Source organism: Qipengyuania pacifica (assembly GCF_019857205.1).
Taxonomy (GTDB): domain Bacteria; phylum Pseudomonadota; class Alphaproteobacteria; order Sphingomonadales; family Sphingomonadaceae; genus Qipengyuania; species Qipengyuania pacifica.
The window spans coordinates 389603-446546 of the sequence record NZ_JAHWXO010000001.1 but is presented as its reverse complement, the minus strand read 5'-3'; the positions used below and the strand labels follow the sequence as shown (position 1 = coordinate 446546).

The 56944-nt window shown below is 62.6% G+C and carries 51 protein-coding genes (2 of these 51 cut by a window edge); 19 read left to right on the top strand and 32 right to left on the bottom strand.

Going from position 1 to position 56944, the window contains the following annotated elements:
• Positions 1 to 428, top strand: the 3' portion of a protein-coding gene (locus KYK83_RS02295; protein ID WP_222827040.1) for an acetyl-CoA C-acetyltransferase. It extends 805 nt beyond the left edge of the window; the window shows 428 of its 1233 coding nt (coding positions 806–1233); the start codon falls outside the window, past its left edge; it ends in the stop codon at positions 426 to 428.
• Positions 425 to 1282 (top strand): HTD2 family dehydratase, encoded by an 858-nt coding sequence (locus KYK83_RS02290; RefSeq protein ID WP_222827039.1) that lies wholly within the window; start codon positions 425 to 427, stop codon positions 1280 to 1282. Before KYK83_RS02295 ends, KYK83_RS02290 begins: the two co-directional genes overlap by 4 nt.
• On the opposite strand, the gene ppk2 is transcribed toward KYK83_RS02290, so the two are convergent.
• Positions 1279 to 2049 carry a polyphosphate kinase 2 gene (gene ppk2, locus KYK83_RS02285; protein WP_222827038.1) on the bottom strand — a complete coding sequence of 257 codons (771 nt, stop codon included), beginning with the start codon at positions 2047 to 2049 and terminating at the stop codon, positions 1279 to 1281. The genes KYK83_RS02290 and ppk2 overlap by 4 nt on opposite strands.
• Positions 2050 to 2106: 57 nt before the next feature.
• On the opposite strand from ppk2, the gene phhA reads away from it, so the two are divergent.
• Positions 2107 to 3045, top strand: coding sequence for a phenylalanine 4-monooxygenase (gene phhA, locus KYK83_RS02280; protein WP_103023978.1), 939 nt, complete (start codon positions 2107 to 2109; stop codon positions 3043 to 3045).
• Positions 3046 to 3099: 54 nt separating this feature from the next.
• Here the strand turns inward: phhA and KYK83_RS02275 are convergent, their stop codons facing one another.
• The 5 genes from KYK83_RS02275 to KYK83_RS02255 form a co-directional block, all read right to left on the bottom strand.
• Positions 3100 to 3360 carry a hypothetical protein gene (locus KYK83_RS02275; RefSeq protein ID WP_103023977.1) on the bottom strand — a complete coding sequence of 87 codons (261 nt, stop codon included), beginning with the start codon at positions 3358 to 3360 and terminating at the stop codon, positions 3100 to 3102.
• Between the two features lie 209 nt (positions 3361 to 3569).
• Entirely contained in the window at positions 3570 to 3824 is a 255-nt protein-coding gene (locus KYK83_RS02270) for a GlsB/YeaQ/YmgE family stress response membrane protein (RefSeq protein WP_196847131.1), read from the bottom strand.
• A gap of 112 nt (positions 3825 to 3936) precedes the next feature.
• Entirely contained in the window at positions 3937 to 4752 is an 816-nt protein-coding gene (locus KYK83_RS02265) for an undecaprenyl-diphosphate phosphatase (RefSeq protein ID WP_369828439.1), read from the bottom strand.
• 80 nt (positions 4753 to 4832) lie between these two features.
• A complete protein-coding gene (locus tag KYK83_RS02260) occupies positions 4833 to 6956 on the bottom strand; it encodes a M13 family metallopeptidase (RefSeq protein WP_103023974.1) in 2124 nt (707 codons plus the stop codon).
• A gap of 121 nt (positions 6957 to 7077) precedes the next feature.
• Positions 7078 to 8805, bottom strand: a complete 1728-nt coding sequence (locus KYK83_RS02255; protein WP_248284228.1) for an ABC transporter transmembrane domain-containing protein — start codon at positions 8803 to 8805, stop codon at positions 7078 to 7080.
• Between the two features lie 265 nt (positions 8806 to 9070).
• Here KYK83_RS02255 and KYK83_RS02250 point away from each other — a divergent pair, with 265 nt between their 5' ends.
• Positions 9071 to 10309, top strand: a complete 1239-nt coding sequence (locus tag KYK83_RS02250; protein WP_222827036.1) for a polyhydroxyalkanoate depolymerase — start codon at positions 9071 to 9073, stop codon at positions 10307 to 10309.
• 6 nt (positions 10310 to 10315) lie between these two features.
• Here the strand turns inward: KYK83_RS02250 and KYK83_RS02245 are convergent, their stop codons facing one another.
• The 6 genes from KYK83_RS02245 to KYK83_RS02220 all read right to left on the bottom strand — a co-directional run bounded on the left by KYK83_RS02245 (position 10316) and on the right by KYK83_RS02220 (position 15277).
• A complete protein-coding gene (locus tag KYK83_RS02245) occupies positions 10316 to 10918 on the bottom strand; it encodes a DUF4126 domain-containing protein (protein WP_222827035.1) in 603 nt (200 codons plus the stop codon).
• Positions 10919 to 10956: 38 nt separating this feature from the next.
• The gene (locus KYK83_RS02240) at positions 10957 to 11910 is read right to left on the bottom strand and encodes a DUF5996 family protein (protein ID WP_222827034.1); all 954 of its coding nucleotides are present in this window, start codon (positions 11908 to 11910) and stop codon (positions 10957 to 10959) included.
• Between the two features lie 12 nt (positions 11911 to 11922).
• Positions 11923 to 13101 (bottom strand): acetyl-CoA C-acyltransferase, encoded by a 1179-nt coding sequence (locus KYK83_RS02235; RefSeq protein WP_103023969.1) that lies wholly within the window; start codon positions 13099 to 13101, stop codon positions 11923 to 11925.
• Between the two features lie 56 nt (positions 13102 to 13157).
• The gene (locus KYK83_RS02230) at positions 13158 to 13607 is read right to left on the bottom strand and encodes a MaoC family dehydratase (RefSeq protein WP_103023968.1); all 450 of its coding nucleotides are present in this window, start codon (positions 13605 to 13607) and stop codon (positions 13158 to 13160) included.
• Between the two features lie 109 nt (positions 13608 to 13716).
• Entirely contained in the window at positions 13717 to 15099 is a 1383-nt protein-coding gene (locus KYK83_RS02225; RefSeq protein WP_222827033.1) for a DUF5935 domain-containing protein, read from the bottom strand.
• Positions 15092 to 15277 (bottom strand): hypothetical protein, encoded by a 186-nt coding sequence (locus tag KYK83_RS02220; RefSeq protein WP_222827032.1) that lies wholly within the window; start codon positions 15275 to 15277, stop codon positions 15092 to 15094. The genes KYK83_RS02225 and KYK83_RS02220 overlap by 8 nt, the downstream gene beginning before the upstream one ends.
• A gap of 79 nt (positions 15278 to 15356) precedes the next feature.
• Here KYK83_RS02220 and KYK83_RS02215 point away from each other — a divergent pair, with 79 nt between their 5' ends.
• From KYK83_RS02215 to KYK83_RS02195, 5 genes are all read left to right on the top strand, one after another.
• Complete coding sequence (locus KYK83_RS02215; protein WP_222827031.1) at positions 15357 to 16574, top strand: TIGR04063 family PEP-CTERM/XrtA system glycosyltransferase; 1218 nt, start codon at positions 15357 to 15359, stop codon at positions 16572 to 16574.
• A gap of 28 nt (positions 16575 to 16602) precedes the next feature.
• Complete coding sequence (locus KYK83_RS02210; protein ID WP_222827030.1) at positions 16603 to 17463, top strand: hypothetical protein; 861 nt, start codon at positions 16603 to 16605, stop codon at positions 17461 to 17463.
• Positions 17464 to 17690: 227 nt separating this feature from the next.
• Positions 17691 to 22343 (top strand): glutamate synthase large subunit, encoded by a 4653-nt coding sequence (gene gltB / locus KYK83_RS02205; protein WP_222827029.1) that lies wholly within the window; start codon positions 17691 to 17693, stop codon positions 22341 to 22343.
• A 113-nt stretch (positions 22344 to 22456) separates the two neighbouring features.
• On the top strand, positions 22457 to 23893 hold the full coding sequence (locus tag KYK83_RS02200) for a glutamate synthase subunit beta (protein ID WP_222827028.1): 1437 nt from the start codon (positions 22457 to 22459) through the stop codon (positions 23891 to 23893).
• Between the two features lie 14 nt (positions 23894 to 23907).
• Positions 23908 to 24687 (top strand): SDR family NAD(P)-dependent oxidoreductase, encoded by a 780-nt coding sequence (locus tag KYK83_RS02195; RefSeq protein WP_222827027.1) that lies wholly within the window; start codon positions 23908 to 23910, stop codon positions 24685 to 24687.
• 1 nt (position 24688) lies between these two features.
• On the opposite strand, the gene KYK83_RS02190 is transcribed toward KYK83_RS02195, so the two are convergent.
• Together KYK83_RS02190 and ung are read right to left on the bottom strand one after the other, a co-directional pair.
• Entirely contained in the window at positions 24689 to 26182 is a 1494-nt protein-coding gene (locus KYK83_RS02190) for a serine hydrolase domain-containing protein (RefSeq protein ID WP_222827026.1), read from the bottom strand.
• 55 nt (positions 26183 to 26237) lie between these two features.
• Positions 26238 to 26921: a uracil-DNA glycosylase gene (gene ung, locus KYK83_RS02185; protein WP_222827025.1), complete on the bottom strand. Its 684-nt coding sequence runs from the start codon at positions 26919 to 26921 to the stop codon at positions 26238 to 26240.
• 79 nt (positions 26922 to 27000) lie between these two features.
• Between ung and KYK83_RS02180 the strand changes: the two genes are divergently transcribed.
• The 3 genes from KYK83_RS02180 to KYK83_RS02170 are packed head-to-tail and all read left to right on the top strand — an operon-like array spanning position 27001 to position 28859.
• Entirely contained in the window at positions 27001 to 27618 is a 618-nt protein-coding gene (locus KYK83_RS02180) for a ribonuclease D (RefSeq protein WP_222827024.1), read from the top strand.
• Between the two features lie 24 nt (positions 27619 to 27642).
• Complete coding sequence (locus tag KYK83_RS02175; RefSeq protein ID WP_103023958.1) at positions 27643 to 28311, top strand: LPS export ABC transporter periplasmic protein LptC; 669 nt, start codon at positions 27643 to 27645, stop codon at positions 28309 to 28311.
• Positions 28311 to 28859: an LptA/OstA family protein gene (locus tag KYK83_RS02170; RefSeq protein WP_103023957.1), complete on the top strand. Its 549-nt coding sequence runs from the start codon at positions 28311 to 28313 to the stop codon at positions 28857 to 28859. The genes KYK83_RS02175 and KYK83_RS02170 overlap by 1 nt, the downstream gene beginning before the upstream one ends.
• A 10-nt stretch (positions 28860 to 28869) precedes the next feature.
• On the opposite strand, the gene holA is transcribed toward KYK83_RS02170, so the two are convergent.
• From holA to KYK83_RS02150, 4 genes are all read right to left on the bottom strand, one after another.
• A complete protein-coding gene (holA, locus tag KYK83_RS02165) occupies positions 28870 to 29916 on the bottom strand; it encodes a DNA polymerase III subunit delta (protein WP_222827023.1) in 1047 nt (348 codons plus the stop codon).
• Complete coding sequence (gene lptE, locus KYK83_RS02160) at positions 29913 to 30401, bottom strand: LPS assembly lipoprotein LptE (protein ID WP_103023955.1); 489 nt, start codon at positions 30399 to 30401, stop codon at positions 29913 to 29915. The genes holA and lptE overlap by 4 nt, the downstream gene beginning before the upstream one ends.
• Positions 30401 to 32917: a leucine--tRNA ligase gene (gene leuS / locus KYK83_RS02155; RefSeq protein WP_222827022.1), complete on the bottom strand. Its 2517-nt coding sequence runs from the start codon at positions 32915 to 32917 to the stop codon at positions 30401 to 30403. Before leuS ends, lptE begins: the two co-directional genes overlap by 1 nt.
• Positions 32918 to 32993: 76 nt before the next feature.
• Positions 32994 to 33443 carry a DUF3576 domain-containing protein gene (locus KYK83_RS02150; protein WP_103023953.1) on the bottom strand — a complete coding sequence of 150 codons (450 nt, stop codon included), beginning with the start codon at positions 33441 to 33443 and terminating at the stop codon, positions 32994 to 32996.
• Positions 33444 to 33776: 333 nt separating this feature from the next.
• Here KYK83_RS02150 and KYK83_RS02145 point away from each other — a divergent pair, with 333 nt between their 5' ends.
• Together KYK83_RS02145 and phbB are read left to right on the top strand one after the other, a co-directional pair.
• Positions 33777 to 34541: a hypothetical protein gene (locus KYK83_RS02145; RefSeq protein WP_346729400.1), complete on the top strand. Its 765-nt coding sequence runs from the start codon at positions 33777 to 33779 to the stop codon at positions 34539 to 34541.
• A gap of 113 nt (positions 34542 to 34654) precedes the next feature.
• Positions 34655 to 35380 carry an acetoacetyl-CoA reductase gene (gene phbB, locus KYK83_RS02140; RefSeq protein ID WP_103023952.1) on the top strand — a complete coding sequence of 242 codons (726 nt, stop codon included), beginning with the start codon at positions 34655 to 34657 and terminating at the stop codon, positions 35378 to 35380.
• Between the two features lie 42 nt (positions 35381 to 35422).
• Here the strand turns inward: phbB and KYK83_RS02135 are convergent, their stop codons facing one another.
• The gene (locus KYK83_RS02135) at positions 35423 to 36160 is read right to left on the bottom strand and encodes a helix-turn-helix domain-containing protein (RefSeq protein ID WP_222827021.1); all 738 of its coding nucleotides are present in this window, start codon (positions 36158 to 36160) and stop codon (positions 35423 to 35425) included.
• An 88-nt stretch (positions 36161 to 36248) separates the two neighbouring features.
• Here KYK83_RS02135 and KYK83_RS02130 point away from each other — a divergent pair, with 88 nt between their 5' ends.
• Positions 36249 to 36509: a ribbon-helix-helix domain-containing protein gene (locus tag KYK83_RS02130; protein ID WP_369828438.1), complete on the top strand. Its 261-nt coding sequence runs from the start codon at positions 36249 to 36251 to the stop codon at positions 36507 to 36509.
• A gap of 32 nt (positions 36510 to 36541) precedes the next feature.
• Here the strand turns inward: KYK83_RS02130 and KYK83_RS02125 are convergent, their stop codons facing one another.
• Both KYK83_RS02125 and murA read right to left on the bottom strand, forming a co-directional pair.
• Positions 36542 to 36763 (bottom strand): hypothetical protein, encoded by a 222-nt coding sequence (locus KYK83_RS02125; RefSeq protein ID WP_222827020.1) that lies wholly within the window; start codon positions 36761 to 36763, stop codon positions 36542 to 36544.
• Between the two features lie 62 nt (positions 36764 to 36825).
• Entirely contained in the window at positions 36826 to 38109 is a 1284-nt protein-coding gene (gene murA, locus KYK83_RS02120) for a UDP-N-acetylglucosamine 1-carboxyvinyltransferase (protein ID WP_222827019.1), read from the bottom strand.
• Positions 38110 to 38245: 136 nt separating this feature from the next.
• Here murA and galU point away from each other — a divergent pair, with 136 nt between their 5' ends.
• Positions 38246 to 39136 carry a UTP--glucose-1-phosphate uridylyltransferase GalU gene (gene galU / locus KYK83_RS02115; protein WP_222827018.1) on the top strand — a complete coding sequence of 297 codons (891 nt, stop codon included), beginning with the start codon at positions 38246 to 38248 and terminating at the stop codon, positions 39134 to 39136.
• A gap of 55 nt (positions 39137 to 39191) precedes the next feature.
• On the opposite strand, the gene KYK83_RS02110 is transcribed toward galU, so the two are convergent.
• The 8 genes from KYK83_RS02110 to glnE form a co-directional block, all read right to left on the bottom strand.
• Positions 39192 to 40880, bottom strand: a complete 1689-nt coding sequence (locus KYK83_RS02110) for a flotillin family protein (RefSeq protein ID WP_430298985.1) — start codon at positions 40878 to 40880, stop codon at positions 39192 to 39194.
• A gap of 70 nt (positions 40881 to 40950) precedes the next feature.
• Positions 40951 to 41583 carry an OB-fold-containig protein gene (locus KYK83_RS02105; RefSeq protein ID WP_222827016.1) on the bottom strand — a complete coding sequence of 211 codons (633 nt, stop codon included), beginning with the start codon at positions 41581 to 41583 and terminating at the stop codon, positions 40951 to 40953.
• 427 nt (positions 41584 to 42010) lie between these two features.
• Positions 42011 to 43312 (bottom strand): cytochrome P450, encoded by a 1302-nt coding sequence (locus KYK83_RS02100; RefSeq protein ID WP_222827015.1) that lies wholly within the window; start codon positions 43310 to 43312, stop codon positions 42011 to 42013.
• A complete protein-coding gene (locus KYK83_RS02095; RefSeq protein WP_222827014.1) occupies positions 43312 to 44859 on the bottom strand; it encodes an acyl-CoA synthetase in 1548 nt (515 codons plus the stop codon). The genes KYK83_RS02100 and KYK83_RS02095 overlap by 1 nt, the downstream gene beginning before the upstream one ends.
• A 152-nt stretch (positions 44860 to 45011) precedes the next feature.
• Entirely contained in the window at positions 45012 to 45692 is a 681-nt protein-coding gene (locus KYK83_RS02090) for a M23 family metallopeptidase (protein ID WP_103023943.1), read from the bottom strand.
• Between the two features lie 136 nt (positions 45693 to 45828).
• The gene (locus KYK83_RS02085; RefSeq protein ID WP_222827013.1) at positions 45829 to 46629 is read right to left on the bottom strand and encodes a ferritin-like domain-containing protein; all 801 of its coding nucleotides are present in this window, start codon (positions 46627 to 46629) and stop codon (positions 45829 to 45831) included.
• Positions 46626 to 47099 (bottom strand): peroxiredoxin, encoded by a 474-nt coding sequence (locus KYK83_RS02080; RefSeq protein WP_222827012.1) that lies wholly within the window; start codon positions 47097 to 47099, stop codon positions 46626 to 46628. Before KYK83_RS02080 ends, KYK83_RS02085 begins: the two co-directional genes overlap by 4 nt.
• Complete coding sequence (glnE, locus tag KYK83_RS02075; protein WP_222827011.1) at positions 47096 to 49777, bottom strand: bifunctional [glutamate--ammonia ligase]-adenylyl-L-tyrosine phosphorylase/[glutamate--ammonia-ligase] adenylyltransferase; 2682 nt, start codon at positions 49775 to 49777, stop codon at positions 47096 to 47098. The genes KYK83_RS02080 and glnE overlap by 4 nt, the downstream gene beginning before the upstream one ends.
• Positions 49778 to 49883: 106 nt before the next feature.
• Between glnE and KYK83_RS02070 the strand changes: the two genes are divergently transcribed.
• From KYK83_RS02070 to KYK83_RS17375, 3 genes are read left to right on the top strand one after another with little or no spacing between them, the layout of a single operon-like run.
• Positions 49884 to 51596, top strand: a complete 1713-nt coding sequence (locus tag KYK83_RS02070) for a M28 family metallopeptidase (protein ID WP_222827010.1) — start codon at positions 49884 to 49886, stop codon at positions 51594 to 51596.
• A gap of 14 nt (positions 51597 to 51610) precedes the next feature.
• Positions 51611 to 52603, top strand: coding sequence for an agmatine deiminase family protein (locus KYK83_RS02065; protein ID WP_222827009.1), 993 nt, complete (start codon positions 51611 to 51613; stop codon positions 52601 to 52603).
• Positions 52604 to 52637: 34 nt separating this feature from the next.
• The gene (locus KYK83_RS17375; protein WP_283249900.1) at positions 52638 to 52766 is read left to right on the top strand and encodes a hypothetical protein; all 129 of its coding nucleotides are present in this window, start codon (positions 52638 to 52640) and stop codon (positions 52764 to 52766) included.
• A gap of 4 nt (positions 52767 to 52770) precedes the next feature.
• Here the strand turns inward: KYK83_RS17375 and KYK83_RS02060 are convergent, their stop codons facing one another.
• From KYK83_RS02060 to KYK83_RS02050, 3 genes are all read right to left on the bottom strand, one after another.
• Entirely contained in the window at positions 52771 to 53517 is a 747-nt protein-coding gene (locus tag KYK83_RS02060) for a sulfite exporter TauE/SafE family protein (protein ID WP_222827008.1), read from the bottom strand.
• A 21-nt stretch (positions 53518 to 53538) separates the two neighbouring features.
• Positions 53539 to 55521: a threonine--tRNA ligase gene (gene thrS, locus KYK83_RS02055; RefSeq protein ID WP_222827007.1), complete on the bottom strand. Its 1983-nt coding sequence runs from the start codon at positions 55519 to 55521 to the stop codon at positions 53539 to 53541.
• Positions 55522 to 55761: 240 nt separating this feature from the next.
• Positions 55762 to 56944: the 3' portion of an alkaline phosphatase D family protein gene (locus KYK83_RS02050; RefSeq protein WP_222827006.1), read on the bottom strand. 479 nt of this gene lie beyond the right edge of the window; the window shows 1183 of its 1662 coding nt (coding positions 480–1662); its start codon lies off the right edge, out of view; it ends in the stop codon at positions 55762 to 55764.

Sequence of the window (56944 nt, the reverse complement as noted above, 5' to 3'; positions counted from 1 at the left end):
TCGTCGTCGCCGAAGACAAGGTCGAGGAACTAGGCCTCGAACCCATTCTCTGGTTCCACTCGTGGAGCGCGGCCGGCTGCGATCCCAGCCGCATGGGAATCGGGCCGGTCCCGGCTGTCGAACGGTTGTTTGCGAGGAACGGCCTCGGCTGGGACGATATCGATCTGATAGAACTCAACGAGGCATTTGCCCCTCAGGCGCTCGCCGTGATGAAAGGCTGGGGCTTCGGCGAAGACGACAGCCGGCGCGAGATCGTCAACGTCAATGGCTCCGGCATATCGCTTGGCCATCCGATCGGTGCGACCGGCATCCGCATTCTCGCGGACATGGCGCACGAGATGCAACGCCGCGAAGCCCGCTTTGGGCTTGAAACCATGTGCATCGGTGGGGGTCAGGGCATGGCTGCGGTATTCGAGCGCGCCGCATGACGACTGAGTGGTCGGACTGGATCGGGCGCGAGCAGCGCAGTGCCGACCAGCTCGACCCGCCGCTTGCCGCGCGCTGGTGCGCAACCTTCGACCGCGATGCCCCCCCGGGCGATGCGATGCCGCAGGGCATTCACCTCTGCCTGTGCACTCCCGAAGCGCGAACAGGCCAACTTGGCGCGGACGGTCATCCTTCGCGCGAGGACAGTCCGGCCAGCTTCCTCCCGCCAGTGCCTTTGCCAAGGCGCATGTGGGCATCGAGTGCCATCCGGTTTCACGCCCCCATATCCATAGGCTCGGCCATAGATCGCGTGAGCCGCGTGGTTTCCATCGAAGCCAAGTCCGGAAGCCGGGGCGATATGGTTTTCGTCGACATCGACCACGAGACCGGCGCCGACGGGCAACTGGCAGTGACCGAACGGCAAACGCTCGTCTACCTGGATGCGCAGGATAGCGCGGCGCCTCTGGTTCCACCGGAGCCGACAGGCGAAACCTTCGATCCTTCCGCATGGGAGGCTCACCACATCGCCACTCCCGACGAGCGGCTGCTGTTCCGTTTTTCCGCCCTCACCTTCAACACCCATCGCATCCATTACGACGCACCCTATGCGCGCGATGTAGAGCGCTATCGTGGATTGGTCGTCCACGGGCCGCTGATTGCGAGCTTGCTGCTGCAATTTGCTGCAGGAAGTTTCGGCGAGAACCGCCTGGCGAGCTTCTCCTTTCGTGGCGTGAGCCCCGCAATAGGGGGCGAGCCCCTGCATCTCATCATGCGGGGTAGGGGAGAGGCAATCGAAATGGGTGCTTTCGCAACCGACGGGCGTGAGGTGACGAAAGCTTCTGCCAGCCTGGTTTAGTTCAGCGGATAGTCTGCGATAGGTTGAAGCACCGTGTAACGTTCCGCCTGCGGTTCATGCCCGAGTTCGGGCAGTTCTATATCTTCGGGCGGCACATTCGTATCGGGAAGCCGATCGAGCAGATCGCGCACCAGCGTCAACCGACCACGCTTCTGATCGTTGAAATCCACCAATGTCCACGGGGCCCACTCCGTATGCGTGGCGGACAGCATGGCTTCGCGCGCCTCGGTATAGGCCTCATACTTGTCCCGTGCTGCCAGATCGACTGGAGACAGCTTCCAGCGTTTTAACGGATCATCGAGCCGTTCTCGCAGCCGCTCCTCCTGCCGGGCCTGATCGGTCGTCAGCCAATATTTGAACAACAGTATCCCATCATCGACTAGCTGCTTTTCGAATATCGGCGCCTGTGAAAGGAAAGCGCCGACCTGCCTTTCCTCGGCATAACCCATCACCTTTTCCACCCCGGCCCGGTTGTACCAGCTGCGGTCGAACAGCACGATTTCTCCGGCACTGGGAAGATGTTCGACATAACGCTGAAAATACCACTCAGTCTGCTGCGTATCCGTGGGCTTCGGTAGCGCTACAATGTGGCACTGGCGGGGGTTCAGTGGTTCGGACACGGCGCGGATGGCGCCGCCCTTCCCTGCCGTATCCCGCCCTTCGAACAGGACCACGATCCGCTGACCCGTCGCGCGCGCCCAGCGTGCCATCCCGACAAGTTCGGCCTTCATCGGCGTCAACTCGGCTTCGTAATCGCTCTTTTTCATGGTTTTCCCGCGCCGGATTTGAATGGTGAACGCAATGCTAGTATCAACAGCAACAATATGGCTACATTCGAAGAAACCGAACAGGACTTTAGCCGGCTACCCGACCTTCCGGCAGAGGTATTCACCGCACCGTTGAAGAAGCCGGATCATGTCGGCGACGACTGGCTCGAGCCCCAGCAGACGCAGTACGATAGCGATGACGATGCAATCTGGAACGATCTGTTCGAGCGCCAGATGGGCGTGTTGCCGGGGCGGGCAGCGAGCGCTTTCATGGCCGGGCTACAGAAGCTCAATCTCAATCGCGGCGGTGTGCCGGAATTCGGCAAGCTTTCGGAAGACCTGACCGCCTTGACCGGGTGGAGCGTCGTTCCCGTGCCGATGCTCATCCCTGATCATGTGTTCTTCTGGCATCTGGCCAACCGCCGTTTTCCTGCAGGCAATTTCATCCGCACGCGCGAAACCTTCGATTACATCCAAGAGCCCGACGTCTTCCACGACGTATTCGGGCACGTCCCGATGCTGACCGATCCGGTCTATGCCGACTATATGCAGGAATATGGCCGCGCGGGTTGGAAAGCCATGCGGCACAATCGCCTCAAGGCACTGGGCTCGCTTTACTGGTACACGGTGGAATTCGGGCTGATCGAGGAAAAAGACGGCATCAAGGCCTATGGCGCCGGCATTCTGTCGGGCCCGACCGAGGTGGTCTACGCAATCGAGGCGGAAAGCCCCAACCGCATCATGCTGAACGTGGATCGTGTAATGCGCACCGATTATGTCATCAGCGATTTGCAGCCGACATATTTCGTCATCGAAAGCTTCGAGGATCTCTACCGCCAGACAGTAGAGCGCGATTTCGACAAGCTCTATCGGAACCTGGGGCCCGGTTTCACCTACGCCAATACGGCCGTGATCGACGTCGACTACGTGGTAAACCGGGGCACTTTGGAATACACTCTGCGCGGCGGGCGTGGGTCCGGCGCAAAGCCTGTTTAAAAGAAAACGGCCCCGGATCGCTCCGGGGCCGTTGTCGTTAGAATAACTCAGAGCTTACATGCCCTGGGCATCATCCATGGCTTCGCCCTGCTCTTCCATGGCATCTGCCTTATCTTCTGCCTGGTCGGTGATAGCGTCCGACTGTGCGTCGCTGATGGTGCCAGCGTCTTCCATGGCATCAACACGCTCGTTGACGGCTTCTGCCTGCTGTTCGCCGGCATCTTCCATGGCGTTTTCGTTCGGGCCGTCGCAAGCGGCGAGGCCGAGGCTAAGAGCGGCAGCCGAAACGACGAGCGAAGCTTTGGTGAATTTCATGTGTATTCCCCTTGACCTTGTATCGCGCCGCGATGGCGACGCCGTGTTAACGCCGTAAACGAAATGCGGCGAGAATGTGATGAACGGGCCGGACAGATACGAGTTCCCGTCTTTTCCATTTACGGGCGAACGTATCGAGCAAAGCAAGAAACGCGCCACGGCAAAGGACCGGGACGCGTCGGGAAACCCCAAGATATCGGGCGACCAGTCTAGCTGTAAGCCCGCTGTCGTACGAGATTGAACAGCCCGATAGCGACAACCGATCCAAGCACGGCCCACAGTAGGGCTGTCCCACTTACGGTGCCGAAAATCGCCCCGTTTCCGGCGATAAGACCGGTTACCAGCGAGCCGAGCACGCCGATCAGTGCATTGGCCAAGATGCCGCGACCATCCTCGATACGAAGGATGATCGTTGCCAACCATCCCAGAAGAGCGCCCACGACAATCAGGATCAACAAACCCATCGGTGCCTACTTACATTTGCGTTTCATACGAATTGGAAAAACGCGCAGGCGGGCAAAGGTTCCGCCAAATCTGCCGAATGGAAACATTGGTGCCGCAATATTGCAACACCTGCTACACGAGGCCGAGCCACAGCAGCGCCGCTGTGCCAGCGACGATGCGGTACCAGCCAAAGGGCGTGAAACCGTTCCGGCTGACGAAAGCGACGAAGGCTCGGATCACGAAGAGCGCGACGATAAAGCTTACGACGAATCCGATCGCGATTTCGTCCCAGCCGACGCGCGTCGCCCCCGCCATCAACTGATCGTATTTGGTCGCCATTTCCAAGGTGGTCGCGCCAACCATCGTTGGCACGGCGAGGAAGAATGAAAACTCCGCTGCGGTCTTGCGGTTGATGCCCATGGCCAGCGCGCCCATGATGGTTGCGCCCGAACGACTGACGCCCGGCACCATGGCCAGACACTGGGCGAAACCGACCGCCAGAACCTTTGTCAAAGACAGATCGGCAACACCCTGACCGTCCTCACGCGGTTTGGCGAGCCGTTCGATCACGATGATGGCGATACCGCCAGCGATCAGCGCCCAGGGGACGATGCCGGGATTGCCAAGCATGGCCTCGAAATTTTCGTAAAGCGTGAAGCCGATAACGGCGCTGGGCAGAAAGCCGAGCAGAATGTTGCGGGCGAACATGAGACCTTCCCGCTCGCGCCGCAGAACGCCCATCCCAGCAGACCAGAACGTGCCCCAATACTGATACACCACCGCCAGAATGGCACCGAGCTGGATCACCACATTGAACATCGCCCATTCGCTCGGGTCGGCGCCCGACAATTCGGTAGCGAGAATGAGATGTCCGGTCGAGGATACCGGGATGAATTCGGTCAGTCCTTCGACGATGCCGAGGAAGATCGCGGTGAGATAATCGTTCATGCGCATGCGTCCATGAAGAAAGGGCGGAGCAAGTCAAGCGACCCGCTCCGCCCCATGGCAGATTACCGGCAAACCGGGCTTTACCAGATACGGACGCGCTCTTCCGGCGGAAGGTAGAGTTCATCATCCGGTGTCACGCCGAAAGCTTCGTACCATTCATCCATATTGCGCACGACGCCGTTGACCCGGTATTCTTCGGGACTGTGCGGATCGGTACGCAGACGCTGACGAGCGGCGTCCTCGCGCTGCTGCGAGCGCCAGACCTGCGCCCAGCCCAGGAAGAAACGCTGATCGCCGGTGAGGCCGTCGATGACTTCGTCTTCCTTGCCGTTGAGCGATAGCTTGTAGGCGCGATACGCAAGGCTCAGTCCGCCAAGGTCGCCGATATTTTCGCCAAGCGTGAGCCGTCCGTTCACGCAGGTTTCGCCGTCATCGAGCGGGCAGAACTGGTCGTATTGCGCGACTACTGCGTTTCCGAGCTTGTCGAAAGCCTGGCGGTCAGCGTCGGTCCACCAGTTGCGAAGCATGCCGGTTGCGTCCGATTTGGAACCCTGATCGTCGAAGCCGTGGCCCATTTCGTGCCCGATTACAGCGCCGATGCCGCCGTAATTCACCGCATCATCGGCACTTATGCCGAAGAAGGGCTGCTGCAGGATGGCAGCGGGAAACACGATCTCGTTCTTGGTCGAGTTGTAATAGGCATTCACCGTCTGCGGCAGCATGAACCATTCGGTCCGGTCGATCGGCTGGCCGAGCTTGGAGACCATGTCCTGCCAGCCCCATTCGGCAGCCGCCATGCTGTTCGCGACCGGATTGCCGGCTGTGATAGCGAGATCCGGATAGGTTTCGAGATTATCGCGATAGCCGATCTTTGGATCGAAGCTGTCGAGCTTGGCCATAGCTTCGCGCTTGGTCGCATCGCTCATCCAATCGATTTCATCGATGCTCTCGGCAAGCGCCTTGCGCAGATTGCTGACCAGGTCGATCATTGCGGCCTTGTTCTCTGCGGGGAAATAGCGTTCGACATAGGACTTGCCGACGAGTTCGCCGAGCATGCCTTCGGTAGCCGCGATCGAGCGCTTCCAGCGCGGGCGCTGTTCGGGCGTACCCTGCAGCAAAGTGCCGTAAAAAGCGAAATCGGCATCGTCGAACCGCTTGGGCAGGATCGCCGCATTGTTTTCCAGCATCTCCTTGGTCGTCCACGCCTGCAATACATCGACAGGCGTATTCATGATGAGCGTTGTCATCGCCGGAGTGCCTCCGCCGATCTTCGCCAGCGTCGCTTCGTCCAGCCCGAGTTCCGCCGCGCGTTCGGCGCTCGGCGGCATGTCGCTCACGATGAAACGATCGGTCTGCCCAAGACCCATCTTCTGCAGCATGGTCTCGAGCGGGAAGCCATTGGCGAGTTCGTCCACCTGGGCATGAGTCAGAGCTGTGTAGGTGAGGTCCCGGTTGCGCCGCGTTGCGCGGTCCCAGCTTACGGTGCGGGCGATGGTGTCTTCGAAATCATATACCTTCTGGGCCATGCCGGCAGCATCCGCATAGCCTGCTTCGCCCAGCAGAAACGCCAGATATTCGCGATACTTGGCCTGGATGTTGCGGCCCTTCTCGCTGTCGTCGAGATAATAATCGCGATCCGGCAGACCGAGGCCACCCGACCCAAGATAGACAGAGTACCGGCTCGGTTCTTTCGCATCGACAGAAACATAACCGCCCAGGGGCGAAGCATAGCCAGGCGTTGCCCAGAGCGAGGCGAGCGCTGCCGGGGTTTCCGCGCCGTCAATCGCGTCGAGATAGGGCTTGATGTTGGTAAGACCCGCGGCCTCGATGCTGTTCGTATCGAGGTAGGCATTGTACGCATCGACAATGCGCTTCTCATCGGCCGAGAGAGTGGAAGCGTCTTTCTTGAGAAGCTCGTTTACCAGCGTCTGAACATCGCTCGTCGACTTTTCACGAAGCAGATTGAATGCGCCGAAACGGCTGAACTCCGCAGGGAGCGGATTGGCCTCGAGCCACTTCTGGTTCGCATAGGCGAAAAAGTCGTCGCCCGGCTCGATGTCCTGCGAGATATAGGCGGGATCGAAACCCCATTCGCCGAAGCTCATCGTGGGTAGGGGCGTATCGGTTTCGTCCTGTGCGGCAACAGGTGCGGCCAGCGTCAACGCAAGCGCACTCGCGCCAGCGGCAAGCATGGTACGGATCATTTCTGCAATCTCCCGAGATTCAATGCGACCGGCCCGAACGGGCCTCAGGCCTCGCGATCTAACACGTTTGGTCGTAGCGGCGAAGCGGTTCATCGGAGCGCACAGGCAGTCCGCAGAAGGATCAGGCGCTTTCGAGCCCGAATTGGAGCGAAGCAAGCCGCGCATAGAGACCGCCGTTCGAGGAAAGCTGCTGGTGCGTTCCCTGTTCGACGATCCGGCCATCTTCCATCACCACGATACGGTCTGCCGCACGAACAGTGGAAAGGCGATGCGCAATAACCAGCGTGGTGCGATCTTCCATCAGATGTTCCAGCGCATCCTGCACCAGCCGTTCGCTTTCCGCATCCAGCGCGCTGGTCGCCTCGTCAAGCAGCAGTATGGGTGCGTCGCGCAGCAAAGCGCGGGCTATGGCTATGCGTTGACGCTGACCGCCAGACAGCTGAGTACCGCTTTCCCCGAGATAGGTATCAAGGCCCTGCGGAAGTTTCTGCAGGAAGCCGGACGCATTGGCAGCGCGCGCCGCTGCCCAGATATCTTCCTCGCTTGCGCCCCAATTTCCATAGCGCAGATTATCGCGTGCATTGGCGCTGAAGAGAACCCCTTCCTGGGGTACATAGGCGATACGCCGCCGCACTTCGGCGGGGTCAGCGCCCGTTAGCGGGATTCCGTCGAGGCGGATGGACCCTGCCTGCGGATCGTAGAACCGCTCGGCCAGCTGAAAAATCGTCGACTTGCCTGCACCCGAAGGCCCGACGATGGCAACTGTCTCTCCTGGTTCAACCTCGAGACTGAAATCAGTGATTGCCGGAGCTTCCAGCCGCGTGGGGTACCGAAAAGTCACATTGCGGAAGGATAGCCCGCCCCGCGGGGGAACGGGTAGTTCCTGCGGACGGGCGGGTGCCGTGATCACGGGCTTTTCATCGAGCAATTCGGACAGGCGGCTTGCGGCGCCCGCACCGCGTAACAAGTCCCCGTATACCTCGGTAAGCGCTCCGATGGCGCCGGCGACGAGGCCTGCCGTCAAGACGAAAGCCGCAATCGTCCCGCCTGTGATCGTTCCCTCGCTTACAGCCTGCGCGCCCCGCCAGACCAGCAGGGTAATTCCGCCGAACACCAGCAGGATGACGACAGCAGTCATGGCTGCGCGGATCATGACCCGGCGCCTCGCGACGGAGAAGGTACGCTCGACCGCCTCCTGAAACCGACCGTGCTCGCGGCCTTCCTGGTTGAAACCTTGAACGATCTTCATGGCCGAGAGCACTTCGGTGACCATCGCGCCGATATCGGCCACCCGATCCTGGCTGGTGCGCGACACCTTGCGCAGCCGCCGTCCGAATATGGTTATGGGAATAATGATTGCGGGGATGAGCAGGAGCAGCCCCATGGTGAGCCCCGGCACCAGCCAGAACAGATAGGCCGTCCCGCCGATCGCCATGAGAAGATTACGAAGCGCAACCGATACGGTTGTGCCCACCACTTGCTCGATCAGCGCCGTATCGCTGGTCATCCGGCTGGAGATTTCTTTCGGGCTGTTCTCTTCATAGAAACCCGGCGCCAGTCGCAGCAGATTTTCCTGCACACGCAGCCGAATGTCGGCGACAACGCGTTCACCCAGCCAGCTCACGAAATAGAACCGCATGGCCGTGCCAATGGCCAGAACGCCCACGATCATGAGAAGATACTGAAACCAGCGCGCTATGTTGCCCGGATCGGCACCATCGGCAAAGCCGCGATCAATCACCAGCTTGAAGCCTGCCGGAATGGCGAGCGTCGCGGCGGCGGTTATGCACAGAGCAACCAGAGCCAACGCGACGTGGCCGGGATAATTGGCGCCGGCACGATAAACCATCCTCAAGGGGCGAAGAGAGCGTTCGCGCGGATTGTCCTTGGCCGTCCGCTTACGCGAAAAACGTCTGCGTCCCTCGGTTTCGGTATCGTCCTTGGATCCCATGGCATTCAGTTAGGTGGGCGGGCGCGGAAAATCCACTCTGCTGCATGGGCGAAGGCACAATTTGGTAATTTGTGCATTGCACAAGAGATGCCGGAAAGGCAGGATAGCTGTCTTTCGCCCGGTACGAGACAAGAAAAAAGGCCGGGTCAGCAGGGGATACGCATTGCTTTACCACGCCCATGAACTCCAGCGCAGCTGGCTCAATTCGGCCAGCACTTTCGCCTCGATCGGGGTGGAAATGCTGAACAATCCAGCCAATCCTTTGAATTACGTAGGCCCCATGGGCTACATGAATATCGGCCCTATCGCGGCGAGCGCACTCGAAGTGTTCGCGCATGCCACCGCCACTTATGGCAAGCCGGCATGGAACATCGAAGCCGTTGACGCGGGCGGCGAACCCCATCCGGTCATCGAATCAACGGTCGTCAACATGCCGTTCGGCGATCTGAAAGAGTTCTATCGCGAAGATTTGCCCGAAGATGCTCCGCGCCTTCTGGTAGTCGCGCCGATGAGCGGGCATTACGCCACTCTTCTACGCGGCACGGTCGAACGGATGCTGGAAAACTATCGCGTTTTCGTAACCGACTGGGCGGATGCCAAGACCGTTCCGCTGCACGAAGGCGAATTCGATCTGGATGATTACATCGATTACGTCATCGCCTATCTCGAGCACATCGGGCCCGGCGCAAACGTGATGGCTGTGTGCCAGCCATCAGTACCGGTGTTCGCTGCGACTGCGATCATGAACGCCGACAAGCATCCCTGCACCCCCAAGACGCTGACCATGATGGGCGGGCCGATCGACACGCGGTGTTCACCGACCAGCGTCAACGATCTCGCCATGGAACGTCCGATCGAATGGTTCCGCCACAGCGTTATCGCCACAGTGCCGATGCAGTATCGCGGGGCCGGAAGACGCGTTTATCCCGGCTTCATGCAGCTTGCCGGGTTCATGAGCATGAACCTCGGCAATCACATGATGAGCCATTACGAGATGTTCAAACACCTCACCGTGGGTGACGACGAGAGCGCTCAGGCCACCAAGGATTTCTACGACGAGTATCGCAGCGTTTGCGACATGACCGCGGAATTCTATCTCCAGACGGTGGAGGAAGTGTTCCAGACGCATTCGCTCCCCAACGGGACTTTCGTCCATCGCGACAAACCCGTCGATCTTGCCGACATTACAGAGACCGCTCTGCTCGCGATCGAAGGCGAGCGTGACGATATTTCAGGTCTAGGCCAGACGAAGGCCGCGCTCGACCTGACGCCCAAACTGTTGGACAGGAAAAAGCGTTATTACATGGCGGAAGGCGCGGGCCATTACGGCATTTTCAACGGCAGCAAGTGGCGCGGGAAGATCGCTCCGGTGGTAGAGGAATTCATCGCCGCGCACGGCTGAGGCAGATCACGCTGGCGGCGGCGGTCTGCGCCGCGCCAGCACCTTGCCAATGGCCCGCCGGATAATCACGAGTAGCGTGATGGTCAGGGCCAGCAGGAACAGTGCAATCCCGCCGGCCAGCAGCGGGAATTCATAAGCGAGATACAAAAGTCCGACCGTCGCTACATCTTCCGCTGTCGATACGGTAACATTGCTGACTGGCTCGGGGCTGGCGTTGACCATTCCGCGGGCGCCGGCTTTACCTGCATGGGCAGCAAGGCTCGCGCCACCACCCAGCAGAAAAGCGATAACCTGCGTACCAGGGTCGGACGGATCGATGATCGCCAGCGCCAGTAGCGCCCCGCCGATCGGCCGGACAATGGTGTGAACGGCATCCCAGACAGTATCGAGCCACATCACCTTGTCGGCAAGGAATTCCACAATTGCCGCCAGCGCGGCAATGTACATAACCCATGGGTTCGCCAAGACGTCGAGACTGGCGAGATGTTCGGGCAAGGGTAGCGCATTCATCCGCATGGCAAGCCCTGTTGCAAAAATGCACAGATAGAGCCGCCATCCCGCCAGCAGGCTCACGCTCCCCGCTATGCCGATGATCTCCATCACGCCCATGATTAAGAGGCTACGCCGCCAATGCCCCTTGGGACAAGTCAATCAGCGCGATGATGTGCCACATCATAAGGCTTTCCGTATGCACCGAATGGAATTTCCAGCGCGGTTCGGTCCCATTTCGCAAGCTCAGCCACTGCGGTATAACTCGTTTCGAGAAATTCCATCAGCATCGCGTCCGGGTCATCCGACCCGCGCACACGGGCATAGGGCAACACCCATTCACCAAGCTGTTCGTGCCAATAGGCGGCTTGGGGTCCCACCTTCGTGTTCTCCAGTCCTTCTGGCGAAGGATAGCCATAAGCATAAAATGCAGCTTCCTCGACGCCCCCGCCGCCAAGCCAGAATCCGGCACTTGCCACTTCGTGGCTGTATGCCTCCCGCGTCACGTCGTCGGGAAGATTGGGAAACCCGCCGGGATGCACGGGCGCTTCCCGCCCGGAAAAACGGGTGACTGCCAGATCGAAGCTTCCCCAGAAAAGGTGGCTGGGGCTGGATTTTCCGACAAAGCCGGTCCGGAATTGCTCGAAGACCCGGTTGGCGTCGGAAAAGGCGCGATGTATCTTCGCAATCGCCTGTTGGTTCCACACCCTGCCGCGCGTATCCTGCGCAAAAGGAACGGCGTCTTCGACTTCGTTCGGGGCTCCGGATATGTCGGTTTGCACTCCTGCCTGGCGAAGGAGTTGGGTCAGCTGCTCGTGGAAGTCCGCAACGCTCTGGCCGGTAATTGCGAAGCTTTCGACAAAGCCCGCCGATGTTTCGACCCGGACGGTCGAACTGTGGCAGTCCACCATTACCTCTGCTTCGCCATTCTGCGCGAAGACAGGGTAGCTTCGGAACCCGCGAGGGACCACGCGCAAGGCGAGATGCCAGCTGTGGTTACACCAGGGCAAACTGCGCGTCGGCAGTTTGCCGATCACCTGAAGATAGGCATGTAAGCTTTCGATGACCGAGCGCTGGGCCGCGAAATCGAGTTCTGGCCAGCGCTCGGTCATCGAAAATTCTCCTTAGAAGATCTCGAACAGGCCGGCTGCACCCATACCGCCGCCGACGCACATGGTGACGACGCCGTATTTGGCGCCGCGACGCTTGCCTTCAAGCAACACGTGCCCGGTGCAACGTGCACCGGTCATGCCATAGGGGTGGCCGATCGAGATGGAGCCGCCATTGACGTTGAGCAGATCGCCCGGGATGCCAAGCTTGTCGCGGCAGTAAAGCACCTGCACTGCGAACGCTTCGTTCAGCTCCCAGATGCCGATATCGTCGACCTTGAGATCGAACCGCTCGAGCAGCTTGGGGATCGCGAAGACCGGGCCGATACCCATTTCATCGGGTTCCGTGCCAGCGACGGCCATGCCGACATAGCGGCCCAGCGGCGTCAGGCCTTTCTTTTCTGCAACCTTGGCTTCCATCAACACGCTGGCCGACGAACCGTCCGACAGCTGCGAAGCGTTGCCTGCCGTGATCGTGGTGCCTTCGCCCATTACCGGCTTGAGCGATTGCAGCCCCTCCAGCGTGGTCGAGGGGCGATTGCCTTCGTCCTTGGCAATGGTGATCTCGACGTCGGAGATCTCGCCCGTTTCCTTGTCCTGCACCTTGTGCGTAGTGGTGACGGGGACGATCTCATCGTCGAACAGGCCAGCTTCCTGTGCGGCGGCAGTGCGCTGCTGGCTCGACAGCGCATATTCGTCCTGCGCCTCACGGCTGATGCCATACCGCTGCGCGACTGTCTCGGCAGTCTGGAGCATGGGCATGTAGATTGCGCCGTGCATCTGCATCAGTTCCGGATCCGGCATCACGCGCATTTCCTTGGTCTGGACGAGACTGATGCTCTCCTGACCACCGGCGGCAACCACGTCCATGCGGTCGGTGATGATCTGCTTTGCAGCGGTAGCAATGCTCATCAGGCCGCTTGAACACTGACGGTCGATGGTCATGCCGCTGGTGCCGATCGGGCAACCGGCGCGGAGGGCCACCTGCCGAGCAAGATTGCCGGCCTGCGTGCCCTGCTGGAGCGCGCTGCCCCACAATACGTCGTCGACTTCGCCCGGCTCGATGCCGGCGCGTTCGATAGCGGGCTTCAGCGAATAAGCGCCGAGCGTGGCCCCCTTGGTGTCGTTGAACCCGCCCTTGTAAGCGCGGCCGATTGCGGTGCGGGCGGTGGAGACGATGACTGCGTCACGCATGGGTATTTCCTTGGATTGCTAAATGTACCTGATCCTCACCGGGGAGGAGGGGGAAATCAGACGAAAATCTGGGTGATCCACTCGCAGATCAGGGCCGGCTTTTCCTCACCCTCGATCTCCATGGTGATCTCGCTGGTCTGCTGCCACTGTCCGGGACGCTTTTCGATCATTTCGACCAGCTTCCAGTGGCCGCGAATGCGCTTGCCGCTGCGAACGGGCGAGATGAAGCGCGTTTTGTTACCGCCGTAATTCACACCCATCTTCACGCCGTCGATCTTGGGCATGTCGGACTTGGCGCCGAGATAGGGTATCATCGACAATGTGAGGAAGCCGTGCGCGATGGTCCCGCCAAAGGGCGTCATCTTGGCCTTTTCTTCATCGATGTGGATGAACTGGTGATCGCCGGTCGCATCGGCAAATTTGTTAATGCGGTCCTGACTCATTTCGACCCATTCGCTGGTGCCGATCTGCTGTCCAACCTTCTCTGCCAGTTCTTGCGGGCTCATACTCGCCTCTCCTCTACTCAAAACACTTGGTTTCGCGCGACTCTACCGCACGATGCGGCGCGACTCATGGCGCATGCAAAGGGGGTGCGCAACCGCGCGAAGTGTGCCGTTACGGAATGGCGGGCTTGGCCGAAGCAGCCGCGCGACGAGCGTCGCGGCGCGCCTTGTGCTCGGCTGTTTCACGCGCCGAATCGCGTTTTCGGCAATAGGTCCACAAAGCGATCTGCAAGCCGATGAGCATCAGGAACACCGGCTGATAGGCGATCCCCTGGAAGGTTGCGCCGACAAGATAGACGATGTTGGAAAACTGCAATGCGCTTGCCAGCGGGCCCTGCCATTGCTCTGCAGGGTTTGTCCGGTCCCGCCACTTCCTGCGGATCCGTTCCATTTGCAGTAGGCCCAGTGCATGCAGGCTGAGCCACATGATCAGACCCGGCCAGCCCTGTTCGCCCAGCATTTCGAAGAAGGAGGAGTGATAGGCACGCCCTGCATCCGTCACATCCTGTATTTCGGTGACCAGGGCACCGCCTTCCTCGCGCGTTACCGGCATGCGGTACGTAAACTTGTTACCGCGGTAGGCGTCGAACCCGCCCCCCAGCGGATGTTCGGACACATAATCCAGCGTCCACATCCAGACCTGCATGCGGGTCGAAGCCGATTCGTCGGATTCGACAGATCCCAGCGTTGCCATGCGTTCGTAATAGCTGGCGGGAAGAAAAGGCAGCGCGGCAACCCCCAGCGCGCCGGCGGCCATCACATACATCAGCCGGTTCCTGACATCGCGCAGCATCAGGATGCCGAGCACGCCGATGCAGAGCAGGCCGGTCCTCGCTTCGGTGCCGATCGGAATCAGCAGGCAGGCGAAGATGAGCAGCCCGGCGAAGGTCTTCACGCGCCAGTCGGGCGGGAAGATCGTACCATGCCTGGTAAACCACAAGATGATCGGGATCAGCGCAATGGAAACCGTTGCCAGGGTCGAACTTTCGTAGATGTTCGAATTGTCGTTCACGAACAGATAGAGATTTTCGTACCCGCCACCGCCGAGCGCCGTCTTCATGCCTGCCGAAATGATGATCGCCCCTGCGGTCAGCACCAGCACCAGCGCCGCAGCCTCGATCCGCAGACGGGTTATCAGCGTGACCGGCAGGAAGATGGCAAAGACCAGCGCCTTCCATACCCAGTCCCACTTCTCATGGGCCTCGATCGGGAAATCGGCCCATTGCAGGGTCATGAAGCAGTAGGCGAGCAACGCGCACATGATGCCCTGGCGCAGGGTGAACTTCGTGTCGGACTTGGGGTCTGCAAATGCCCATCCCGCAAACGCCAGCAAGAATGCGATCAGCGAGATCGGCAGCATCGGCGTCAGCGTCCATCCGATTTTCTGCGGCGCGAGAATATCGATATAGAGATAGGCCAGCACCCAAATGAACGGGCGCCTGAGACCGAGCAGGAACATGGCCATGACGGTCAGGAAGAGCGCTACATCAAGCATCGCCGCGCTTCTTGCGTTGGCGGGTACCAGCCGGTCGTTTTCCCGTCGAATGTTCCTCGGGCTCGGCGATCACATCGCCTAATGCCTCCTCTCGGTCGAGCTCGCCGCGCGCAAGTATGCGCAAAAGCGCAATGACGAGAAGCGCGTGGGCAAGGGCAAGGGCGAAATAATCGATCACGTGCAGGTCTTTCCAGTGCGCCTCTAATGCAATGCAGTTGACGCGTCGTTAAGCGTGATGTGTCACAGGAACCGATCTTATGACCCGTGTTCTGCACATTCTCGACCATTCACTGCCGCTGCACAGCGGTTATACCTTTCGCACGCGCGCCATACTCAAGAGTTCGCAGAGCGCCGGGATCGAGGTTTGCGGTATCACGGGCAATCGCCACCGGGCCCAAGGGCCGCCCGTCGAAACCGTCGACGGGCTGACCTTCCATCGCACCGTCACGAGATTATCCAGCCCCCCGATCATCTGTGAATGGCAGGAAATCGAAGCCTTGCGCGCAGGGATCGAATGCGTGGCAAAGGAATGGCGGCCCGATATCATCCATGCCCATTCGCCCGCCTTATGCGGGATGGCCGGCTTACGCGCCGCACACCGTCTGGGCATGCCTTTCGTTTACGAAATACGCGCTTTCTGGGAAGATGCGGCAGTCGGCAACGGAACCGGCAGCGAAGGCTCGATAAAATACCGCCTGACCCGCGCGCTGGAAAATCGCGTGGTCGCAAAGGCCGACGCCGTCTTCACTATCTGCAACGGCCTTCGTAACGATCTCGTCTCCCGCGGTCACGATGGCGACAAGATCGCCCTCTCGCCCAATGGGGTCGACCTTACGTTGTTCGGACATCCCCCGGCGCGCGACGAAACCCTTGCCGCCAGTATCGGGATCGGGTCCGGGCCGGTCATAGGCTTCATCGGCAGCTTCTACGATTACGAAGGGCTGGACGATCTCATCGCCGCCATGCCTGCGCTACGCAAACATCATCCGAACGCACAATTGCTGCTGGTCGGTGGCGGCCCGATGGATGCGGCACTGCGTGCGCAAGCTGCCGCCTCGGGTGTGGGCGAGGCTATCGTATTTACCGGCAGGGTCCCTCATGACGAGGTCGAACGGTATTATTCGCTGATCGATGTGCTTGCCTACCCACGCAAAAAATCGCGGCTTACCGATCTGGTCACCCCGCTGAAACCGCTGGAGGCGATGGCGCAGCAGCGGATCGTTGCCGCGAGCGATGTCGGCGGGCATCGCGAACTGATCGAAGACGGCGTCAGCGGCCTCCTTTTTCCGCCTGACGACCCCCAGGCCATCGCGACCGCCTTGGCTGGATTTGTCGATGCCAAGGAGCTTTGGCCCGCCATGCGCGAGGCCGGTCGCATGCATGTGGCCGCAAAGCACGACTGGGCCAGGAACATCGATCATTATCGTGCCGTTTACCAAGAACTGCTAGGACGTGCCCCGTCCGCGGCCGCCTGAGCCGCCCATGGTGAGTTGAGACCGACCGATGACCGACGCAACCCGCACTGCACCAGTCAGCAAACACCCCGCGTTCAAATGGGGCGTCGGCTTGTGGTTTGCGTTGCTGATGGGGCTTGGCCTGTTTGTAATGCCCGAGAGCATCCATCAGGCACTGGCCGAACGACTTTCGCTGGATGGCGTGCTGAGCGCCGCGTCGAGCAGGATTGTCCTTTCCGTAATGGCGGCTTTGCTTGGCCTGCTGATAGGTGTCGTACTGGCCATGCGTGTCGCGGCGATAAACGACGCCGTACTCGACGACGATGAAGAAAACGACGTAGACCCCGCCTGGCTTCGCGAGGAGGAAGAGCCACTTCCTGTCGCCGCCACCGAAGACGCGCCGCGCCGCCCGTTCAATCCGCGCGAAGACATGCATGAAGAAGGGATTGTGACTTTTCAGGCAGATCATGCCGAGGTTGCCGCGCCTCCAATTGACGAGCCAACGGACTATTCTGCTGAAGTCGGCGCCTCCCCGTCTGAGGTTGTCGAACCGATCGACGATGAAACGCGCGGTTCCGGGGATCACGAATCCGACGGTGGGCAATCCGTTGGCGATACGGAAGAGATTTCCTTCGACACATCCTCTGTCGCTCCACCGGTTGTTGCAGGAGCGGTCGGCGACCTGTCGCTGGATGCGCTAACGGCGCGGCTTGGACGCGCGCTGGAGGCATGCAAGGCAGGCCCCGTGGCGGCGCGCCAGGGCGAGAATACCGATCCGGTCATTGCCTTTCTTCGCCGCGAGGCCGAGAATGAAACACCTTTGCGGCCTCGCCAGGACGAGACCGGCGATCCGGAGGCGGAACTGCGCAGCGCGCTTGAAAAGCTCAACAGGGCGACCAAGTCGCAATAAAGCAAGCAGCGTACGCGCTTTTCAGCGCGTAACGCCCGTTAAAGCGTAAATCTTGCAGCCCGTGAAATTTTGCTACGCTGCTCGCAGTTGCAAAAAACCGTTCCTGTCGGCATTAGGTCCCTTCGCGCAATTTTGCAGGCATCGCGCGCGGTGCCGATTGATCCTGTTCCTGACCGATCCGTGCTTTGGGCGGGCGGTCGGTGGGCACGAAGGAGGACGCTTCGCCAATGGGACGCACGCCGCCCCACGCTACGGGTCTTTACGATCCGCGTAACGAGCACGATGCCTGCGGCGTCGGCATGGTCGCCCATATCAAGGGCAAGAAGAGCCACGCCATCGTCACGCAAGCGCTTGAAATACTTGCAAATCTGGACCACCGCGGCGCGGTAGGCGCGGACCCGTTGCTGGGCGACGGCGCAGGCATTCTGCTGCAGATTCCCGATCCGCTGTTCCGCAAATGGGCGCAGAGCGAAGGCAAGGAACTGCCCGCGCCGGGCGATTACGCGGTCGCGATGTGCTTCCTACCACCTGCGGATCAAGCGTTTGATTTCGTCACCGAACAGCTCGAACGCTTCGCCGAGAAGGAAGGCCAGCGTGTGATCGGCTGGCGCGACGTTCCGACAACGCTCGACGGACTGGGCGAGGCCGTGATCGAATCGATGCCGCGCATCCGCCAGTGCGTGATCGCCCGCGGCCCCAATTGCCCCGATCAGGACGCCTTCGAACGCAAGCTGGTGGTGATCCGCAAGCAGACGCTCAATCCGCTGAAGGCACTGGAAGAAAAGCATGGAATAGAAGCGCTTAGCCAGGCCTATATTCCCAGCTTTTCCAGCCGCACGGTCGTTTACAAGGGCCTGCTCTTGGCAAATCAGGTGGGCAGTTTCTACGACGACCTGCGCGATCCGGACTGCGTTTCGGCACTCGGCCTCGTCCACCAGCGCTTCTCGACGAATACCTTCCCGAGCTGGCGCCTGGCGCATCCCTACAGATTCATGGCCCATAATGGCGAGATAAACACCGTTCGCGGCAACGTGAACTGGATGGAAGCGCGCCGCCGGACGATGGAAAGCGAGCTGCTCGGCGCCGATCTCGACAAGATGTGGCCGCTGATCCCGCATGGGCAATCCGACACCGCCTGCCTCGACAATGCGCTCGAGCTGCTGGTGACGGGCGGGTACAGCCTGGCCCATTCGATGATGATGCTGATGCCGGAAGCCTGGGCGAAGAACCCGCTGATGGATCCCGCGCGCCGCGCTTTCTACGAATACCATGCCGCCCTGATGGAGCCATGGGACGGCCCGGCTGCCGTGTGCTTTACCGATGGCCGCCAGATCGGCGCCTGTCTCGATCGCAACGGCCTGCGCCCCGCACGCTGGTGCACGACCAAGGACGATCTCGTCGTCCTCGCATCGGAAAGCGGCGTACTGCCGTTCAGGGACGAGGACATCACGCGCAAATGGCGTCTCCAGCCGGGACGCATGCTGCTGATCGATCTGGAAGAAGGGCGCATCGTCGAGGACGAGGAGCTCAAGGCCCAGCTCTCCAATGCCGAACCTTACGAGGAATGGCTGGAAGCGGCACAGTACAAGCTCAAGGATCTCGATCACATCGAGCCGGATCTGAGCGAGATCGCGAGCACCGACACCAGCCTGCTCGAATGCCAGCAGGCGTTCGGGTACACGCAGGAAGACATCGGCCGCTTCCTGGAGCCCATGGCGCGCGGCGGCGAGGACCCGATCGGTTCGATGGGGACCGACACCCCGATCGCCGTGCTGTCGGACCGCAGCCGCCTGCTGTACGATTATTTCAAGCAGAACTTCGCCCAGGTCACCAACCCGCCGATCGATCCGATCCGCGAGGAGCTGGTGATGAGCCTGCTGTCGATGATCGGCCCGCGCCCGAATTTGCTGGGCCGCGACGCCGGCACGCACAAGCGCCTGGAAGTCAGCCAGCCGATCCTGACCAACGAAGGCCTGGCCAAGGTCCGTTCGGTGGAAGTCGCGCTGGACGGCGCGTTCCGGACCGCCACGATCGATATAACCTGGGATGCAAGCACCGGCGCCAATGGACTTGCCATGGCGCTGAAGGAAATGTGCTGGGCTGCGACCGAGGCCGTACTGGGCGATGCCAACATCCTGATCCTGTCGGATCGCGGCCAGGGCCCCGACCGCATTCCCATGCCCGCGCTGCTCGCGACATCGGCAGTGCATCACCAGTTGGTGCGGCAGGGGCTGCGCATGCAGACCGGTTTGGTCATCGAGACCGGCGAAGCGCGCGAGGTACACCATTTCTGCGCGCTGGCAGGTTACGGCGCGGAAGGCATCAACCCCTATCTGGCGTTCGAAACGCTCGAGACCCTGCGCGAAAAGCGGTTCCCCGAACTCGACGCGGATCAGGTCCGCCAGAATTACGTCAAAGCCGTCGGCAAGGGGATCATGAAGGTCATGTCCAAGATGGGCATCTCGACCTACCAGTCCTATTGCGGCGCGCAGATCTTCGATGCGGTCGGGCTGAATTCCGAATTCGTCGATGCCTATTTCAACGGCACGGCCACCACGATCGAAGGCATCGGTCTGAAAGAAGTGGCCGAAGAAGCCGTGCTGCGCCACGCGCAGGCTTATGGCGACAGCCCGCTCTACAAGGGTATGCTGGATGTCGGCGGTATCTACCAATATCGCCTGCGCGGCGAAGCGCATGCCTGGACGCCGCAATCGGTCGCGCAGTTGCAGCACGCGGTACGCGGCAACGATCCGAAGAATTACCAGGAGTTCGCAGCGGCGATCAACGAGCAGTCCGAACGGCTGCTGACGATCCGCGGACTGATGGAACTGAAGCCTGCCGAACAGCCCATCGACATCGACGAGGTCGAACCAGCGGTCGAGATCGTCAAACGCTTCAGCACGGGCGCGATGAGCTTCGGTTCGATCAGCCACGAAGCGCATTCGACGCTGGCCATCGCCATGAACCGGCTGGGCGGACGTTCGAACACGGGCGAAGGCGGCGAGGAACCGGAACGCTTCCGCCCGATGGACAATGGCGATTCGATGCGCAGCCGGATCAAACAGGTCGCCAGCGGCCGGTTCGGCGTGACCACCGAATATCTGGTCAATTCCGACGATATCCAGATCAAGATGGCGCAGGGTGCAAAGCCGGGCGAAGGCGGCCAGCTTCCCGGACACAAGGTGGACAAGCGTATCGGCGCGGTGCGCCATGCGACGCCGGGTGTGGGCCTGATTTCGCCCCCGCCGCATCACGACATCTATTCGATCGAGGATCTTGCCCAGCTGATCCATGACCTGAAGAACGTCCAGCCCAAGAGCCGTATTTCGGTCAAGCTGGTGTCCGAAGTCGGAGTGGGCACGGTCGCTGCGGGCGTATCGAAATCCAAGGCCGACCATATCACCATTTCGGGATATGAAGGCGGCACCGGGGCGAGCCCGCTGACGTCGCTGACGCATGCCGGTAGCCCTTGGGAAATCGGCCTTGCCGAAACGCAGCAGACGCTGCTGCTCAACGATCTGCGCAGCCGCATCGCGGTGCAGGTCGATGGCGGCCTGCGCACGGGCCGGGACGTGGCCATCGGCGCGCTGCTGGGCGCGGACGAATTCGGTTTCGCCACGGCTCCGCTGATCGCGGCCGGGTGCATCATGATGCGCAAATGCCATCTCAACACCTGCCCGGTCGGCGTGGCAACACAGGACCCGGTGCTGCGCAAGCGGTTCACCGGTACGCCCGAGCACGTCATCAATTACTTCTTCTTCGTGGCGGAAGAACTGCGCGCCATCATGGCCGAAATGGGCTTCCGCACGATCGAAGAGATGATCGGCCGGGTCGACAGGCTCGACATGCGCCGGGTGGAACGCCACTGGAAGGCGCATGGCGTCGACCTGAAGCGCATTCTCCACGCTGTGCCGCTGGAAGAGGGCCAGTCCCTCCACCATACGGAAACGCAGGATCACGGCCTTGCCGCGGCAATGGATGTGGAACTGATCAAGGCCTGCACGCCCGCCATCGAAAGCGGGCAGGCCGTCCAGCTCACCCGCACGATCCGCAATGTGAACCGCACCGTCGGCGCCATGCTGTCGGGCCGGATTGCGGAGGTACATGGGCATTCGGGCCTGCAGCCCGACACCATCCGGATCGACTTCACCGGCGTTGCCGGACAAAGCTTCGGTGCGTGGCTGGTCCACGGCGTGACCGTTAGCCTGACCGGCGATGCCAACGACTATGTCGGCAAGGGCCTGTCGGGCGGGCGCATCATCGTTCGCCAGCCCGAAGAGGCCCCGCGCGCGCCGGGCGAAAACATCATCGTGGGCAATACGGTGCTGTACGGCGCGATTGCCGGTGAAGCCTATTTCCACGGCGTGGCGGGCGAACGCTTTGCCGTGCGCAATTCAGGCGCGGTCGCCGTCGTCGAAGGCACGGGCGACCATGGGTGCGAATATATGACCGGCGGCGTGGTCTGTGTGCTGGGCCCCACCGGTCGCAATTTCGCCGCCGGGATGAGCGGCGGCATTGCCTATGTCTACGACCCGGAGCGCCGGTTCGAAAAGCTGTGCAATCTGGCGCAGGTCGATGTGCTGGATGTCCAGCCGGGCGATGGCGAAGGCGCCGACAAGAGCTGGGGCAGGCCGCAGCAGCGCGGCGTTTCGGTCGAGAATTTCGGCATGGGCGATCCGCTCTACCACGACGCGGAGCGCGTAAAGGTGCTGGTCGAACGCCATCTGCTGCACACCGGATCGGCCCGCGCCAAGGGCTTGCTGGATGACTGGGCGAACGAGCTCAAGAATTTCCGCAAGGTGATGCCGCGCGACTATGCCCGGGCGCTGAAGGCGCTCGAGGAAGAACGCGAACAGGCCGCGATGGAAGCTGCGGAATGATCATGCATGCCTCGCCATTCCCGCATGGGCGGACATCCAGCCGTTACGGGTGCGGCGCGGCCTTGGGTCCCTGCCTTCGCGGGGATTGCGAATTTAGTTTAGGGTTTGATTGAATGGGCAAGGAAACAGGTTTCCTCGAATTCGACCGCGAGGATCGCACCTATCGCGATCCCGAAGAACGGCTGACGCACTACAAGGAGTTCGTCGTTCCGCTGTCGGAAAAGCAACTGCGGACGCAGGCGGCGCGCTGCATGAACTGCGGTATCCCCTATTGTCACAACGGCTGCCCGGTGAACAACATCATCCCGGACTGGAACCATCTGGTCTACGAGGACGACTGGAAGAATGCGCTCGAAGTGCTGCATTCCACCAACAACTTCCCCGAATTCACCGGCCGCGTCTGCCCCGCCCCATGCGAGGCGGCCTGCACGCTCAACATCGTCGACAGCCCGGTAACCATCAAGTCGATCGAATGCGCAATCATCGACCGCGGGTTCCAGGAAGGCTGGGTCAAACCCGAAGTGCCCGAAAAGCGCACCGGCAAATCGGTGGCGGTCATCGGCAGCGGCCCGGCAGGGCTTGCCTGCGCGCAGCAACTGGCGCGCGCCGGCCATGCCGTGACCGTGTTCGAGAAGTCCGACCGCATCGGCGGGCTGCTGCGATACGGCATTCCCGACTTCAAGATGGAAAAGCACCTGATAAACCGCCGGGCGGTGCAGATGGAGGCCGAGGGCGTCCAGTTCCGCACATCGAGCGAAGTGGGCGTGGAAGTCAGCTTCCAGGCGCTGCAGGAGAATTTCGACGCGGTCGTGCTGGCGGGCGGCGCAGAAGAAGCGCGCATGCTGGACATTCCCGGATCGGAACTCAATGGCGTGCGGCTGGCAATGGAATTCCTGACCCAGCAGAACAAGCGCAACGCAGGCGACGAGGAAGTGCGCGCCGCCCCGCGCGGCTCGCTCACCGCTACCGGCAAGCACGTGATCGTGATCGGCGGCGGCGATACCGGCAGCGATTGCGTGGGCACCAGCAACAGGCAGGGCGCCGCCAGCGTCACCCAGCTGGAAATCATGCCCAAGCCGCCCGAGAAGGAAGACAAGGCGCTGACCTGGCCCGACTGGCCGCTGAAGCTGCGCACATCGTCCAGCCACGAAGAGGGGGTCGACCGTGACTGGGCCGTCCTGACCAAGCGTGTCACCGAAGAAAACGGCGATGTCGCCGGGCTCGAATGCTTGCGCGTCGAATGGAAAGACGGCAGGATGCAGGAAGTGGAAGGCAGCACCTTCACGCTGAAGGCCGATCTCATCCTGCTGGCCATGGGCTTTACCGGGCCGAAGCGCCGCGGGCTGCTCGACCGGGCAGGCGTGGATCTGGACGGGCGCGGAAATGTGGCGGCGGATACCGAATGGTATCTCACCAGCGAGGCGAATGTGTTTTCCTGCGGCGACATGCGGCGCGGGCAGAGCCTCGTCGTGTGGGCGATCCGCGAAGGGCGCCAGTGCGCGCGCGCCGTCGATCTCGCCCTGATGGGGGCGAGCGAACTACCCCGCTGACAGGAGCGACAGCCATGGCCTTCACCCCCTTCGATCTGACCGGCAAAGTGGCGGTGGTGACCGGCGGCAATGGCGGGATCGGGCTGGGCATGGCCGAAGGGCTTGCCGGGGCGGGCGCGGATGTCGTCATCTGGGGCCGCAAGGCGGACAAGAACGCCGCCGCCCTCGAACAGCTGAAGGCGTATGGCACGCGGATAGAAGCGCTGTCGGTCGACGTGTCGGACGAGGCCGCCGTGGTGGACGCGATGGCGGAAAGCCTTTCGCGGATGGGCCGGATCGACACCTGCATCGCCAATGCGGGCGTGGGCGGCAGCGCCCCGCTGATTGAGCAGACGACCGAGCAATGGCGCAAGGTGACCACGGTCAATCTCGACGCGGTATTCTGGACGCTGCGCGAAGCATCGCGGCACATGGTCGAACGCGCGGAACGGGGTGACAAGGGCGGTTCGCTGCTGGTGACATCCAGCGTATCGGCGATCCACGGCGCCCCGCAGAATCAGGCCTATGCCGGTACCAAGGCGGGCGTGCTGGCGATGGTGCGCGGCACGGCGGTGGAGCTTGCCCGGCACGGCATTCGCGCCAATGCCGTCCTGCCCGGCTGGATCGCCACCGACATGACTGAACGCCTGCAGAACTGGGATGCCTTCAACGAAAAGGCCATCGGCCGGGTGCCCATGCGGCGCTGGGGCGAAGGCGAGGACTTTGCCGGCATCGCCGTCTATTTCGCCAGCGATGCCAGCCGGTTTCACACCGGCGATTCGGTAGTGATCGACGGCGGCTATACGATCTTCTGAGCTACAACGGCCTGAGCCGGCGGCTGGTATTCGAATGCTGCCGGACTGTGTGGATCTTGCCTGCACGGCCGCGTTCGAAGACGACTTCCTCGCGCTCTTCGCCGCTGGGCGAGATGACCCGAAAGCGATCGCCGCCCAGGGGTTTCAGGCGCGACATCTTGTCCGCCGGTGCCCCGGCATCGGGATCGATCCAGGTGAGCCCGCCAGCCCATGGCACGAACATGAATTCGCCCGACCACGGCTGCCCGTCATAGACGCCCGCAAACTCGGCCAGATCGACTCCCTCGACCGCATCGAACGGCTTGGCTTCGCCGCGCGCCTTGATCAGCGCCGCGATCCCTTCGGCGAGGCGCCCGGGATCGTCCATCGCATTCATGGCGATGGCCACGCCCATCTCTTCGGCCGGCGCCAGCATCAGCATGCTGCGATAGCCGGGGCAACTGCCGCCATGCCCGACCACGGTGGTGCCGCCGATATTGCGCACGGCAAAGCCTAAGCCCCAATTGGTCTCCCAATCGGGCGACACGTAATGCACCCGTTCCATCTCGCGCAGGGTCGAGGGCCGCAGGACTTCGCGCTGCCCCGTCCGGGCAAGGCGGAAGGTCCAGCTGGCGAATTTGGCGAGGTCTGCCACGCTGGCGCTGAAGCCTGCCGCAGGCGCGATGCCCGCCGGATCGAACAGCTTCAGTTCCGGACGTGTGCCATCCGCCTCCAGCGCGCCCCAGCCCACAGCCATCTGCTTGCCGTAGAGTTCCGCCGGAATGCCCGGACGCGTATCGCTGAGGCCGAGAGGCTCGAGGATGTTCGCGGTCACATAGTCCGCATAGGGTCGGCCGCTCACCGCTTCGACCGTCTCGCCGACCAGCGTCAGGCCGAGGTTCGAATATTGCCAGGTTGTCGATGCAGGATAGAGCGGCGACTGGCTGCCGATGGTCGCGCGAACCTGCTCCTGCGAGGGAAAGGTAAAATCGGGCCCGGTCCAGTAGGGAAAGTCCGCTTCGCGCGGCAGGCCTGCCGAATGGGTCAACGCGCCGCGCAAGGTGATCGGCACGCTTTCACGCGGATCGTCGGCCAGCCTCGCCCACGGCAGATATTGCGTAATCGGCGCATCGAGCGCGACCTTGCCCTGTTCCCATTGCTGCATCAGCGCGACGGCGGTGAACAGTTTGGATATCGAGCAGATCGAATAGATCGTCTCGGGTGTAGCGGGCTTGTCCTGCCCGCGATCGGTCGCGCCGAAACCCTTCGCCCACACCGTCCGGTCGCCCAGAGCCACAGCGGCGGAGATCGCAGGAATGTTGCGGTATCGGCGCTGTCCTTCGATCCATAATTCGCTGGCGCGCATGGCTTCGGCCAGCGCCGCTGCCTTGGCAGCATCCATTTGCGCAGCGGGTTCGGCTTGCACGGCGGGCGCCCTGTCGGTCTGCGCCCCCGCAGGTATCGCCATGCCCAGCACCGCCAGCGCAGTGCTCGCCCTGAATATCGCTTGCTTCATCGTTCCCCCTGCCATCCCACCGATCATCCTACAGGTGCCGGCGACTGGCAAGCGATTACAATGCCCAGTCGATCGCCTCGCGGCCATGGTCTGAAAGAAAGGCATTGGTCCTGCTGAACGGCTTCGAGCCGAAAAACCCGCGATGCGCCGATAGCGGGCTGGGGTGCGGGCTTTCGGTCACGCAATGCTGCCCTTCGCGCAGGCCGGCGATCCGCTTTGCCTTCGCCTGCGCGTGGCTGCCCCAGAGAATGAACACGCTCGGTTGATCGCGTGCCGCGACTGCTGCGACGCACGCGTCGGTGATAGCGTCCCATCCTCGCTTGGCGTGGCTGCCGGCCTTGGCCGCCTCGACCGTAAGCGTGTCATTGAGAAGCAGCACGCCCTGCCGCGCCCATTTGCTCAGATCGCCATGATCGGCGCGCGCCACACCAAGGTCCGCTTCCAGTTCCTTGTAGATGTTCACCAGGCTCGGCGGGATCTTCACCCCTTCGGGGACGGAAAAGCACAGCCCCATGGCCTGACCCGGCCCATGATAGGGATCCTGTCCCAGGATCACGACCTTTACCTCGTCCAAGGGCGTCAGTTCGAGCGCTTTCAACCGGCAGCCGCGCGGCGGATAGATCTGTTTGCCCGCCTGTTCTTCTGCGACCAGAAACCCACCCAGTTGCCGCGCCTCTGCCGTCGCCAGGACCGGTTCCAGTACGAGTTGCCAGCTTTCGGGGATCGGTTCGCTTGCCATGACAGATGGACTAGGCCGATCCGCCTTTGCTCGCCAGCCCCCCTTCCCACCAATCCCCAATCGGCCTAAGGCCGCGCACATGGCAGTGCATTTCCACGAAGAAGACCTCCCCGCAGGCGTACTCGCCGACGGCCCCGTTGCCGTCGATACCGAAACCATGGGTCTGGTCACGATCCGCGACCGGCTTTGCGTCGTCCAGATCAGCGACGGCAAGGGCGACGAGCATCTTATCCGGTTCGGCCCCGACAGCAGTTACGATGCGCCGAACCTGAAAGCCGTACTGGCCGATCCGGCCCGTCTGAAGCTGTTTCATTACGCCCGCTTCGACCTGGCCGCGATCGAGTATTATCTCGGCGTCATGGCGACGCCCTGCTATTGCACCAAGATCGCCAGCAAGCTCATCCGTACCTATACCGACCGCCACGGACTGAAGATGCTGGTCGAGGAACTGCTCGGCGAAAATATCTCCAAGGCCCAGCAGTCGAGCGACTGGGGCGGCCCGGTGCTGAACGATGCGCAGCGGGAATACGCCGCGAGCGATGTTCGCTATCTTCACCGGATGAAGGAAGAACTCGACCGTCGGCTGGAACGCGAAGGGCGCACGGAGATGGCACAGGCCTGCTTCGATTTTCTTCCCACACGCGCGCGGCTGGACGTGGCAGGCTGGGCCGACCACGACATCTTCAGCCATATGTAAGGATAGGCCGGTCAGGCATAACCCATGGTATCGCGGCACCGCAGGATAGAAACGCAGGAAGCGAAAGCGCGCCGCAGCGAGCGCCAGCACTGGGCCGAGCCCGGTGGCTCGCACGATCGCATGGTTGCTTTCCTGTCGCGCGCTCTGCCCATGGGCGTAGGCGTGCTGGCGGCGCTGATGGTGATCACACCGCTCAGTCCGCGCGGTGAAGTCAGCTTTCTGCTCGATCGGAACAAGGTGGCCGTCATCAACGAGCGGCTGCGTGTCGACAATGCGCTTTATCGCGGTGCCGATAACAAGAACCGTCCCTTCTCTCTGACGGCTGGCGAAGCGGTCCAGCGCTCCAGCGCCGAAGGCATCGTGCGCATGAACGATGTCGTGGCGCGTCTGCTGCTCGACGAAGGTCCCGCAAGGCTGGTCGCGCAGGGCGGGCAATATAGTATCGACAACGAAATCGTCGCAGTACGCGGGCCGTTGCGCCTGACGGCCGCCGATGGCTACCGCATGGTCGCACGCGGCGTATCGCTCGATCTTGCGAACAAGCAGCTCGTCGGTTCGGGCGGGGTCGACGGCGCCATACCCGCCGGTACCTTCAGCGCCGACCGCCTGAACGCCGATCTGTCGGCACGCACCATTACCCTGACGGGCAATGCGCGCTTGCGCATGGAACCCGGAAAGCTGAGGATGCCCTGATGAAGCCGTTGCTCCCCACCATCGCCCGCTGGGGCATCGGGTCTTTTGCCGTCACGGCGGCCGCCTTTGCCGGTATCCAGCTTTCGGCGCAGGCGATTGCCGGGCACAATTCCAATGCGCCGGTCAGCTATGCGGCCGATCGCATCGAACTGCAGGACCGGCAGAACCGCGTCGTCCTGTCGGGCAATGTGAAGATCACGCAGGCTGGTCTCAATCTCGATGCGGCGCGCACCATCGTCAATTATACCGATGCCGGTTCGCTGAAAATCCAGCGCATCATGGCCACAGGCGGCGTCCAGGTGACCCGCGGGAACGAGCGCGCGCGCGGCGATACCGCGGTCTATGATTTCAACCGCCGGATCATTACCATGGCGGGCAATGTCCGCCTCAATCGCGGCGGCGATACGCTGAACGGCGGACGGCTGGTCATCGATCTGGCGACCGGCGTGTCGAGCGTGGATGGCCGTGCCAGCGGATCGTCCTCGGTCACCGGCCAGGGCCAGTCGGGCGGCCGCGTCACAGGCACGTTCTCGGTCCCCGAAAACTGATACCTGCCGCTTAGCGGGTCCGCGCCGTCGCCACCCTGGCGATGTCGGCCAGGCCCTGCGCCAGCAGCAGTTCGGCCGCCTGGCTGTTGGTCAGCAGTTCGCGGTGCAGGGAGACGAGCCGCCGGGTCAGCCGGTCCAGCTTGTCGCCGTGCCGCCACAGCGCCAGTTGCTGCCCGATCTCGCGCTTTTCCTTGAAGAAGATGCCGAGCCGCGCCTCTTCGCCCCGATCCAGATCGCCAAACCCGCGCGAGCCGAGTGCTGCGGCGATCCGCGCCAGCTGCGCCGCACGCCGCTCAAAGGCCAGCAGCACGCCCACCGGATTGAGGCCGAGCTGCTTCATCCGCCCCAGTTCGATCCCGAGCTTGGCGGCCTGCCCACCCATCACGACATTGACGAGCGAGGCAAAACCATCGTCTTCGCTCGATGCGCCGATGGCATCGAGATCGTCCGCGGTGGCCGTCTGCGGACTTTGCGCGCTGGCATCCAGATAAAGAGCCAGCTTGTCGACCTCGCTCTTGGCCAGTCGGATGTCGAGATTGGCGGCGCGCGCGATCCGTTCTGCCAGATCGCCGCCCAGCCGCACGCCCGCCCCATCCGCCAATGCGCGCACGCTGCGTGTGACGGAGGGCAGATCTGGCGGATAGAACATGGCCACCAGCGCATCCCTGCGCTTTTCGAGCAGCTTGGCGGTGCGAGATTTGTCGGTGGCGGACGTGGCCACGACGATCACCGGGCAGGCCTCGCCCGCCCCCGCATCGCTGGTTTCGATCAGCACTTTCAGCGCCTCTGCCGCCTCGTCTCCATTGGCGCGAATCCAGATGTGGCGCTTGTCGCCGAAGAGCGAATTGGTGCGCGCTTCATCGCCCAGCTTGGCCGGATCGTTCTTCACCTCGCCGCCGGACATCTCCAGCCGCTCGCCCGGTTCGGGAAGCCAGCTGACCAGATCGTTGGCCGCAGCGGTCGCCCCGGCTTCGTCCTGGCCGCAAAAGAAGAAAATCGAACAGCCCTGTGCGGCCGAACGCCCCTTCGCCGCGAAATCGCGGTTCGTCAGCTTCACCGCTGGTTGCGAAGCGCCAACGCGACGCGCGTCACGATCCGCTGGGCAAGGTCCTGCGAGAGATTTTCAAGCGCCGTCTGTTCGGCGGCGATGACGGCATATTCGCTCGACACCACGTCGATGCCGGCATCCGACCCGTCGGTCGCATCGAGGACGATCTCGCCCGTCGAAAGGTCGGTCAGCTGATAGCGTGCGCGCAAAGTGCGGCGTTCGCGGCTGATCGTATCGTCGCGCAGGATCGCCAACCCTTCGAGCCGGTCGTCCAGGCGGATATCGATGCGGTAGCGCGGCGCGGGATTACCCGCTGCGGCAAAGCGTTCTTCCAGCGCACTGCGCACCAGCCAGCCCGCGCGCCCTTCGATCGGCGCCACTTCGATCGCGGCGAGCGATTGCGCCACCGCACCGCTGCCGCCGCCCGCATACATGGGCGAAAGGCCGCAGGCCGACAGTGTGGCGAGGGCGAGGCTGGCGAGGAGGATACGCATCAGGTGACGATATTCACCAATCTGTCGGGGACCACAATGACCTTGCGCACTTCTGCCCCGTCGAGCGAGCGCTGGACCTTCTCGCTGGCGAGCGCCATGGCTTCGAGATCTTCCTTCGAAGCACCCTTGGGTGCGGTCAGCGTATCGCGCAGCTTGCCCTTGTGCTGGACGGCGATGGTGACTTCATCGTCGACCAGAAGCGTTGGATCGACCGTCGGCCAATCCGCATCGGCGACCAGACCCGTTTCGCCCAGCGTGGCCCAGGCTTCCTCGGCCAGATGGGGCATCATGGGTGCGACAAGCTGGACCAGCGTGCGGATCGCGGCCGAGCGGCTGGCGGAAGGCTGTGCCTTCTCCACCGCGCCGGTCAGTTCATAAATCCGCGCCACGGCCTTGTTGAAGCCGAGCGATTCGATATCGCCCGCGACCGCCTGAACGGTCTTGTGCACATGTCGATCAAGCGTTTGATCGGTGCCCTGAACATCTGCATCGAACGCACCGAACAGGCGCCACAGGCGATGGACGAAACGGCTGCAGCCTTCGATCCCGGCTTCGGACCAGGGCAAGTCGCGTTCGGGCGGGCTGTCGGACAGCATGAACCAGCGCACGGCATCTGCGCCATAGGTGTCGACGATGGTGTCGGGGTCGACGACGTTCTTCTTCGACTTCGACATCTTGATGACACGGCCGATCTCGACCTCGCCGCCATCGTCCTTCAGCAGCGCGCGTTCGGCTTCGCGGCTGATTTCGTCGGGCGCATAATAGACGGTCTTGCCGCCCGTCTTGCGGCTGTAGGTCTCATGCGTGACCATGCCCTGCGTGAACAGCGAAGCGAAAGGTTCCTTCACATCGATCTGCCCCATGTGGGCCAGCGCGCGGGTCCAGAAGCGGGCGTAGAGCAGGTGCAGGATCGCATGCTCGATGCCGCCGATATACTGTTCGACCGGCAGCCACTTGGCGATCTCGTCCTTGTCAAAGGGCTTGTCCGCGGGCTGGCTGGCAAAGCGCAGGAAATACCAGGACGAATCGACGAAAGTGTCGAGCGTGTCCGTTTCGCGCGTCCCCTTGCCGCCGCATTTGGGGCAGTCGACATGCTTCCATGTCGAATGGCGCAGCAGCGGGTTGCCCGGCGTCTGGAAATCGACATCCTCGGGCAGGGTGATCGGCAGGCTGTCCTTGGACGCGGGCACCACGCCGCATGTGTCGCAATGGATGAAGGGGATCGGCGTGCCCCAGTACCGCTGGCGCGATACGCCCCAGTCGCGCAGGCGCCATACGGTCTTGCCCTGGCCGCGGCCCTGCTGTTCTATCCGGGCGATGATTTCGCGCTTGGCATCTTCGACCGCCATCCCGTCGAGGAAGTCGGAGTTGACGAGCACGCCCTCGCCCGCCTCGGCCTCGCCCTCGAAGGGCTTGCTGGCATCTTCGGCGCTGGCAGCGACCACGCGCGGGATCGGCAGGCCGTATTTGGTCGCGAATTCGAAGTCGCGCTGGTCATGGCCCGGCACCGCCATGATCGCGCCGGTGCCGTAATCCATCAGCACGAAGTTCGCGATATAGACCGGCAGGTCTGCGCCGGTGAACGGATGCTTCGCGGTAATGCCCGTGTCGAAACCGAGCTTTTCCGCGGTTTCCAGTTCGGCGGCAGTCGTGCCGCCCTTTTTGCACAGCGCGATGAATTCGCGTGCCTCGTCGCTGTCCAGGGACTGCGCCACCGGATGATCGGCCGCGACGGCGACGAAGCTGGCGCCGAAAATCGTATCGGGCCGCGTCGTATAGACCGGCAGTTTCTCGCCATTCGACAGGTCGAAGCTGAATTCCAGCCCCTTGCTCTTGCCGATCCAGTTTTCCTGCATCAGCCGGACCTTGTCGGGCCAATTCTCTAGACTGCCCAACCCTTCGAGCAATTCTTCGGCAAAGTCGGTGATCTTGAGGAACCACTGCGCCAGCTTGCGCTTCTCGACCTCGGCGCCGCTGCGCCAGCCCTTGCCGTCGATCACCTGTTCATTGGCCAGCACGGTCATGTCGACCGGGTCCCAATTGACCTCGCTTTCCTTGCGATAGACGAGACCCGCTTCGTAGAGATCGATGAACAGCGCCTGCTCGTGGCCGTAATAATCCGGCTCGCAGGTTGCCAGCTCGCGGCTCCAGTCGAGCGCGAAGCCCAGCCGCTTCAGCTGCGCCTTCATGTGTTCGATATTGGCGCGGGTCCAGCCGCCGGGGTGGACGCCCTTTTCCATCGCCGCATTTTCGGCAGGCATGCCGAAGGCGTCCCAGCCCATGGGATGCAGCACTTCGTGCCCAATCGCCTTCTTGTAGCGCGCCAGCACGTCGCCCATCGTGTAATTGCGCACGTGGCCGATGTGGATGCGCCCCGAAGGATAGGGGAACATCTCGAGCACGTAGCTCTTGGGCTTGGCGGAATTGCTGTCGGCGCGGAAGGTCTGCGCCTGGTCCCACGCATTTTGCCAGCGCGCATCGGCGCTGGCCGGATCGAAACGGGTATCGCTGCTCATAGGCAGCCGCGTTTACGGATTTTGCCGGCTATTGGAAGGCGCTTTTCAGGCCAGCGCCCGCCAATGCCTGCGCAGGTCAGCCCATCGCTTCGCGGCGCAGTTCGCGGGCCTTCGTCAGGATGACGTCTTCCAGCTTCTGAACGGTTGCCGCCTGCACCGGCGCATCGACCCATGTCCCGCCCTGATTGACCTGGCGGCTTGCTGCAACGCGCAGGGCATCGGCACGCAGATCCGAATCGAGGATGGTGACGGTCATCTTCACCCGTTCGCCCGGATTGCTGGGGTTGGCGTACCAGTCGGTCACGATCACGCCGCCATTGCTGTCGGCCTGCAGCAGCGGTGCGAAGCTGACCGCATCGAGCGCGGCACGCCAGAGATAGGAGTTCACACCGATGGTGGTGACCTGTGAGGCTGCGACGTCGGCCCGCGGCCGTTCGCGCCCGCCACCGCATGCCGCGAGGCCAACCGTGGCTGCGATCGCAACGGCGAAGGTTGCGGGGCGGCGGATGTTTGCGAAAGCGCTCATGTCGGTCCTTGGTATCCTGCAGGTTTCTTGGCTCTATAATGCCTGCACGCCTCGGAGCAAGGCAAACGGGCCAGCGGCCCACACAGTCTCCAGCGCGTGAATATGGCCTTAATTCATTGCCCGGGAACAAGTTAGGGTGCGCGTGCTTGTGGAAACTGGGCAACACTTTCTGTCAATTACCACCAGGCTTTGTGGAAAAGCTGGCCAAGGCATGGGCGAGTGGTAGGATGTTTGCCGGAGTAGAGGGAATCGCCTGCGCCTTTAATGCAGGAGTCAGGGACCGTTCAGCGGATTTCTGGCTTACTGGTGCAGCAACATAGGAAAAGAAATTCGGTGGCACATTCGGTCAAAAACCAGAGCAAGGCGCGGTTCGTACCCGCGGCGCTGGTTGCTGCCGGTCTGGCCCTTTCCATTCCCGCTGCCGGCCTTGCCGTCGTTCAGGCCAGTGCTGCCGCGGAACTTCCCGAAGACATCGCCTACCTGCCCTTCACCCCGGCCAAGATCGATCCGCAGCTTGCTGCGCGCGTCGCTGCCGTGATGGGGGAAAAGGGTCTTCGCTTCACCCCGGCCAGCAAGCCGGGACTGAGCAAGGACCGCACCGTCACCGTGGCCGTCCGGGTGGACGATGCAACGGCCCGCGCGATTTCGATCCGCAGCGGCATCGATTCGGTCGGTACCGCCGGTAACCGCGAACGCGTTCTTGCGGTCAACCCGACCAGTTACAACCTCGGCGTCGCCCGCGGTTACCAGAGCTTCTCGCAGCCCACGCAGCCCAAGACCGTTTCGGTCGGCCTGCGCGACATGGGCATGCCCGATCTGGCCGCCTTCGCACCGGACAAGAGCGAAAAGGCCGACAAGCCGAGTCGCTTCAATTCGCGCGTCGCGATCAACCGGGAAGACAGCGGCACCCGTTCACTGCGCACGCCCGACGGCCTGCCCGGCCAGAGCGTGGATCTCAGTACATCCTATCGCGTGATCGGCAACGTCAACGTGACGGCTGGCGTTCGCCTGTCGAAGGATAACAACCGCCTTGCCCCGCTGACCGATGGGGTCGAAGACGATCAGGCCGTTTACGTCGGCACCCGCGTCAACTTCTAGGCACTACCGGAAAATACGTCTGCATCCTCGCCCGTCTGGGCGAAAGGACTTGGCGCGTCGTGCATCCCTCGCTTAAGTCGTGGCAACGCTACGGAAAGCTTGGGAGAAAGATCATGACACGTGTTGCCATCGTTACCGGGGGCACGCGCGGAATCGGCCGCGCCATCTGCGAACGCCTGCGCGACGAGCGCGAATTCACCGTCATCGCCAATTATGCGGGCAATGACGATGCGGCGCGCAAGTTCACCGATGAGACCGGCATTGCGACGATCAAGTTCGACGTCGGCGATTTCGACGCGGTGCAGGATGCCTGCGGCAAGGTGGCAGAAGAACACGGCCCGATCGACGTCGTCGTCAACAATGCCGGCATCACCCGTGACGGCACGCTGCTAAAAATGAGCTACGAAGACTGGGACGCCGTGATGCGGACCAATCTGGGCGGCTGCTTTAACCTCGCCAAAGCGACCTTTTCGGGCATGAAGGAACGCGGCTGGGGCCGGATCGTCAACATCGGTTCGATCAACGGGCAGGCGGGCCAGTATGGCCAGGTCAATTATGCCGCCGCGAAGAGCGGCATCCACGGCTTCACCAAGGCGCTGGCGCAGGAAGGCGCGCGTTTCGGCATCACCGTCAACGCCATCGCCCCGGGCTATATCGACACCGACATGGTCGCCGCCGTGCCCGAACCGGTGCTGGAAAAGATCGTCGCCAAGATTCCCGTCGGCCGGCTCGGCAAGGCGAGCGAGATCGCACGCGGCGTCAGCTTCCTGTGTTCCGACCATGCCGAATTCGTCACTGGTTCGACCATGAGCATCAACGGCGGCCAGCACATGTATTGATCGGCGGGAGGGCGGACCGCGCAAGGCATCCGCCCTCTCCCATCACGACACGTAAATGCCTGCGACTTTCCACGCACCGTCTTCGCGCACCAGCGAGATCGTTTCGACCACGCCTGTACGATTGGCAAAATCCGTCCGGAACTTCACGATGGTGATGCCCTGCGGCGACGGGACATCGTCCTGCCCGATATAGTCGCGCGAAAGCGTCTTCCCGAGGCCCGACTGGACCTTTTCCGCCGTATCGCTCCAGAGCTTCAGCGTGTTGGCCTTGCGAAACGAGGATGCGGTCGCGGCATAGCTCGCCTCCCAGTCGCCCGCATCGAGCAGCGCGAGCCAGGTGCGCGCGGCGCTTTCGACCTCGGCATCGCTGGGTAACGATCGGGTTGCCCCGCCCGCATTGTCGCTCTGGACGATCGCGGGGACGAGAAACAGTGCGGCTGCGGCAAGGGTAAGCATGATGACAACTCCTGCAAGGATCCGACGGCGGGCGGACATGCCTGCCGTTGCCCCGCCATCGTCATCGCTTTGCCGGGCCGCCGCATCCCCCAAATCTCTGGATACAGGTTTTTCGGGGTCCCCGCCTTCGCGTTCCAGCACCAGCCGGGCCGCCTCGCGGCTGCTGGTGACTTCCAGCTTGCGTCGCGCGGCGCGCAGGCGTTCGTTGATCGTATGGACCGACAGCGCCAGTTCGCTCGCCGCGGATTTCGCATCATGCCCGCGCACCATCAGGCGCAGGGTCTGCTTTTCCTTGTCGGTGAGTTCGTCATAGCCGTCAGCCATGCCTGAAACCTAGGCGCAGCACGGTTCACCGCACACCCCAAAAAAATCGTATCGGGCCCGGCCCCGGCGATGTAAGGGGCCGCCGCTTATGGAAATGCCCCCGTACCATCCGCCGAAAAAATACTCCGTCCGGATCGACGGCCATCGCACGTCGATCAGTCTCGAACCCATGTTCTGGGAGATGCTGACCGCAGCGGCTGCCGCGCGCAGCCAGTCGATCAACGCGCTGGTCGCCCAGATCGATGCCGAGCGTATCCGCGCCGCGACGCCGCCGGGCCTTGCCGGGGCAATCCGTATCTGGCTCGTTACACATGAAAGGGGCGGCTGGATCGCTCCAACCGCCCCTTAGGACTCTCGTCCTCTCCAACTGGAGTAAACGGGTCAGTAATTGGCCGGCGGATCGCTGGCGGGGAAGCTCTGGTCGCTTTCCTCGTCAGCCTGCGTCCATTTGCGGCCCGAACTGTCGCGCATGGATTCCGGACCAGCGTCGCGCACCGAGGCATTGCCCTGGTTGCCGGAAAACGCCGGCTGCGATCTGTTCTTTTCGTAATAGCGATAGCCGGCATATCCGAGCCCGCCGAGGGTCAAAAGCTTGAGTAGCATGACAAAACTCCTTTGTTGCTGACCCAACGCCCGTCATCGCGGAAAGGTCCGCACCCGCTGGCTCAATCGTCGCCAACCCGTTCGATATCCGCGCCGACAAGCTGGAGCTTCTCTTCCAGCCGCTCGTAACCGCGGTCGAGGTGGTAGAGCCGGCGCACCGTGGTCTCGCCTTCTGCAGCAAGCCCCGCGATCACTAGGCTCATCGAGGCGCGCAGATCGGTCGCCATGACTTCGGCGCCGGTGAGGTTGACCGGCCCGCGCACGATTGCCGTGCGCCCTTCGGTTTCGATGTCCGCCCCCATGCGCGCCAGTTCGGGCACATGCATGAAGCGGTTCTCGAAAATCGTTTCCTTCAGCACGCTGGTGCCTTCGGCCCGAGTCAGCAGGCTCATCAGCTGCGCCTGCATGTCGGTGGCAAGGCCGGGGAATGGCGCGGTGGTGAGGTTGTGCGCCTTCAGCGGTCCATTGGCGCGCACATCGATTCCCTTCTTGTCGCTCTCGATCTCGACGCCGATATTGCGCAGCGCGTGAAGGGTGGACCCCATGTCTTCCGCTTCCGCACCTTCCAGTCGCACGTCGCCGCCGGTGATCGCCGCAGCGCAGGCATAGGAGCCTGCCTCGATCCGGTCCGGCATCACGCGATAGGTCGCACCGTGCAGCCGCTTGGCGCCGTGGATCGTCAGTTCGGACGTGCCGATACCTTCGATCTCCGCACCCATGGCGGTGAGCAACCGGCACAGGTCGACGATTTCCGGTTCGCGCGCGGCATTGATCAGCCTGCTGGTGCCGTTGCACAGCACCGCCGCCATCAACGCATTTTCCGTCGCGCCGACCGACACGATGGGGAAATCGAAATCGCCGCCGGGCAGGCCGCCGTCGGGGGCGCTCGCCTTTACGTAACCCTGCGCCAGTTCGATATGCGCGCCGAACGCCTCCAGCGCCTTCAGATGCAGATCGATCGGACGGTTGCCGATCGCGCAGCCGCCGGGCAGCGACACGGTCGCCTCGCCCATGCGCGCCAGCATCGGGCCGAGCACGAGGATGGAGGCGCGCATCTTGCGCACCAGTTCGTATGGCGCGACGGTGCCGGTCAGCCGCGTCGCTTCCAGCGTGACCACGCGGCCGAAATCTTCCGGTCGCTGGCCCTGGATCGTGTGCGCCACGCCGAACTGGCCCATCAGGTGCTGAAACCCGTCGATATCGGCCAGCCGCGGCAGATTGCGCAGCGTCACCGGCTCTTCGGTCAGCAGCGCACAGGGAATCAGGGTGAGCGCGGCATTCTTCGCGCCCGAAATCGGAATGGTACCGGAAAGGCGATTGCCGCCACGAATGATCAGTTTGTCCATGCCGCTTCCTTAGAGAAGGCAGCGCCGCTGGCAAGCGTCACGCCGCTGTCGCATCACGGCAGCGGGCCAGGAGCGCGCATGCCGCATAACCTATGTCGATTGACCCGATACCGCTGGCGACTTACCCCCTGCAGCCATGAACCAGCACAAGCCGATCAAGAAAGCCGTCTTTCCCGTCGCCGGGCTGGGCACGCGTTTCCTCCCCGCGACCAAAGCGATCCCCAAGGAACTGCTGCCCATCGTCGACCGCCCGCTGATCCAGTATGCGGTGGACGAAGCGCGCGAGGCGGGGATCGAACAGATCATCTTCGTCACCGGCCGGGGCAAGACCGCGATCGTCGAACATTTCGACATCGCCTACGAGCTCGAACACACGATGCGCGAACGCGGCAAGGACCTCTCGGTGCTGGAGCCGACCCGGGCGACGCCGGGCGACATCATCACCGTGCGCCAGCAGGTGCCGCTCGGCCTCGGCCATGCCATCTGGTGCGCCCGCGCCATCGTGGGCGACGAACCCTTCGCCATCCTGCTGCCGGACGAGCTCATGGTGGCGCAGAAGGGCGACGGGACCGGCTGCATGAAACAGATGGTCGATGCCTATAACGACGTCGGCGGCAACCTCATCTCGGTGCTGGAAGTGCCGCAGGAAGCCGTCTCCAGCTACGGCGTCATCGCGCCGGGCGAGGTGAAGAGCGAGACGCTGACCGAAGTCACCGGCCTCGTCGAAAAGCCGCCGGTGGCCGAAGCGCCCAGCAACAAGATCGTTTCGGGCCGCTACATCCTCCAGCCCGAAGTCATGCGCCTGCTGGAAGACCAGGAAAAGGGCGCGGGCGGTGAAATCCAGCTGACCGACGCCATGGCCCGGATGATCGGCAACCAGCCCTTCCACGCCGTGACCTTCGCCGGCCGCCGCTTCGACTGCGGCAGCAAGACCGGCTTCGTCGAAGCAACCCTGGCCCTCGCCATGGAACGCGAAGACATGGGCGCGGAAGTACGCGCGATGGCGGAGCGGTTGTTGGGGGAGTAAGAGGACCAAGAAGGGGGCGCCGCGGCGCCCCCTTGCTCCCTTCTAGCTGGATTTTTTACCCAACCTCGGCGTCGTCCTTGGCGGAAGCCTTCTCGGTCTTCGCCTTGCCCTGAGGCTTTGTCGCTTCTTCTGCCGGTTCATCCTGCACTTCGGCGAGGCGAGGCGAGGTTTCGGCTGCTGCGGGCCCCTTCACGAGATTGTCCAAGGACGAACCGTCGAGGCCCAGTTCTTTCATCAGACCGTCTAGCACGGGCGCCTGCGCCCGATAGGCAAGCGCTGCGCTCACCGCATCGCTTGCAAGGTTGCCCGAACCGTTTCCGGTGGTCGACGTCCCGCTCTTGCCATTGCCGTTGGTCAGCCCGTCCACCTGAACGATCTTGATCGAATCGATCGCTTCCATGGGCTTTGCGCTTTCGCGGATGACTTCGGGCAGCACATTCAGCAGCGCCAGCTTGGTCTGCAGGCTGATCTGGTCGGACGACAGGAGGTTGGCCGCCTCGTTGATCGCCCTCTGACCCGCAGCTTCGACCTCGAAACGCACGCGGGCGGCTTCGGCGCGCAGCTTTTCGGCCTCCGCCTCGCCTTCCGCTTCGCGGCGGGCGGCCTCGGCGCGGTTGGATGCAGCATCCTTTTCGGCTTCGGCATCGACGCGGATCTTGATGGCATCACGTTCGGCCTGCTTCGACGCTTCGATCAGTTCGATCTTCTTCTGGCGCTCGGCGATTTCGCTTTCGCGTGAGGTAGCGACCTGTTCTTCCGCAGCCACCGCCTTGGCGCGGGCCTCGTCGGCGTCGGCCTTGGCCTGGCTTTCCTCGCGGCTCTTGTTCTGAACGGCGATCTGCTGCTCCTGCCGTGCGATCTCGAGCGCGCGCTGCTGGTCGATTCGCGCTTCCTCGACAAGCCGGTCGGCTTCGATCTGCTGGGCATCGACCTGCTTCTTCGCTTCGATCCGAGCGGCATCCGCCTCGCGGTTGCGTTCGGCCTGTTCGCGGGCGATCTCGGCCGATTGCGCCGCGCGCCGGACCTCGACTTCACGCTCCTGCTCCAGCCGCGCATATTCCTGATCGCGGCTGATCTCGAACGAGCGCTGGCTCGCCTCGAGGTTCTTGGTTTCCATCTGGACGCGGGTGTCCTGCTCGATATCGTTGCGCAGTTTCTTGCGCGCTTCGATCTGCTCGGTCAGCTTGGTCAGGCCTTCCGCGTCGAAGGCGTTGTTGGCGTTGAAATGTTCGATGCTGGTCTGGTCCAGCCCGGTGAGCGAAACCGATTCCAGTTCGAGCCCGTTCATGGCGAGATCGTTGGAACTCGCCTGCTGCACCTTCTGGACGAAGTCGGCGCGCTGCTCGTGCAATTCGTTCATGGTCATGCCGGCGGCGACGGAGCGCAGGGCATCGACGAACTTGCCTTCGACCAGATCCTTCAGCGCCTCGGGCACCATCGTGCGCTGTCCCAGCGTCTGCGCGGCCATGGCGATCGCGCCCGCATCGGGCCGCACGCGGACATAGAATTCGGCCTTCACGTCGATACGAAGGCGGTCCAGTGTAATCAGCGCTTCGGTGTCGCGCCGCACCACGGCCAGCACCACGGTGTTCATGTTGACCGGCATCGTTTCGTGGAACACCGGCAGCACCAGCGCGCCGCCGTTCATCACGACTTTTTCCCCGCCCACGCCCGTGCGTACGAAAGCGACTTCCTTCGAAGCGCGGCGGTACAGCCGTGCAATTGTCAGCCCGACGACGAGAATAAATACGACGACCGCACCGACCGGTACCGCCAGTTCTACAAGATTATTCAATTACCCCTCCTTGAAGAAATCAATCGGGCGACAGGCGGCGCTCGGCCAACGCTGTCGCGTAAAAACTGCCGCCTTCGCGGCGAACCAGCAATACTTCGTCCCCGGCGTGCATCTCACTGGCCGTTTCGTGCGGTTCGACCATGACGTGATGCGGATGGCCGTAGTGATCGCGAACCTGGGCGCGGGCGGGCGATCCGCTGCGCGCAGTTCCATCGGTGATCCGTGCTCGCCGACCCAGCAATGCGTCGAGAGAGACTGCAGTCGTCTCATCGCGCGGCAAGATTGCCCCGAGCGGTCGCGCCAGAAGTCCGGTAACGGGTAATGCGGCAATGCCCGCCATGACTGCAGCGAGCCAGCGGTCCAGCGGCGCTCCGATCAGGCTGTCGGCCAACGCCTGACCACCTACGCCGATACCGGCGAACAGCAGCAGAAAAAGTGCGAGCCAGATTGTCAGGGGGACCCGCCCGATACCGAGGAGGGTGAACATGCCATCTATCGGCCCGGAAGAAATCGCGGCATCGCCATCGATATCGGCGTCCACATCCGCCCCGCCAAAGACATCGCCAAGACCTACCAACTGGATCGCCGCCAGCGCCAGCATCACCGCCAGCGCGACGGCGAAGGGCAGGTTATGCGGCTCGAAGATGGTCATCCCCCTGTCCCCCTGATGGCGATGCTCGTTTCTGTCCTTTTTACGGTGCTTTAGGCGTAGCAACCGGGCACGCTCAGCGATAGCAAATTCGCGGCGCGGATGCAGCGTACCGGAAGAAGGTGGCGGATTTCCTACAAGCGCTTGGCCTGCTAGCTTCGCGGCGGCTCTTTCCTACCGTCCATCACCCGCGGCCGCGCCCAGTCTGCCAGGCCGCAAGTTTACACGTACGCGTCGCAAGCCGACATTTCGCCTGCGCAAGCCGACATCCGGTTCGCACAAGCTGACGCCGTTTCTGCGCAAGCCGACGCCTTTCCGCGCAAGCTGACGCGATCTTGCGTAAACCGACAGGTTTTTGCCCCTGGACTGTGTAACACCCGGTCCATGTCTCGGCCCATCGCGGCGCGAAGCAGAACAGCTGCCGGGCGAATCAGGCCGGGGTGAAGCGCAGCGGCAGGGTCTTCAGCCCGCCGACGAAGGTCGATCTGCTGCGCGCCGGTTCGCCTGCCAGTTCGACCGTCTCGATCCGGTCGAGCAGCGTCTCGAACAGGATGCGCATTTCCAGCCGGGCGAGGTGGAGGCCGAGGCACTGGTGTGCGCCCGCCCCGAAGGCGAGGTGCCGGTTGGGGCTGCGCGCCGCATCGAAGCGGCGCGGGTTCTCGAAATGCGCCGGGTCGTGATTGGCGGCGACATAGTTCATCATCAGCCAGTCGCCCTTGGCGATGGGCTGGCCGCCGACCTCGGTATCCTCGGCGGCAGTGCGCATGAAATGCTGGACCGGCGTGGTCCAGCGGATCGCCTCTTCGACGATACCCGGCAGCAGGCTGCGATCGGCGCGCACGCGGGCCCATTGCTCCGGATCGCGCGCCAGGGCGAGCATGGCGCCTGCCGTACTGGCGCTGGTCGTATCGTGCCCCGCGGCGGCCAGGATGATGTAATAGCCCATCATGTCGCGGTCGTTCAGCGGCTCGCCGTCGATCACCGCATTGGCGATGGTGCTGGCGACATCCGCGGTCGGGCTGGCTCGGCGTTCCGCGGTGAGCTTGGCGAAATAGGCTTCGAAGTCCTTGACCGCGCCTGCCACCAGTTGCGTGATCGCTTCGGGCGGCAGGTCCTTCATGCCGGACTGGTTGAGATCCTCGTCGGACCCGCCGAACATCTGCTGGGTCAGCATCAGCATGCGTGGCTCGTCTTCTTCCGGCACACCCAGGATCTGCATCACCACATGCAGCGGATAGGGCGCGGCCACCGTCTTGACGAAGTCGGCTTCCCCGCCGCCTGCCACCAGGCGGTCGACCGCTGCGTGCGCGATGGCGCGAATCTCGTCTTCGACCGTGCGCAGGTTCTTGGGCATGAACCATTCCTGCGTCAGCTTGCGATATTTCATGTGGATCGGCGCATCGAAGGTCACCAGGCTAGCAACCATATGCTCGCTCCCGCCGCTGAACGCCTTGGCGAATTCGATGCCCTCGGTCAGGCTGAAGACCACGGTATGCGGGTTGTTGAGGAAGGTGGCATTGTCCTTCGACATGCGCATGACGTCGTCATAGCGGGTGACCAGCCAGAACGGCGGATGGACGCCGCCGTCCTCTGGCTCGACCCAGGCGACGGGCGTTTCGGCGCGCAGGCGGTCGAAGGTATCGAGCAGTCCGTCCCACTCGGCATAGCTGGACGGGTCGATGACCTGGCGGGCAGTTGCCGGGTCCAGCCGGGGCCTTTCCTGCGTGGCCATCAGGCCTGCTCCGTCTCGATCTCCGCCTTGGCGAGATATTCATCGCGCAACTCGCGCTTGTAGAGCTTGCCGTTCGCCTCGCGCGGCAGTTGCGGGCGGAAGTCGAACTGCTTGGGCATCTTGATCTTGGACAGGCTCGGCGCCAGGAAGTCGCGCAGTTCCGCCTCCAGCGCGTCGCCCGCAGCCTCCATGTCCATCGGCTGGATCACCGCTACCACCTTCTCGCCGAAATCGGGACAGGGCGCGCCGATCACCGCGGCATCCATCACCTTGTCATGGGTGACGAGCAGGTTCTCGATCTCCTGCGGATAGATGTTCACCCCGCCCGAAATGATCATGTGGCTCTTGCGGTCGGTCAGGTAGAGATAGCCGTCAGGATCGAGATGCCCGATGTCGCCCAGCGTCATCCAGCCCTTTGGATGCATCGCCTCGCGCGTCTTGTCGGGATCGTTGTGATAGGTCGGGATATTCTCGTTCTCGAAGAACAGCAGCCCGTCCTGCCCGGCCGGTACTTCCTCGCCATCGGGATTGCAGACATGCAGCGTGCCATGGATCGCCTTGCCCACGCTGCCGGGATGGTCCAGCCAGTCCTCGGCCTTGATCAGCGTCATGCCGATCCCTTCCGACCCGGCGTAATATTCGTTGATGATCGGGCCCCACCATTCGATCATCTCGCGCTTGATCGGAACGGGGCACGGCGCGGCGGCGTGGAGTGCGCGCTTGTGGCTGGACAGGTCGTAGCGGGTGCGAAGTTCGGGATCGAGCTTGAGCATCCGGACGAAATGCGTGGGCACCCACTGGCTGTCGGTCACGCGGTATTGCTCGATCGTGGCGAGCGCGAGTTCGGGATCGAATTTCTCCATCACCACCACGGTGCCGCCCAGGCGCTGCGCGGTGGTGCACCAGCCAAGCGGCGCGGCATGATAGAGCGGCGCGGGGGAGAGATAGACCATGCTGCCGTCTGCCGGCATGCCCGCCCCCATGACTGCCAATCCGACCAGCGGATTGACGGCCTGGATGTCCTCATCCGCAGGCGGCGCAGGCTTCACCCCTTTGGGCCTTCCGGTCGTGCCGGAGGAATAGAGCATGTACTGGCCCGGCGCCTGATCCGCTATCGGCTCCGCAGGTTGCGCTGCAAGGGCCGCATCGTAATCCTCATCGCCTTCGCCGCCGACAATCAGCAGCGGCAGATCGGCGCAATCGCCACGGATGCCCTCGATCACATCGGCGAACTTGCGGGTCGTCAGCAGGAATTTGGCGTTTGCATCCTTCAGAATATAGCAGATCTCGGGCGCGGTCAGCCGGGTGGAAATCGGCACCATCATCGTGCCCGCACGCTGCGAACCCCAGACGACCTGCAGATAGTGGGAGTTATTCTCCATCAGCACTGCAAAGTGATCGCCGCGCTTCAAGCCCCGCGACCGCAGCAGTTGCGCAAAGCGATTGGCGTAATCGTCCATCTGGCCGAATGTTACGGTCTCGCCGCTGGGGGCCATGATGATGGCGGGATGGTCCGGACGCGTCTGCGCATGGGCGATGGGGTGCATTGGCTTGCTTTCTCCTCTCCGGCGGCCACCTTCTCGACGAGGGGACTCTTCCAGTTTCGAGAAGAAACCTACCTAACCCATCCGCACGGGCAAGAAAAAAGGCGGCAGGATCGCTCCCGCCGCCCTTTTTGCGAAGCCCGAAGGCCCGAAAATCAGTTGTCGTCGCCGTCGCCCTGACCGCCCGTGCCCGTCGCAAGAGCGAATGCACGCTGGGCTTCCGATTCGACCATGTAGGGAACCGGGTTCACGGCCTGGCCGTCGACGCGGACTTCATAGTGAAGGTGAGGGCCGGTCGAACGACCGGTCGAGCCGACATAGCCGATGATGTCGCCCTTCTTGATGCGGGTGCCGGCTTTTACAGCGATATCCGACATATGTGCGAAGCGGGTCTGCAGGTTCGCACCGTGTTCGATCGAAACATATTTGCCGTAGCTGGAGAACCATTCGGCCTTGCTGACATAGCCATCGGCGGTAGCATAGATCGGTGTGCCGACGGGTGCGGCCAGATCGACGCCCTTGTGATTGCGACGTCCGCCCAGAACCGGGTGGGTGCGCATTCCGTAATCGCTGGTCAGCTTGGTGTTATCGAGCGGCATGCGCGAGGGAACCGAGACACTGGTCGCTGCCGGAGTAGCGCGATCCAGATTGTCCCATTGTGCGAACAGCTGCTTGAACTGGGCATCTTCGCCGGTCTGGGTAGGAGCAGCCACCTTGCTCATGTCGATCGCACCGACTGCAGCAGCGGTGTTGGTTTCCTGCGCCTGAGCCGGAGCTGCTGCGATGCCGAAACTGGCCACTACTGCGAGAGCAAGCGTATTGCGCTTGGTGATCATGCTAACCCGTCCATCTGGCGCTTTGCGCGCCTTTCGATCCTGAGTGAACCCGACGTCCCGTGTCGAACCCACCTTTTAAGTCACTGCCGGAACCCCCCGGCGTCTCGTGAGTTCGAGTTATCGGTGAAAAGGTTAATCAGGCAATACCCGCGTAATAGTCGCGCGGCAGGCCGCCTGCGAAACGCGCTGAGTCGTTAAACGGCGGCTTCAAACCACCTGCGAAATGCATTCCGACCAGATTTTGCCATGTTTTCTGCGGGTTCTGCGCACGTATTTCGCAGATCGCATGAAAGTGCTTTGACCCTGCGGCAACGTGACGAATTTCATCGTCAAGGATTCGTTCGAGAATTTTCGCCCCGTTTTCATCACCTTGCGCGCGAACCCTTGTCAATGTGGCCGGTGTGACGTCCAGGCCGCGCGCCTCGAGCACCATGGGAACGATCGCCAGCCTCGCCGCAACATCGTGAGCCGTGTCCTGAGCCGCACTCCACAGCCCGTCGTGCGCAGGCAACGCTCCGTAGGACCTCCCCAGCGAATCAAGTTTTCGGGACAGCAGCGCGAAATGCATCGCTTCGTCGGCAGCAACTTCGAGAAAGTCCGAAACGAAGTCAGGACCCATCGCTTCACCGAAGCGACCGGCCATATCCAGCGCGAGATCGATAGCGACGAATTCGATATGGGCGAGCGCGTGCCACAAGGCGGCACGATTGCGTTCCGACCCCATCTTTCCGCGACGGGGCATGGCGCCCGGTGCCAGAAGTTCCAGACGATCAGGCCATTCCGGACGATCCGGCATTGTAACCTCGAACACGAAATCCAGCCGTCCGAGACGCCAGTCGCGCGCCACCTGGCGGGCGGCGAAGACCTTGGCCTTCGCCTCGCCCGTGAGCAGCGCATCGCGAATGGCACTGGCGACGGATCGGCGCGGTCCCGTCATACCTTGGTTGCAGCCTCCAGCACCTCTTCGGCGTGCCCTTTGACCTTCACCTTTGGCCAGACGCGCAGGATCTGGCCGTCTCCACCGATAAGAAAGGTCGACCGGACCATGCCCATATAGGTCTTCCCGTACATCTGTTTCTCGGTCCAGACACCCAACTCGTCCGACAGCCCGCCGTCTGCCGCATCGGTCGCAAGATCGACGGTCAGATCATGTTTGGCGATGAAGTTCTGATGCTTCTTGGCCGAATCCTTGCTCACCCCGAGGAGCGATACGTCCGCCTTGTCGAATGCCGACTTGAGAGCGGAAAAATCCTTGGCTTCGGTGGTGCAGCCCGGTGTGTTGTCCTTCGGATAGAAGAAGATTACTGCCTTTTTGCCGGACAGGTCAGCCTTGGTGACGGTACCGCCGTCCGGCGTTTCCATCTCGAATTCGGGAAAGGCATCGCCTTCGCCGTAGGTCGTCGTCATTCGTCTATCTCCAGGGTTTCACCGTATATGTCCCGCCACGCCGCCGCGACATCACGGCGTGCCTCGTGCAGACGCTGTATCAGCTCGTCATAATCCTCGCACCCGCTCTGCCTGGCGAGCAAGGCAGCCGCCGCAGACTTGGGCTTTTCGAGATCGGGCGCGAGCAGGCGCGTCCCCACCAGCAGGCGTGTCATCAGACTGTGCGCTTCGGCGATGGTCCCAGGCAAGCGGCCCGTCTCGATCAACTGGCTTATCGCCTCGTCCAGATGCGGCGTCAGTGCTTCGCGATGCCGTAGCTGGAGGACGTGGACGAGAAACTCGATATCGACCAAGCCGCCCCGCAACAGCTTGGCGTCAAGCGACCCGCGCGCCTGTTTGTGAGCCGCCATTTCCGTGCGCATTTTCAGGGCATCGTCACGCAGGGCATCACCGTCCCGTTCGCCGCGAAGAATGGACGTCACGACGTCACCGACCTGCTGGCGGGCGGCCTCGCTACCGACGAGCACCCGGGCACGCGTCAGCGCCATGTGTTCCCACGTCCAGGCATCCTCGCGCTGATACCGCGCAAAACTCTCCACGCTTACGGCCAATGGCCCCTGATTGCCCTGGGGGCGCAGCCGGGTGTCCACCTCGTAAAGCGCGCCCTGCGCAGTCGGGACACTGAGCGCTGCCGTCACTCGCTGGGCAAGCCGGTTGAAATACAGCGTCGCGCCGAGCGGCCGCTCGCCATCGGATTCGCCCTCGTGCGTACCTGTAAAAAGATAGATGATGTCGAGATCCGAAGCGTGCGTCAGCGCACCACCCCCCAGTCGCCCGAGGCCCACCACCACCAGTTCGCTGCCAGCGATGCGTCCGTGCTTTAACGCAAACTCGCTTTCGGCCGCATCGACTGCAACCTGAAGGGCAGCTTCCGCCGTGCGCGACAGGCCCGCCGCGATATCCAGCGGGTCATGCGCCGTTTCGATCAGCTGGACCCCCAGCGCAAACCGCGTCTCGCTGGTGACGACGCGCAGCCGGTCGAGCCGCGTTTCGTAATCGTCCCCACGCTCACGCCTTCCCATCAGGGCGACGATGTCATCCACGCTGCCCGGCAGATCGAGAGCTGTTCGGTCGATTAGGGCATCGAGCAGGTTCGGTCGGCGGGCAAGTTCGTCCGCCAGAGGCGGCGCCAGCGTGAGGCAATCGGCAAGCAGGGCGAATAATCCTGGCCGCGCCTCGAGCAGGCGGAACAGGTTTATGGCGCTCGGCAATCGGGAGATAAGACCCTCCCAGCGCACGACGGCTGCATCGGGATCTGGCGATCCGGAAATCGACGCGATCAGATCCGGACGGATGGCTTCGAAAGCGCCGAGAGCCGCGGTGCTGCGCAGCGCCTGATATTTCCCGTCGGTCCAACCCGCGATCCGATCGACCAATTCTGCTGGCACATCGCCTTCGGCCGTACCGCCTGCCAGAACGTGCGGCGCGCTAGCCGGCACGGAAATCCTGTCCTCATCGAGAAGTGCGTCGAAACGCTCGGCGACCGGTCGCGCAAGCTCCTGCACATGCTTCACCAGCGCTGCGCCGTCAGCCAGACCATGCAACTGCGCGACATTATCCAGCGCATCACCTGCGGGAAGCGAATGCGTCTGCTTGTCGCCGACCATCTGCAGGCGGTGCTCGATCGTTCGCAGGCCGTCGTAACTTTCGCCGAGCGCCCTCGCGTCTTCCTCGCCGATCCGGCCGGTGGCAGCCAGCGCATCCAGTGCCGCCCGCGTGCCTCGCGATCTGAGGGAGGGGTCGCGTCCACCGTGGATCAGCTGATGGGTCTGGGCGAAGAACTCGATCTCGCGGATGCCGCCGCGACCCAGCTTCAAATTGTAGCCGGGCTCCGGAACGCTGGGACCGCTGTGCTGATCGCGAATGCGGTGGGTCAGTCGGCGGACTTCATCGATGGCACCGAAATCAAGGCTCCTGCGCCAGACGAATGGCCTGATATGATCGAGAAACTCTTCGCCGGCTGCAATGTCGCCGGCACAGGCGCGTGCACGAATGAAAGCCGCCCGCTCCCACGCCAGTGCCGAGCTTTCGTAATGGGTGATGGCGGCGTTCAGCGGAATGGCAAGTGGGCTCACTTCCGATGCGGGGCGCAGGCGCAGATCGACCCGGAACACGTACCCTTCGCTCGTCACATCGGACAGCAATCGCACGACTTCGCGCGCATACCGCTGGGCCGCCTCTCCCGGCTCGTCGCGTTCGCGCCGTGGCAGCTTCTCGGGATCGTAAAGCAGGATAGGGTCGATGTCGGAGGAATAATTAAGCTCGCCAGCCCCGTGCTTGCCGAGCGCCAACCCTATCATTCCCGACGGTTCAGCGTCCGGAACACGACTGTTCATGGCGGTGTTCAGCGCCCGATCAAGCGCTCGATCCGCAAAGGTCGACAATTCCCGCATGACCTTGTCGAGGTCGAACGCCCCGGCCAGATCGCCGATCGCAAGCACCAGGGCCAGGCCGAGCCGCTCGTCGCGCAGCGCGCTTGCCGCACTGCCTTCCCTTACTCGCTTGGCAGCGCGCAGGGCCACCTCGCCATCCCCCTGGGCCAGCAACTCGGCCAGTTCGGGCCGCCGCTCGAGCGCGCGCGCGAGGAATGGTGCATGGGCACGGGCGCGGTCCAGCGCTGAGGTCCAGTCGACAGCCATCGCCTGCCCCCTGCCTCCCCGCGACGCACGGCGCAAGCTTGCCCTTACGCCGCCATGCTGACAAGAAGCGCGCCGAATGCGAGATGCGAAGAGAGGAAATTCTCCCATGAAACGCTTTACGATCGGTGCGGCCGCCGCGCTCATTCTGTCGGCCTGTTCGATGGGCCAGGACGTGGAAAGCCCCGATGCCGCGCTCGATCTGCCCGATGTGGCCGACGGGACCCTGTCCGAAGAAACGATGAAGCGCGTGACCGAGCGGCTTTCTTCCGACGAATTCGAAGGGCGCGCCCCCGGCACGGCTGGCGAAGAAAAGACGATCGCCTATCTCATCGAGGAATTTGGAAAAGCCGGCCTCGAACCTGGCAACAATGGCAGCTGGGTGCAGGATGTGCCCCTGGTCGAGATTACCGGCAAGGATTTCGCACCGCTTACAATTTCAGGCGGCGACAATGGCGATATCAAGCTCAATTACGCCACCGACTGGGTCGGTGCGACATATCGCGAAGACGTGGAAACCAAACTCGATGACAGCGAGCTGGTATTCGTGGGCTACGGCATCAACGCACCGGAAAAGGGCTGGAACGATTACGAAGGCCTGGACATGAAGGGTAAGACTGCGGTCATTCTCGTCAATGATCCGGACTTCGGCGCCGAAACCCTAGACGGCCCCTTCAACGGGAAGGCGATGACCTATTACGGTCGCTGGACGTATAAATACGAAGAAGCCGGACGGCAGGGCGCGGCAGCCGCTATCATCATCCACGACACCGAACCTGCCGCCTATGGCTGGAACGTCGTCGAAAGCAGCTGGTCGGGCCCTCAGGCATACGCCGACCGCGGCGACAATCCTCCCCCGATGACAAAGCTGAACGGCTGGGTGCAGAAGGAGAAGGCCCGTGAAATTCTCGCCGCTGCGGGTCAGGATCTCGACGATCTGATGGCTGCTGCGCGCAAGGACGATTTCAAGGCGGTCCCACTCGGCCTCAAGGCATCGACCAGCTTCCGCAACGACATTCGTACATTCGCATCCAAGAACGTGATCGGCATTCTTCCCGGCAGCGAACGTCCCGACGAATATGTGATGCACACGGCACACTGGGATCACCTGGGCCGATGCACGCCGGCACCCGATGGCGACGACATCTGCAATGGAGCAGTCGATAATGCCACCGGCACTGCTGCTCTCGTAGCCTTGGCTGAAGCGCACGCGAAAGCGGGGCCGACCAAACGCAGTCTCGTGTTCCTGGCGGTCACTGCCGAGGAATCCGGCTTGCTCGGTGCCGACTATTACGCTGCAAACCCGGTCTTCCCGCTCAACAAGACGGTCGGCGGTATCAACATGGATGCGTTCCTGGTGGCCGGTCCGGCGAAGGATGTGATCGTCGTTGGACCGGGCAAATCGCAGCTCGACTTGTTCCTGGACAAGGCGCTGATGAGCGATGACCGGGTAACGACGCCCAATCCGAACCCCGAAGCGGGCTATTACTACCGCTCGGACCACTTCGCGTTCGCGAAGCGAGGCGTGCCGATGCTCTACCTCGATGGCGGCGAAGATCTCGTAGACGGGGGCAAGGAAGCGGGCGCAGCCGTCCAGGCCGATTATCGCGACAACCGGTATCACGGGCCCAAGGACGAATACGATCCGAACTGGGACTGGTCAGGCGTAATGGCCGACCTGCGGCTGTTCTATCGCATCGGCCGGATGCTTGGCGATTCGACCAGCTGGCCGAACTGGGTCGAGGGTGACGAGTTCAAGGCGACGCGCGACGAAGATTGCGCCGTCGATGGCGCGCTCTGCGGCACGCCTGAAGCCCCATAAGCAGGAACCGATCCATGACCTTTCGGATGCCGCCCGAATGGGCGCCGCAGGACTGGCTGTGGATCGGCTTTCCTCATGATGCGAAGGAATGGCCCGACACGCTTCCACGCGCCCAAGAGCAGATCGCTGCCTTTGCGAATGCCGTTGCCGAAAGCGGTCAGGAGGTCCGCCTGCTGGTAACGGACGGCGCCAATGAAGCGCGCGCGCGCCAGCTGGTAACCGGTAGCGTCGTTCTGGAAAAGCGTGCCTATGGCGACATCTGGCTGCGCGATACCGGTCCGCTCGTGCTGTGCAATGAGAGTGGCGAGCGTTGTGCGCAGCGCTTCGGCTTCAACGGCTGGGGCGGCAAATATCTGATGGAAGGCGACCAGACGGTCGGCGCAGAACTGTCTAGGGATGCCGGCTTGCCGCTCGAGGTCGCGGACTGGATCCTCGAAGGCGGTGCGATCGACGGAGACGGTACGGGGCTGGTCGTAACGACCGAACAATGCCTGCTCAATCCCAACCGAAATCCGCAGCTTACAAAGGACGAAATCGAAGAGCGATTGCGGCGCGACCTCAGCTTCGACCGTGTTCTCTGGCTGGGCGAGGGACTGATCAACGATCACACCGACGGGCATGTCGACAATCTTGCCCGCTTCGTGGCTGCCAATACGCTCTGCCTACCCCGCGTGACGGGCAGAAACGATCCCAACGCCGCAATCTATGCCGATGCCAGGCGGCGTGCCGAGGATGCCGGCGTCACGGTAAAGGAGATCCCTTCGCCCGGCCTCGTAACCAGCGGCGACCACGTCGAGCCAGCGAGCTATGCGAATTTCGCCATCACAAGCCATCTCGTCGTTGTGCCGACGTTCGGGAGCCCGCATGATGCGGAGGGCGTTGCGGCCATTGCTGAGTTGTTTCCCGACCGTGCGACAATCGGACTTGCCGGTGATGCCGTGCTTGCCGGCGGAGGCGGTTTCCATTGTGCGAGCCAGCAAATGCCATCGGCCGGGTGGCGGCCTTAACACTTCGTTAGGGGTTCAGGCCCAGAATGCGGGAATGGCCCATGCAATCGCACTCGCCCGCACACATTTCGCCCCGTTTCCGGTGGCGAATATCGCGCGTGCCGTGATCGTCAGCGGTTGCGGCCTTGCTCTGGCACTCGCCGGACCTATCATCCCCTTCTGAGCGGTCAGACGATCGCCTTCCATAGCGCAGCCGCGGCTGCGCCACCGAGCACCATGCCCACGCATATGCGCCAGCTACGGTCGCCAATACGGCCCGATGCCTTGTTGCCCAGCCAGTTACCGAGCAGCACCGCCGGAAACAGAAGCGCCGCGAGCAGGGCCAGCTTCCACTCCAGAACGCCGATCGCCGCACCGCTCGCCAGACCGACACTGGATGCGCAGGTAAAGATCAGCAGCATCGACGCCTTGGCCGTTTCGCGAGGTATGTCGCGCCCCACGTAATAGGGAACGACCGGCGGGCCGGGCATTCCGGCGTATCCTGTCATCAGCCCGCTAAGCAGCCCCACGCCGCCCGTTGTCGCCGGGTGGTGATGCGAGGCCCTACGCCGCGGAAGGAGTATGGCCACAAACGCCGAAAGAGCGATGAAGGCAATCACGACCCGTGCGATCGCGGGGGTGGTCAGGCTCAGCGCGTAAAGACCGACGGGCGTGGTCACCGCGACCATTGCGATGATAAACCAGGCCGATCTTTCCGCCTCACGCAGTAGCCGCCTGATTTCGGAAACACCGATGAAAACCGAAAGGAAATTGGTCACCAGCACCGCGTGAACCGGCGAGAGGGCGAGCGCCAGGATCGGGACGATCAGTATCGCCATGCCGAAGCCGGTGAGGCCCCGAACGAAAGCCGATCCGAAAGCTGCAGCCAGCGCAGCGAGTACGGCTGCGATACTGTAGCCGGCGATTACATCCATGTACCGCGCCCTTTCTGACGATCATCGCAGATCGGGCGGCGTCGCCTCGGTGCGCAGCATGTCGATGGCTTCCTCGAGGCTCATCACGCGCTGGTCCTTCTCGCCCAGCGTGCGGACCGCGACGGTGCCTTCCTCCGCCTCGCGCTTGCCGACAACCAGCAGGTGCGGAACCTTCGCGAGGCTATGCTCGCGCACCTTGTAGTTGATCTTTTCGTTGCGCAGATCGCTGTCGACCCGGATCCCCGCGGCCTCCAGCTTTCCGACGGCTTCCTTGGCGTAATCGTCCGCATCGGACACGATGGTAGCGACCACCGCCTGCGTCGGGGCGAGCCAAACGGGCAGGCGACCGGCGAAATGCTCGATCAGAATGCCGATGAAGCGCTCGTACGAACCGAAGATCGCGCGGTGCAGCATGACGGGGCGATGCTTCTCCCCATCCTCTCCGACATAGGTGGCGTCGAGGCGGTCGGGCAGGACGCGGTCGGACTGGATCGTGCCGACCTGCCATGTGCGACCGATCGCGTCGGTCAGGTGCCATTCGAGCTTGGGGGCATAGAACGCCCCTTCACCGGGCAATTCTTCCCATTCGAGGCCGTTTGCTGTCAGCGCGTCGCGCAGTTCCTGTTCGGCCTTGTCCCAATCCGCATCCGAGCCGAACCGCTGTTCCGGTCGCAGCGCAAGCTTGATGTCATAGCTGAACCCGAAATCGCGATAGACCGTATCCGCCAGCGCAAGGAAGGCCTGCACCTCCTCTACAACCTGGCCTTCCGTACAGAAGATATGCGCATCATCCTGCGTGAACTGGCGCACGCGCATCAGACCGTGAAGCGCGCCATGCGGCTCGTTGCGGTGGCAACAGCCCATCTCGCCCAGCCGGATCGGCAGGTCGCGGTAGGAGGTGATGCCTTGCTTGAACACGAGCACGTGGGCCGGGCAGTTCATGGGCTTCAACGCCATCCAGTCGGCTTCACCGGAGATGACCGGACCGTCTTCCTCGGTATTGGGCACTTCGTCTGGAATAACGAACATGTTTTCGCGGTACTTGCCCCAGTGACCGGACTGTTCCCACTGACGCGCGTCCATTACCTGAGGCGTCTTGATCTCGCGATAGCCCGCCTTATCCATCTTGCGACGCATATAGGCTTCGAGCTGGCGCCAGATGCGATAGCCGTTGGGATGCCAGAAGACGCTGCCGTGCGCCTCTTCCTGCAAGTGGAAAAGGTCCATCTCGCGGCCCAGTTTGCGGTGATCGCGCTTGGCCGCTTCCTCCAGCCGCGTCAGATGCGCGTTGAGCTGCTTCTTGTTGAGCCAGCCGGTGCCGTAAATACGTGTGAGTTGCGCATTCTTCTGGTCGCCGCGCCAGTATGCTCCGGCGACACGCATGAGCTTGAAGGCCTGCGGGTCGAGCTTGCCCGTGCTGGCAAGATGAGGACCGCGACACATGTCGAGCCAGTCTTCCCCCGACCAGTAAACCGTGAGTTCTTCGTTTTCCGGCAGTTCCCTGGCCCATTCCGCCTTGAAGGCCTCGCCCTCGGCCTCCCACTTGTCGATCAATTGCTGGCGGCTCCAGACTTCCCGGCGCAGGGGTTTGTCCGCCTTGATGATCTCGCGCATCTTTTCCTCGATCGCGGGAAGATCGTCCATGCTGAACGGGTCACGGTCCGCGGGCGCCTTCACATCGTAGTAAAAGCCGTCATCCGTCGATGGACCGAAAGTGATCTGCGTGCCGGGCCACAGGGCCTGCACCGCTTCTGCCAGCACATGGGCAAAATCATGGCGCGCAAGTTCAAGCGCGTCATCCTCGTCGCGGGCCGTGACGAGAGCCAGTTCGGAATCGCTCTCAAATGGACGATTGATGTCGCGCAATTCGCCATCGACGCGGGCAGCAATGGCTGCCTTCGCAAGTCCCGGCCCGATCGCGGCCGCTACGTCGGCAGGCGTGGAACCGGGCTCCATTTCACGCACCGAACCATCGGGCAGGTTAATCTTGAGAAGTTCCGTCATCGTGTCGTCCTAGGGCTTTTCGCCGTTAATTGCCGCGCCCATGGCACAAGGAGGCGCAGCCTTGAAGCGGCGTTTGCGAAGAATTCCGATTTCGGGAAGAAACGCCAACCACCCGAAACCGGGCGGCGGTGGATCGCTCAAGCCGCGACCGACCACCCCCGGTTGCCCGGGGTGGTAGTTGTCGTGGTCGTGATGCGCATGGGCGTCATGCCCCTCAGATAACTCCGTCGAGCTGATATCTCAACCCATATCCAGCTTGCGGCTGCCTGCGAGGGTCGTCATCCGCTTTGTTGCTACCACGCCCGCGCCCTTTTCGCGGACGCTGCCAAGGAAGCGGTATTCGCTCGTGGCGCTGCCGGGTGTAAGTTCGACGGCCATATATCCGCGGCGCGACGAATCCATCCATTGCAGCTGTGCATTTGTTGCAACTGCATCCCGGGCCAGCACATCGGGCGGGACTTGCGGAAGATAACCTTCGAAACCGGGAGAGGTTACAGACTGGCCCCCGAACTCCACACCGACCGGTGTTCCCTCGAGATCGAGATCGAAGGCCCAGGCGTTATGGGTGTCGCCGGCAAGGCTGATAAGGTTCGCATCCGCTGACAGTGCCGCTTCGAACACCCGCCGACGCGCGGCGGGATACCCATCCCATGCATCCATACTGAAGGGTACGCCCTCTGCCCCGGCCATGGCGCCGGCGAGCACCCTTTGGCGAATGTAGTCGGGCGCATCCTTGGGAAGCGCAGCAGCCAGAGATGGAGAAGAGATGAGGTTGCCCATCAAGACCTGTTGGACGAGGACCTGCCAAGTCTTGCCGGCAGCCTTCGAGCGGCTGAAGCCTTCCGCCAACCAACCCTGCTGAGCAGAACCGAGCAATTCGCGCGCAGGATCCCTGTAGTCGCCATCACGAAAAGCAATGAGTGCCGCCTTGGCTTCCTCCGGCGAGCTGCCACCTCGCAGCACGTCACCAAGACTGAATTGCTTGGCGCGTGCCGTGAGCCGCGTTTCGAGGCGATAGAGCGTTGCGAGGTCGCCAACCTCGTATTCTGCCCATGGCTCGTCGGATACCGGCATCCATTCGCGATAGGCCTTCATCGCTGCCGCCTTGCGAACCGACCATTCGCCCTCGCTGTCGGGTTGATGGTTTTCTGCCCCCCCTTCCCAGGAATCGTTGGCGCTTTCGTGGTCGTCCCAGACCGCGATCATAGGGAAAAGCTGGTGCAATCGCCGCAGGTCCGGATCCTGCCGATACGCCGCGTACCGTGCGCGGTAATCGGCCAGCGCGACGAGTTCGTGCGAGGGCCACACGCTGCGGCCGGAAACGGTTTCGTCGGTCGAGGGATACGTACCCGGGGCGTATTCGTAAAAATAATCGCCAAGGTGCAGCACACAGTCGAAGTTGCCGTCTGCCGCGGCATGGGCA

Excerpts from the sequence above, each read along its gene's own strand:
- KYK83_RS02130 (WP_369828438.1), top strand. The coding sequence starts at position 36,249 with ATGGAAATGCCCCCGTACCATCCGCCGAAAAAATACTCCGTCCGGATC.
- ppk2 (WP_222827038.1), bottom strand. The coding sequence starts at position 2,049 with ATGAAAAAGAGCGATTACGAAGCCGAGTTGACGCCGATGAAGGCCGAA.
- gltB (WP_222827029.1), top strand. The coding sequence starts at position 17,691 with ATGGGACGCACGCCGCCCCACGCTACGGGTCTTTACGATCCGCGTAAC.
- KYK83_RS02125 (WP_222827020.1), bottom strand. The coding sequence starts at position 36,763 with ATGCTACTCAAGCTTTTGACCCTCGGCGGGCTCGGATATGCCGGCTAT.
- ung (WP_222827025.1), bottom strand. The coding sequence starts at position 26,921 with ATGGCAAGCGAACCGATCCCCGAAAGCTGGCAACTCGTACTGGAACCG.
- KYK83_RS02170 (WP_103023957.1), top strand. The coding sequence starts at position 28,311 with ATGAAGCCGTTGCTCCCCACCATCGCCCGCTGGGGCATCGGGTCTTTT.
- KYK83_RS02215 (WP_222827031.1), top strand. The coding sequence starts at position 15,357 with ATGACCCGTGTTCTGCACATTCTCGACCATTCACTGCCGCTGCACAGC.
- KYK83_RS02275 (WP_103023977.1), bottom strand. The coding sequence starts at position 3,360 with ATGAAATTCACCAAAGCTTCGCTCGTCGTTTCGGCTGCCGCTCTTAGC.
- galU (WP_222827018.1), top strand. The coding sequence starts at position 38,246 with ATGAACCAGCACAAGCCGATCAAGAAAGCCGTCTTTCCCGTCGCCGGG.
- phbB (WP_103023952.1), top strand. The coding sequence starts at position 34,655 with ATGACACGTGTTGCCATCGTTACCGGGGGCACGCGCGGAATCGGCCGC.
- KYK83_RS17375 (WP_283249900.1), top strand. The coding sequence starts at position 52,638 with ATGGCCCATGCAATCGCACTCGCCCGCACACATTTCGCCCCGTTTCCG.
- murA (WP_222827019.1), bottom strand. The coding sequence starts at position 38,109 with ATGGACAAACTGATCATTCGTGGCGGCAATCGCCTTTCCGGTACCATT.
- KYK83_RS02100 (WP_222827015.1), bottom strand. The coding sequence starts at position 43,312 with ATGGCCACGCAGGAAAGGCCCCGGCTGGACCCGGCAACTGCCCGCCAG.
- KYK83_RS02195 (WP_222827027.1), top strand. The coding sequence starts at position 23,908 with ATGGCCTTCACCCCCTTCGATCTGACCGGCAAAGTGGCGGTGGTGACC.
- lptE (WP_103023955.1), bottom strand. The coding sequence starts at position 30,401 with ATGCGTATCCTCCTCGCCAGCCTCGCCCTCGCCACACTGTCGGCCTGC.
- KYK83_RS02190 (WP_222827026.1), bottom strand. The coding sequence starts at position 26,182 with ATGAAGCAAGCGATATTCAGGGCGAGCACTGCGCTGGCGGTGCTGGGC.
- KYK83_RS02065 (WP_222827009.1), top strand. The coding sequence starts at position 51,611 with ATGACCTTTCGGATGCCGCCCGAATGGGCGCCGCAGGACTGGCTGTGG.
- KYK83_RS02230 (WP_103023968.1), bottom strand. The coding sequence starts at position 13,607 with ATGAGCCCGCAAGAACTGGCAGAGAAGGTTGGACAGCAGATCGGCACC.
- KYK83_RS02265 (WP_369828439.1), bottom strand. The coding sequence starts at position 4,752 with ATGAACGATTATCTCACCGCGATCTTCCTCGGCATCGTCGAAGGACTG.
- KYK83_RS02290 (WP_222827039.1), top strand. The coding sequence starts at position 425 with ATGACGACTGAGTGGTCGGACTGGATCGGGCGCGAGCAGCGCAGTGCC.
- KYK83_RS02200 (WP_222827028.1), top strand. The coding sequence starts at position 22,457 with ATGGGCAAGGAAACAGGTTTCCTCGAATTCGACCGCGAGGATCGCACC.
- KYK83_RS02060 (WP_222827008.1), bottom strand. The coding sequence starts at position 53,517 with ATGGATGTAATCGCCGGCTACAGTATCGCAGCCGTACTCGCTGCGCTG.
- glnE (WP_222827011.1), bottom strand. The coding sequence starts at position 49,777 with ATGGCTGTCGACTGGACCTCAGCGCTGGACCGCGCCCGTGCCCATGCA.
- KYK83_RS02105 (WP_222827016.1), bottom strand. The coding sequence starts at position 41,583 with ATGACCATCTTCGAGCCGCATAACCTGCCCTTCGCCGTCGCGCTGGCG.
- KYK83_RS02240 (WP_222827034.1), bottom strand. The coding sequence starts at position 11,910 with ATGACCGAGCGCTGGCCAGAACTCGATTTCGCGGCCCAGCGCTCGGTC.
- KYK83_RS02255 (WP_248284228.1), bottom strand. The coding sequence starts at position 8,805 with ATGGTTTATCGTGCCGGCGCCAATTATCCCGGCCACGTCGCGTTGGCT.
- KYK83_RS02175 (WP_103023958.1), top strand. The coding sequence starts at position 27,643 with ATGGTATCGCGGCACCGCAGGATAGAAACGCAGGAAGCGAAAGCGCGC.
- KYK83_RS02235 (WP_103023969.1), bottom strand. The coding sequence starts at position 13,101 with ATGCGTGACGCAGTCATCGTCTCCACCGCCCGCACCGCAATCGGCCGC.
- KYK83_RS02210 (WP_222827030.1), top strand. The coding sequence starts at position 16,603 with ATGACCGACGCAACCCGCACTGCACCAGTCAGCAAACACCCCGCGTTC.
- KYK83_RS02085 (WP_222827013.1), bottom strand. The coding sequence starts at position 46,629 with ATGACGGGACCGCGCCGATCCGTCGCCAGTGCCATTCGCGATGCGCTG.
- phhA (WP_103023978.1), top strand. The coding sequence starts at position 2,107 with ATGGCTACATTCGAAGAAACCGAACAGGACTTTAGCCGGCTACCCGAC.
- KYK83_RS02070 (WP_222827010.1), top strand. The coding sequence starts at position 49,884 with ATGAAACGCTTTACGATCGGTGCGGCCGCCGCGCTCATTCTGTCGGCC.
- KYK83_RS02260 (WP_103023974.1), bottom strand. The coding sequence starts at position 6,956 with ATGATCCGTACCATGCTTGCCGCTGGCGCGAGTGCGCTTGCGTTGACG.
- KYK83_RS02180 (WP_222827024.1), top strand. The coding sequence starts at position 27,001 with ATGGCAGTGCATTTCCACGAAGAAGACCTCCCCGCAGGCGTACTCGCC.
- KYK83_RS02225 (WP_222827033.1), bottom strand. The coding sequence starts at position 15,099 with ATGCTTGATGTAGCGCTCTTCCTGACCGTCATGGCCATGTTCCTGCTC.
- KYK83_RS02095 (WP_222827014.1), bottom strand. The coding sequence starts at position 44,859 with ATGCACCCCATCGCCCATGCGCAGACGCGTCCGGACCATCCCGCCATC.
- KYK83_RS02080 (WP_222827012.1), bottom strand. The coding sequence starts at position 47,099 with ATGACGACGACCTACGGCGAAGGCGATGCCTTTCCCGAATTCGAGATG.
- KYK83_RS02270 (WP_196847131.1), bottom strand. The coding sequence starts at position 3,824 with ATGGGTTTGTTGATCCTGATTGTCGTGGGCGCTCTTCTGGGATGGTTG.
- KYK83_RS02245 (WP_222827035.1), bottom strand. The coding sequence starts at position 10,918 with ATGGGCGTGATGGAGATCATCGGCATAGCGGGGAGCGTGAGCCTGCTG.
- KYK83_RS02090 (WP_103023943.1), bottom strand. The coding sequence starts at position 45,692 with ATGATCACCAAGCGCAATACGCTTGCTCTCGCAGTAGTGGCCAGTTTC.
- thrS (WP_222827007.1), bottom strand. The coding sequence starts at position 55,521 with ATGACGGAACTTCTCAAGATTAACCTGCCCGATGGTTCGGTGCGTGAA.
- leuS (WP_222827022.1), bottom strand. The coding sequence starts at position 32,917 with ATGAGCAGCGATACCCGTTTCGATCCGGCCAGCGCCGATGCGCGCTGG.
- KYK83_RS02135 (WP_222827021.1), bottom strand. The coding sequence starts at position 36,160 with ATGGCTGACGGCTATGACGAACTCACCGACAAGGAAAAGCAGACCCTG.
- KYK83_RS02150 (WP_103023953.1), bottom strand. The coding sequence starts at position 33,443 with ATGAGCGCTTTCGCAAACATCCGCCGCCCCGCAACCTTCGCCGTTGCG.